A 57,671-nucleotide genomic window follows, 5' to 3' on the forward strand; every position below is an offset into this window, starting at 1 on the left:
TTCTGCCCGCTCTCCACGGCGCGGACGGCCGCCAGCAGATCGGCCGCGGTCCCGCTCAGCTTCCCCCCGGCCTCGATGGGCCCGTCCTTCTCGGCCTTCCGCTTCTCGATCCGCTCCCGCAGCTCCCGCTGAGCGGCGATCTCGGCCTCGGCCTCGGACACCGCGGGGGCACCTTCGGCGCCGACCTCGTCGCCGGTGCCCGCCGGGGCGTCCTCGGCGGCGGGGGTGCCGCCCGGGTCCGTCGCGTCGGCGGCGGCCGGGTCGGCGGCGGTGTCGGCGCCGGGGGACTCCCCCCGGGGTAGCGCGGTCACAGCGTGCTCCAGTCCTGGTCGGGATAGCGGTGCACGGGCGCCGACACATCGTCCAGCGCCTGGCAGATCTCGTCAGGAAGACTAAGCGCCTCCACTGACAACGCCTCCGTCAGCTGCTGCGCGTTGCGCGCGCCGACGATCGGGGCCGCCACCCCGGGCCGGTCCCGGACCCAGGCCAGCGCGACCTGTACGGGCGTGGTGGCCAGCCCGTCGGCGGCGGTCGACACCGCGTCCACGACGCGGCTCGCCGCATCGTCCAGGTACGGCTCCACGAAGGGGGCCAGCAGCTCGGACGCGCCGCGCGAGCCGGCCGGTGTCCCCGTGCGGTACTTGCCGGTCAGCACGCCCCGGCCCAGGGGCGACGAGGGCAGCAGGCCGACGCCGAGGTCGAGCGCGGCGGGCAGCACCTCGCGCTCCACGCCGCGCTGGAGCAGCGAGTACTCCATCTGCGTCGCGGCGAGCCGGGTCCGTGCCCCGGGCGCGGCGAGCTGCCAGGTCGCGGCCTTCGCGAGCTGCCAGCCGCAGAAGCCGGACACCCCGGCGTACCGGGCGCGCCCGGAGGTCACCGCGAGGTCCAGTGCCTGGAGCGTCTCCTCCAGCGGGGTCTCCGGGTCGAACGCGTGGAGCTGCCACAGGTCCACGTAGTCCGTGCCGAGCCGGCTCAGCGAGGCGTCGAGGGCCGCCAGCAGGTGCCCGCGCGAGGCGTCGACCCTGCGGTACGGGTCGGCGACGCTGCCCGCCTTGGTCGCGATGACCAGGTCGCGCCTGGGCACCAGGCCGTCCACGAGCCGCCCGAGCAGGTACTCGGCCTCGCCGCCGCCGTACACGTCGGCCGTGTCGACCAGCGTGCCGCCCGCCTCCCAGAACACCTTCAGCTGCTCGGCAGCGTCGTGCTCGTCGGTGTCCCGGCCCCAGGTGAGGGTGCCGAGCCCGATCCTGGACACACGAAGGCCGGTGCGGCCCAGATGCCTCTGCTCCATGGGCGCTGAGATTACTGGTCACGGGCGCACGCGACGCAGGGCTGTGGACGACCGGCGCGTGGGGCCGCCCCCTGCCGGACCGGCCTCCCGCGCGCTAGAGTCCGGAACTCAGGGACGTTACTGATCGGTAAGGGGTTCGGCTATGCGGCTCGGCATCAATCTCGGCTACTGGGGCGCGGGGATGGACGGCGACAACCTCGCCGTCGCGCAGGAGGCCGACCGGCTCGGCTACGACGTCTGCTGGGCGGCCGAGGCGTACGGCTCCGACGCGCCGACCGTGCTGGCCTGGGTGGCCGCCCAGACGGAGTCCATCGACGTCGGCTCGGCCATCCTCCAGATCCCCGCGCGCCAGCCCGCGATGGCGGCCATGACGGCGGCGACCCTCGACTCGCTGTCCGGCGGCCGGTTCCGTCTCGGCCTCGGCGTGTCGGGCCCGCAGGTCTCCGAGGGCTGGTACGGCGTCAAGTTCGACAAGCCGCTGGCCCGCACCCGTGAGTACGTCGACATCGTCCGCAAGGCGATGACCCGCGAGCGGCTTTCGTACGAGGGGGAGCACTGGACGCTCCCGCTGCCGGACGGCCCCGGCAAGCCGCTCAAGCTGACCGTGCACCCGCAGCGCGAGCACATTCCGCTCTACATCGCCGCGATCGGCCCGAAGAACCTGGAGCAGACCGGCGAGATCGCCGACGGCGCCCTGCTGATCTTCCCGTCGGCCGAGCACCTGGAGGAGACCGCGGTCAGCCATCTGCGGGCCGGCCGGGAGAAGGCCGGGAAGACGATGGAGGGCTTCGACGTCTGCCCGACCGTGCCGCTCGCCGTCGGCGACGACATCCCCGGCCTCGCGGACATGTTCCGCCCGTACACCGCGCTGTACGTCGGCGGCATGGGCAGCGCGAAGCAGAACTTCTACAACCGGCTCGCCCAGCGCATGGGGTACGAGAAGGAGGCCGCCGAGATCCAGGAGAAGTACCTCTCCGGCGACAAGAGCGGCGCGGCGGCCGCCGTACCGCACCAGCTGATCGACCAGACCACGCTGCTCGGCTCCGTGGACCGCATCGCCGAGCGCATGCAGGCGTACGCGGAGGTGGGGGTCACGACGCTGACCCTCGCGCCGGCCGGCTTCACGCTCGACGAGCGGATCACCGCCCTCCGGGCCGGCACGGACGCCCTGGAACGGGCCGGGCTCGCCTAAGGGCTGTCCCGCAGAAGCTCTGCGGCCGTGGTGGGGGCTCGGGGGGTCCTCCCCGCCACGGCCGTCACGGGGAACAACGCGCCCGGTGCGGCGGGGTTACGGGTCCATGCGGAAACGGTTCGCCCGCCCCGGCGTCACCCGTCCGGCCCAGCCGCCGCCCGCTCCTGTTGCCCGCCCCCGCCCGGCGCCGTTGACTGGCGCTCGGCGACGCCGCACGGAGGTGGCAGTGATGCTCTCGGCAAAGAACCTGTTCCAGGAGATCCTCGACAACGACGACTCGTTCCGGCTGTTCTGCTCCATCGCGGCCAGCGGGGAGTCGCAGGGCGGCTGGGAGAACGGCCGCATCGCGGCCCTCGTCCCCGCGAGCCAGCGCCCGCTGGCCCCCAAGATCGCCCGGCACGGCGCCGACGAGGACAAGCACGGCAGGATCTTCAACGCCCTGCTCAAGAAGCGCGGCCTGCATCCCGCGCCCGTCCCCCCGGACACCGACTACACGATGCTCCTGGAGCGCCACGGCATCGGACTCGCGCACGAGCAGCTGCGCCGCGACGAGCCCCTGACCGAGCGCGACATCATCACGTATCTGGCCCACAGCCGGGTCACCGAGCAGCGCGCGTCCGAGCAGATGCGGCTGCTGAACAGGCATTTCGCGGACCACCCCGAGCTCGGCCGGGCGGTCCGGATGATCTCCGCCGACGAGGACAACCACCTCGCGTACTGCCACGAGGAGCTGCTGCGCTTCGCGCGGACCGGGCACGGCCGCACGATCCAGCGCATCCTGCGCGAGTGCGCGCTCGCCGAGATCCGGATCTACCGCGACGTCAGCCTCGCCGTCATGGATCACATGGGCCGGGTGCTCGGCTGGTCCCGGGCGAAGGCCGGGGTGCTCGCCGCGGGCATCCACGCCATGTACGCGTACGAACGCCTCGGCGGCTGGCGGCGCATGGTCAGCCTGGCACCGCCCGCCCGGCGCGACGCCCTCGGCGGACCCGCGACGCCCGCGGCCGAGTACGCCTGAGACCCGGGGGCGCGCTACAGCCAGCCGCGCCGCTTGAACTGGCGGTACAGGCCCACGACCGCGCCCGCCATCAGCAGCAGCACCAACGGGTAGGAGCCGACCCACCGCAGCTCCGGCATGTGCTCGAAGTTCATGCCGTAGATCCCCGCGACCATCGTCGGCACCGCGGCCATCGCCGCCCAGGCCGAGATCTTGCGCATGTCGTCGTTCTGCCGCACCCCCATCTGCGCGAGATGCGCGGACAGGATGTCGGACAGCAGCCGGTCGAGCCCCTCCACCTGCTCGTTCGCCCGGGTCAGGTGGTCCTGTACGTCCCGGAAGAACGGCTGCGCGTGCTTCTGGACGAACGGCACCCCGGCGCTCGCCAGCCGGGCCATCGGCGCGGACAGCGGGACCGTCGCCCGGCGGAACTCCAGCACCTGGCGCTTGAAGGTGTAGATGCGGGCCGCGGTGTTCTTGGAGTCGTCCGTACCGCTCGGTGCGAAGACCTGCGTCTCCAGCTCCTCCAGGTCGACCTGGAGCTCGCCCGCCACGTCTATGTAGTGGTCCACGATCGCGTCGCTCACCGCGTACAGGACCGCCGTCGGCCCGTGCTTCAGCACTTCCCGGTCGGCCTCCAGGCGACGGCGTACGGCCGCGAGCGGCGCGCCCTCGCCGTGCCGCACGGTCACGACGAACGAGTCGCCCATGAACACCATCAGCTCGTGCGTGGTGACCGTGTCGCTGTCGTGGTCGTACAGGACCGGCTTGATCACCGCGAACAGCGAGTCGTCGTACACCTCCAGCTTCGGCCGCTGGTGGGCGGAGAGGGCGTCCTCCACGGCCAGCGGATGCAGGCCGAACTCGTTGCTGACGAGGTCGAACTCCTTCTCCGTCGGTTCGTGCAGGCCGATCCAGAGGAACGCGTCGCCGGACTCCCGCGCCTGGGCGAGCGCGTCGGAGAAGTCGGCGGGGCCCTCGGTCCGGCGTCCGTCGCGGTAGATGGCGCAGTCGACAATCACGGCGCGCATTCTTCCCTGCTTCGGGCCCGGTATGCACCATTGGCCCCGCCGGGAGACCGGGCCGCGCCCGTACGCTGGACGCCATGCCCACCCTGATCCTCGTACGCCACGGACGCTCGACCGCCAACACGGCGGCGGTGCTCGCGGGCCGGACCCCCGGCGTCGCCCTCGACGAGCGCGGCGCCGCACAGGCCGCCGCGCTCCCCGGACGACTGGCCGCACTGCCGCTCGCCGCCGCCGTCAGCAGCCCCCTGCAACGCTGCCGGGAGACCCTGGAACCCCTGCTGGCCGCCCGCCCGGACCTGCCGCTGCACGTGGAGGACCGGATCAGCGAGTGCGACTACGGCGACTGGTCGGGCCGCAAGCTCGCCGAACTCACCGACGAACCGCTGATGACCGTGGTCCAGCAGCACCCCTCCGCCGCCGCGTTCCCCGGCGGCGAGTCGATGCGCGCGATGCAGGCCCGCGCCGTCGACGCCGTACGGGAGTGGAACGCGCGGATCGAGGCGGAGCACGGCGAGAACGCCGTCTACGTCATGTGCTCGCACGGCGACATCATCAAGTCCCTGGTCGCCGACGCGCTCGGCATGCACCTGGACCTGTTCCAGCGCCTCCACGCCGACCCGTGCTCGGTCACCGCGATCCGCTACACGAGGCTCCGCCCCTATCTGCTGCGCCTCGGCGACACGGGCGACCTCGCCGGACTCGCGCCCGGCGAACCGGTTCCGGACGCCGCCGCCGGGCAGGACGCGACGGTAGGGGGCGGCGCTGGGGCGCCGTGATCGCCGCGCGCAGTAGGGTGGACGCGCCGTAGAACGCTTTCCGAGGCTCCGGCCCACCCTCATCTGCCCGTCGACTCTCAAGGGAGACAGGACGTGTCCCGTCAGGTGTTCCTCTACGACCCCCCGGACCGTTTCGTGGCCGGCACGGTCGGGCTGCCTGGACGCCGTACGTTCTTCCTCCAGGCATCCTCAGGCGGACGTGTCACCAGCGTGGCCCTGGAGAAGACCCAGGTCGCCGCACTCGCCGAGCGCGTGGACGAACTGCTCGACGAGGTCGTACGCCGCACCAGCGGGAACTCCCCGGTGCCCGCCGTCGCCCCGATGGACGTCACGGACACCGCGCCGCTCGACGTCCCCGTCGAGGAGGAGTTCCGCGTCGGCACCATGGCGCTCGCCTGGGACGGCGAGGAGCAGCGCATGATCGTCGAGGCGCAGGCCCTGGTCGAGCTGGACGCCGAATCCGTCGAGGACCTGGCCGAGGCCGAGGAGCGGCTGCTCCAGGACGAGGAGAACGGCCCGCCGATGCTCCGCGTCCGGCTCACCGGCGCCCAGGCCCGCGCCTTCGCCAAGCGCGCCCTGGACGTGGTGAACGCCGGCCGCCCGCCCTGCCCGCTGTGCAGCCTGCCGCTCGACCCGGAAGGACACGTATGCCCGCGCCAGAACGGATACCGCCGGGGCGCCTGACCGACGCGGAGCAGGTCGCCCTGCTGACCGAGGGCACCCTCACCGTCCTCGGGCAGGTCCGCGGCGCGTCCAACGCGGTGCTGTACTGCTCCGTCGCCCACGGGGGCGAGGAGGCGTACTGCGTGTACAAGCCCGTGGCCGGCGAGCAGCCGCTCTGGGACTTCCCCGACGGCACCCTCGCCCAGCGCGAGGTGGCCGCCTACGAGGTCTCCGAGGCCATGGGCTGGGGCCTGGTCCCGCCGACCGTGCTGCGGGACGGGCCGTACGGCCGGGGCATGTGCCAGCTGTGGATCGAGGCCGAGGAACCGGGCGAGGACGAGCCGGGGCTGCTCGCGCTCGTCGAGGACGAGGAGCCCGGCGAGGGCTGGAAGGCCGTCGCGTTCGCCGAGGTGGGGGAGGGGAGGACCGCGCTGCTCGTGCACGCGGACGACCCCCGGCTGCGGCGGCTCGCCGTCCTGGACGCCGTCATCAACAACGGCGACCGCAAGGGCGGCCACCTGCTGCCCGCGCCCGGCGGCCGGCTCTACGGCATCGACCACGGGGTGACCTTCAACGCCGACGACAAGCTGCGCACCCTGCTCTGGGGCTGGGCGGGCGAACCCCTGACCCCGGAAGCCGCCGAGGTCCTGGACCGGCTGGCCGCGGAGCTGGAGCCGGGGGCCCCGCTGGTCACCCGGCTGGCCGAACTCATCACGCCGGCCGAGATCGAGGCCCTGCGGGCCCGCGTGGCCGGCCTGCGCACGACCGGGCTGCACCGGGAGCCCAGCGGCGAGTGGCCCGCCATCCCCTGGCCGCCCGTCTGACACCCGGCCCGCCCCGATGCACGCCGGACGCGGCGGCGCAAGGGTGCCTCTTCGGTCAGGATCACCCCTCCGGTTCGTATCCGGAAGCCGCATCCGGTTACGCTCGTGGCATGCATGCCTGGCCCGCTTCTGAGGTCCCCGCCCTGCCCGGCAAGGGCCGCGACCTTCGGATCCACGACACCGCGACCGGCGGACGGATCACCCTTGACCCCGGTCCCGTCGCCCGCATCTACGTCTGCGGCATCACGCCGTACGACGCGACCCACATGGGTCATGCGGCGACCTACAACGCGTTCGACCTCGTGCAGCGCGTGTGGCTCGACACCAAGCGGCAGGTTCACTACGTCCAGAACGTGACGGACGTGGACGACCCGCTGCTGGAGCGGGCCGTACGCGACGGACAGGACTGGACCGAGCTCGCGGAGCGCGAGACGGCCCTGTTCCGGGAGGACATGACCGCGCTCCGGATGCTCCCGCCGCGCCACTACATCGGAGCCGTCGAGGCGATACCCGGCATCGTGCCGCTCGTGGAACGGCTCCGCGACGCGGGCGCCGCCTACGAGCTCGACGGCGACATCTACTTCTCCGTCGACACCGACCCGCACTTCGGCGGGGTCTCGAACCTCGACGCCGAGGCGATGCGCCTGCTCTCCGCCGAACGCGGCGGCGACCCGGAGCGCCCCGGCAAGAAGAACCCGCTCGACCCCATGCTCTGGATGGCCGCCCGCGAGGGCGAGCCGAGCTGGGACGGCGGCTCGCTCGGCGCCGGCCGGCCCGGCTGGCACATCGAGTGCGTGGCCATCGCCCTCGACCACCTCGGCATGGGCTTCGACGTCCAGGGCGGCGGCTCCGACCTCGCCTTCCCGCACCACGAGATGGGCGCCTCGCACGCCCAGGTGCTGACCGGCGAGCACCCCTTCGCCCAGGCGTACGTGCACGCCGGGATGGTCGCCCTGGACGGCGAGAAGATGTCCAAGTCCAAGGGCAACCTCGTCTTCGTCTCCGCGCTGCGCCGCGACGGCGTGGACCCGGCCGCCATCCGCCTGGCGCTGCTCGCCCACCACTACCGCTCCGACTGGGAGTGGACGGACCAGGTGCTCGCCGACGCCGTGGCCCGGCTCGACCGCTGGCGCGCCGCCGTCTCCCGGCCCGACGGGCTGTCCGCCGACGCCCTGGTCGAGGAGGTCCGCGCGGCCCTCGCCGACGACCTGGACGCCCCGGCGGCGCTGGCCGCCGTCGACCGCTGGGCCGAGCGGCAGACCGCCGAGGGCGGTACGGACGAGGGGGCGCCCGGTCTCGTCTCCCGTACCGTGGACGCCCTCCTCGGTGTGGCCCTGTAGGTTTCTTCGCAACTCTCCGTCGCAGCAGCCGACTTCACCGGCCCCGGACTTCTTCACGAAGTTCGGGGCCGGTTCCGTTTTGTCCATGGTCAAATGCTTGGTGCTGCGCTAAAAGCGCTCTATGCAATCATCAGCGCGCATCAGATCGGCGGTAGTTGCAGCGATGCTGGGACTCCTCGCCGTACTCACCGGACCGGGGGCGGCCCGGGCCGCCGACACGGCGGAGCCCGCCTCCACGACGGTCGGTGATCTCACCGGCTTCGCGGCCGACGGGGCCGTGTACCGCCTGACGGCGGGGGCGGCGAAGGTCCGGGTCGGTTTCGTCTCGGAGGAGACCTTCCGTATCGAACTCGCCCCCGACGGCACCTTCGAGGACCCGGCCGGCGACGCCATCGTGCTCCCGCAGGGCACCCCGCCCCGCACCCGCTGGAAGGAGCGCGGCGACCGCTACGAGCTGTCCACCCGGAGCGTCACCCTCCGTGTCTACAAGTCGCCTTTGCGGTTCGCCCTGTACCGGGCCGACGGCAGCCGGGTGTGGTCCGAGACGAAGGGGCTGAGCTGGGACGCCGAACAGACCACCCAGACCCTCGCCCGAGGCGCCGACGAGCAGTTCTACGGCGCCGGCATGCAGAACGGGCGGGGCAACACCTCGCACCGGGGCAAGACCGTCGAGGTGGGCGTCGACTACGACTGGGACGACGGCGGCCACCCCAACTCGGTGCCGTTCTACCTCTCCTCGGCCGGTTACGGCGTCTTCCGCAACACCTTCGCGCCCGGCACCTACGCCTTCGGCGACCCGGTGACCACCAGCGAGAAGGAGCGGCGTTTCGACGCGTACTACTTCGCCGGTGACAGCGCCAAGGACGTCATCGGCCAGTACACGAAGCTCACCGGCAAGCCCTTCCTGCCGCCCGTCTACGGCATGGAGATCGGCGACGCCGACTGCTACCTGCACAACGCCAACCGGGGCGAACGGCACACCCTGGACGCGCTGAAGGTCGCCGACGGCTACCTCGACAACGACATGCCCAACGGCTGGATGCTCGTCAACGACGGCTACGGCTGCGGCTACGAGAACCTCGCCGAGACCGCCAAGGGCCTCCAGGACCGGGGCATGCAGGCCGGCCTCTGGACCGAGGACGGCATCGACAAGCTGGGCGACCAGGTGAAGGCCGGACAGCGCGTCGCCAAACTGGACGTCGCCTGGGTCGGCGCGGGCTACAAGTTCGCCCTCGACGGCTGCAAGGACGCCTACGCGGGCATCGAGGCCAACAGCGACGCGCGCGGCTTCACCTACGCCCCCGAGAGCTGGGCCGGCGCGCAGCGCTGCGGGGTCCAGTGGTCCGGCGACCAGTACGGCACCTGGGACTACATCCGCTGGCAGATCCCGACCTACGCGGGCGCCACGATGTCCGGCCTCGCCTACACCACGGGCGACGTCGACGGCATCTTCGGCGGCAGCGCCAAGACGTACACCCGCGACCTCCAGTGGAAGATGTTCCTGGGGACCACGATGACCATGGACGGCTGGGCGGCCAGCGACAAGCAGCCCTTCCGCTACGGCGAGCCGTACACCTCCGTCAACCGCGACTACCTCAAGCTCAAGGAGTCGCTGCTGCCCTACCAGTACTCCTACGCCCACGAGGCGACGAAGACCGGCGTCGGGATGGTCCGCCCGCTGGCCCTGGAGTTCCCGGACGACCCGAAGGCCGCGACCGACGCCGCGAAGTACGAGTTCATGTCGGGCGAGGACTTCCTCGTCGCCCCGGTCTACGAGGACAGCACCGAGCGCGACGGCATCTACCTGCCGGAGGGCACCTGGACCGACTACTGGACCGGGCGCACCTACGAGGGCCCCGCCACCCTCGACGACTACAGCGCCCCGCTGGACACTCTGCCGCTGTTCGTGAAGGCCGGGGCGAGCGTGCCGATGTGGCCGGGCATCCGCTCGTACACCGACCGCACCGCCGACTCCCCGCTCGCCTGGGACGTCTACCCGCAGGGCCGCTCCTCGTTCACGCTGTACGAGGACGACGGCGTGACCCGCGAGCACCGCGACGGCGCGTACGCCACCCAGACCGCCGACGTCCGCGCACCCGCCCGGGGCTCGGGCGACGTGACCGTGGACATCGGCGCGAGCAAGGGGGAGTTCAGGGGCAAGCAGAGCAGCCGCCCGTACGAGTTCACCGTGCACACCGGTTCCGAGCCGAGCGCGGTCCAGCTGACGGGCGAGCTGCCCCGGCTCACCTCGGCCGCCGCGTACGCGAAGGCGGAGCAGGGCTGGTTCTACGACCGGGACGACCGGGGCGGTGTGGTGAGGATCAAGACCGCGCCGCTGCCCACGGACCGGAAGTTCTCCGTGAAGCTCAAGCACACCAGCGCCGTCGGCGGCCGGAACGCCGCCGCCACGGCCACCGTCACCGCCCCGCGCGGCCAGGAGACCGGCGCGGGCGCCCCGGGCACTGTCGCCGTCGACATCACCGCCGGCCGGGCGGACGTCACGGACGCGACGCTCACCCTCGACGTCCCCGAGGGCTGGCAGGCCGCCCCCGCCGCGTCCGTCGAGCGGATACCGGCGGGCACCACCCGCCGCGTCGAGGTACGGGTCACCCCGGCGAAGGACGCGCAGGCGGGCGAGGCGCGGCTGACCGCCCTGGCGCGCTACCGGTCCGCGGGTGAGTCCCGGACCGCCGCGGAACGCCTCGCGGTCACCGTCATGCCGGCGCCGCCCAGCGGTGAGACCTGGGCGAGCGACATGGTGTGGCTGAAGGCGGCCAACGGCTACGGCCCCGCCGAACGCGACCGCAGCAACGGCGAGTCGGGCGCCACCGACGGACACGCGCTGACGCTGGCCGGGAAGACGTACGAGAAGGGGATCGGCACCCACGCCGACTCCGACATCGAGGTCTACCTCGGCGGACAGTGCTCCCGGTTCACGGCGGACGCCGGAATCGACGACGAGATCAACGGGTACGGCGAGGTCGCCTTCTCCGTGGAGGCGGACGGCAAGGTGCTGTGGACCTCGCCGAAGGTGACCGGGGCGTCGGAGACCGTACCCGTCGATGTGGGGCTCGACGGGGCGCGGCATGTCCACCTGAGGGTCACGGACACGAACGGGTCCAAGACCGGCGACCACGGCGACTGGGGCGCGGCGCGCTTCAGCTGTTCCTGAATGGCCGTCACACAGCGGAGGAGCCGGGCGGGTTCGCACCCGCCCGGCTCCCTGCCGGGCTCAGTCCTGCGACGGAGGGCCGTCGTCCGGCGCGTCGCCGTCCGGACGGTGGCCGGCCGGGCCGCTGTCGTCCGTACGGTCGTCGTCCGCGCGGTCGCCGGGCCCGTCGGCCGGCGGCCTTGCGGGCCCCGGCTGTCCCGGACCGGCCTCCGGCCGGATCGGCTTGGGCGGTCTCGTCCGGCCGCTCGACGTGTCCCGGAGGTACGTCGCGTCACCGCTCTCCGTGGCGTGCCCGCCGGGCGGCTGGCCCGGGCCCGGGTCGCGGCGCCGCAGATAGCGTTCGAACTCGCGGGCGATCGCCTCGCCGCTCGCCTCGGGCAGCTCTGCGGTGTCCCGGGCCTCCTCCAGTGTCTGCACGTACTCGGCCACCTCGCTGTCCTCGGCGGCCAGCTGGTCGACGCCGACCTGCCAGGCGCGCGCGTCCTCCGGCAGCTCGCCGAGCGGGATGCGCAGTCCGATCAGGTCCTCCAGGCGGTTCAGCAGGGCCAGCGTCGCCTTGGGGTTGGGCGGCTGCGACACGTAGTGCGGCACCGCCGCCCACAGGCTCACCGCGGGCACCCCGGCGTGCGTGCACGCCTCCTGGAGGATGCCGACGATGCCGGTCGGGCCCTCGTACCTGGTCTCCTCCAGGTCCATGGTGCGGGCCAGGTCCGGGTCGGACGTCACCCCGCTGACCGGGACCGGTCGGGTGTGCGGGGTGTCGCCGAGCAGCGCGCCCAGCACCACCACCATCTCGACGCCCAGTTCGTGCGCGAACCCCAGGAGCTCGTTGCAGAACGAGCGCCAGCGCATGGACGGTTCGATGCCCCGGACGAGGACCAGGTCCCGGGGCTTGTCCCCGCCGACGCGGACCACGGAGAGCCGGGTCGTCGGCCAGGTGATCTTGCGTACCCCGTTGTCCAGCCACACCGTCGGGCGGTTGACCTGGAAGTCGTAGTAGTCCTCGGCGTCCAGCGCCGCGAACACCTCGCCCTTCCACTCCCGGTCCAGGTGCGCGACCGCTGTGGAGGCGGCGTCACCCGCGTCGTTCCACCCCTCGAACGCGGCCACCATGACCGGGTCGATCAGCTCGGGAACGCCCTCGAGCTCGATCACCCCAGCCTCCTTCCGAAGTTCCCTTGCGTACGGGACAACCTTACGGCCTGCGGCCTCCCGTACCGCAGCCCCCGTGCACGGCCGGGTGAACCCGGAGCATCGAGGTGCGGGGGACCGCTCGATGGGGCAATGTATCCCCGATACATCCGAGCTGTCTGTCGAAAATTCCCGCCTCTCTCTGGACTTGCGCACTCCAAGGCGGCTATACATCGGATGACCGGAACAGAGGTCCGATGTTATTTCCCCTGGGGGCGCGCATGAGTCAGTCCGTCACGGACTTCGAGGTCCACGACATCCGTTTTCCGACCTCGGAACAGCTGGACGGCTCGGACGCCATGAACCCCGACCCGGACTACTCGGCCGCCTACGTCGTGCTGCGGACCGACGCCGCCGGCCCGGACGGCGAGCCGGCCGAGGGCCACGGCTTCTGCTTCACCATCGGCCGCGGCAACGAGGTGATGGCCGCCGCGATCGAGGCACTGCGCCCCTATCTGACCGGGCGCCCCGTGCCGCGGACGGCAGCCGGCCTCGGCGCCCTGTACCGGGACCTCACGCACGACTCGCAACTGCGCTGGCTCGGGCCCGAGAAGGGCGTGATGCACATGGCGGCCGGCGCGGTGGTCAACGCCGCCTGGGACCTGGCGGCCAAGCTGGCCGGCAGACCCGTCTGGGAGTTCCTGGCCGGGATGACGCCCGAGGAGCTGGTCTCCCTCGTCGACTTCCGCTACCTCACCGACGCCCTCACCCCCGACGAGGCACTGGCCCTCCTGCGCGCGGCCGAACCGGGCCGCGCCGAACGCGCCGCCCGGCTGCGCGCCGAGGGCTACCCCGCGTACACCACCTCACCCGGCTGGCTCGGCTACTCCGACGACAAGCTGGTCCGGCTCGCCAAGCAGGCCGTGGCCGACGGCTTCACCCAGATCAAGCTCAAGGTCGGCGGCCGGGTCGAGGACGACGTCCGCCGGATGGCGCTCGCCCGCGAGGCCGTCGGACCCGGCGTCCGGATCGCCGTCGACGCCAACCAGCGCTGGGACGTCGCCGACGCCGTCGCGTGGATGACCGCGCTCGCCCCGTACGACCCGCACTGGATCGAGGAGCCCACCAGCCCCGACGACGTACTCGGCCACGCCGCCGTCCGCGCCGGCCAGCCGGTCAAGGTCGCCACCGGGGAACACGTCGCCAACCGGGTCGTGTTCAAGCAGCTCCTCCAGGCCGGGGCCGTCGACTTCGTCCAGATCGACGCCGCACGCGTCGCCGGCGTCAACGAGAACCTGGCGATCCTGCTGCTCGCCGCCAAGTACGGCGTCCCGGTCTGCCCGCACGCGGGCGGCGTCGGGCTCTGCGAACTCGTCCAGCACCTCGCGATGTTCGACTACGTGGCCGTCTCCGGTACCCGCGAGGACCGGGTGATCGAGTACGTCGACCACCTCCACGAGCACTTCACCGAACCCACCGTCATCGTGAACGGCCGGTACACCGCCCCGGCGTCCCCCGGCTTCTCGGCCAGGATGCGCCCCGAGTCCATCACCGCACACCGCTACCCGCAGGGCCCCGTCTGGCAGGCCCGGCGCCACGAGAAGGAGGAGAGCCGATGACCGGCACACGCGACTTCGAGGGGATGAACGCCCTGGTGACCGGCGGCGCCTCCGGCATCGGGGCCGCCGTCACCGCCCTGCTCCTGGAGCGCGGAGCCCGGGTCGCCGTCCTGGACCGGGACACCTCCGGAGCACCGCGGGGCGCCCTCGCCGTCGAGGCCGACGTCACCGACGACGCCGCCGTGCGCGCCGGGGTGGACCGGGCAGCCGCCGAACTGGGCTCCCTGCACACCCTCGTGTCCAACGCGGGCATCGGCGCCATCGGCACCGTCACGGACAACGACGACACCGAGTGGGCGCGGGTCCTCGACATCAACGTCCTCGGCATGGTCCGGGCCGCCCGGCACGCCCTCCCGCACCTGCGCCGCGCGGCCGCCGAGCGCCCCGGTGCCGTGTCCATCACCCACACCTGCTCCATCGCCGCGACCGCCGGGCTGCCCCAGCGCGCCCTGTACAGCGCGAGCAAGGGCGCCGTCCTCGCGCTCACCCTCGCCATGGCCGCCGACCACGTCCGCGAGGGCGTCCGCGTCAACTGCGTCAACCCGGGCACCGCCGACACCCCGTGGGTCGGCCGCCTCCTCGACCAGGCGGAGGACCCGGCCGCCGAACGCGCCGCGCTGAACGCCCGGCAGCCGCTGGGCCGGCTGGTCTCCGCCGACGAGGTGGCCGCCGCGATCGGCTACCTCGCGAGCCCCGCGGCGGCCTCCGTGACGGGCACCGCCCTGGCCGTCGACGGCGGGATGCAGGGCCTGCGCCTGCGCCCCGCCGGCAGCTGAACCCGTACCCCCGCCACGCCCACCGGGTCCGAGCCGCGACCCCACACAGGAACGGGACACCAATGAGAGTGCGTACGACGAGTGCGGCCGCCTGTGCCGTACTGCTGGCCGTCACCGCCCTCGCGGGCTGCAACCGCGAATCGTCGGACGCCGGCGCGGGCGGCGGCAAGGTCGGCATCGACCTGCCGCGCAGCGACAGCGACTTCTGGAACTCGTACCAGAACTACGTCGAGAAGGGCGTCAAGGGCGGCGAGGTCTCCGCGCTCCCGCTCACCAACTCGCAGAACGACATCGGCAAGCTCGTCGCCAACGTCCAGACCTTCACCGACCAGGGCGCCAAGGCCGTCGTGATGGCCCCGCAGGACACCGGCGCGATAGCCGAATCCCTCAACACGCTCAACGAGAAGAAGATCCCCGTCGTCAGCGTCGACACCCGTCCGGACAAGGGCGACATCTACATGGTGGTGCGCGCCGACAACAAGGCGTACGGCACCAACGCCTGCAAGTACCTCGGCGAGCAGCTGAAGGGGAAGGGCAAGGTGGTCGAGTTCCAGGGCGACCTGTCCTCCATCAACGGCCGCGACCGCTCCGAGGCGTTCAAGGCGTGCATGGACAAGGACTTCCCCGGCATCGAGGTGTTCGAGCTGGCCACCGACTGGAAGGGCGACGTCGCCTCCGCGAAGCTCCAGTCCACGCTGGCCGCCCACCCCGACGTCAACGGCATCTACATGCAGGCCGGGGGCGTCTTCCTCCAGCCCACCCTGGCGCTCCTGGAACAGAAGAAGCTGCTGAAGCCCGCCGGTCGGGACGGCCACATCACCATCATCTCCAACGACGGCATCCCCGAGGAGTTCGACGCCATCCGGGCCGGGAAGATCGACGCCACCATCTCCCAGCCCGCCGACCTGTACGCGAAGTACGCGCTGTACTACGCGAAGGCCGCACTCGACGGCAAGTCCTTCGACGAGGGCCCCACGGACCACGACTCCACCATCATCAAGATCCCCAACGGTTACGAGGACCAGCTCCCCGCGCCGCTGGTGACCAAGGAGAACGTGGACGACCCGAAGCTGTGGGCCAACCAGCTGGAGAAGAAGAGCTAGCCATGGACCAGGCAGCACCACCACCCGCCGTGCGGGCGGAAGGCGTCGTCAAGCGCTTCGGGCCGACCGTGGCGCTCGACGGGGTGAAGCTGACCGTGCGGCCCGGCGAGTCCCACGCGCTCGTCGGCCGCAACGGCGCCGGCAAATCGACCCTGGTCGGCGTCCTCACCGGCCTCCACAAGGCGGACGCGGGCACCGTCACCTTCGGCGGCGAACCCGCGCCGGCCTTCGGGGACACCACGGCCTGGCAGTCCAGGGTCGCCTGCGTCTACCAGAAGTCCATGGTCGTACCCGACCTCACCGTCGCCGAGAACCTCTTCCTCAACCGGTTCGACGAGAACGCCCGCTGGATCAGCTGGGGCAGGCTGCGCAGGCGGGCCGAGCGGTTGCTCGCCGCGTACGGCGTCGAGGTCGACCCGAACACCCGGGCGCGCGATCTCGCGGTCGAGCAGCGGCAGTTCGTGGAGATCGCCCGCGCCCTGTCCTTCGGCGCCCGGCTCATCGTCCTGGACGAGCCGACCGCCCAGCTCGACGCCCGGGGCATCGCGCGGCTCTTCGGCAAGCTCCGCGAACTCCAGAGCCAGGGCGTGGCGTTCCTCTTCATCTCGCACCACCTCCAGGAGGTGTACGAGCTGTGCACCGCGGTCACCGTCTACCGCGACGCCCGCCACGTCCTGACCGCCCCCGTCGCCGAGGTCGCCAAGGAGGACCTGGTCGCCGCGATGACCGGCGAGCGGGCGGCCGCCGCCACCGCCTGGCACGCGGCCGGTGACGCGGCGCCCGACCCGTCGGCGGAACCCGTCCTGAGCACCGAGCGGCTGAGCCTGCCCGGCCGGTTCGAGCCGCTGGACCTCCACGTGCGCCCCGGCGAGGTGCTGGGCCTGGCCGGCGCGGCGGCCAGCGGCAACACCGCCGTCGGCGAGGTGCTGGCCGGGATGCGCAAGGCGGGCGGCGGCACGGTCCGGGTGCGGGGCAGGGCCGTACGGGCGGGCAGCGTGCCGGACGCGCTGGCCGCCGGCATCGGCTACATCCCCGAGGACCGGCACGACCAGGGCCTCGTCCCGGAGCGCAGCGTCGCGGAGAACGCCACCCTGACGGTCGCCGACCAGCTCGGCCCCTGGGGCACCGTCCTGCCCTCCCGTACCCGGCGGTTCGCCCGGTCCATGATCGACTCGCTCGACATCAAGACCCAGGGCCCCGAGCAGCCCGTCTCCGGGCTGTCCGGCGGCAACCAGCAGAAGGTCGTCGTCGCCCGGGCGCTGGCCCGCGACCCCAGCGTGCTGGTGGCGGTCCGGCCCACGGCGGGCGTGGACGTCAAGTCCAAGGACTCCCTTCTCGGAGTCGTACGCCGGGTCGCCGACGCGGGCAACGCGGCCGTCGTCGTCTCCGACGAACTGGACGACCTGCGGGTCTGCGACCGGGTCCTCGCCCTCTTCCACGGGCGGGTCGTCGCAACGTTCGACAGCGGGTGGACCGACGGGGAACTCGTCGCCGCCATGGAAGGTGTGGGGGAGAGGGAATGACCGGCACGGTACGGCCGTCCACGGCCGACGACTTCGACACGGCGCTGAAGGACGGCGGTGCGAGCGGCGACTCCCCGCTCAGCAGGCTCAAGCTGATCCGGTGGAGCGACTTCTCGCTGGTGCCGGTGATCCTGGCGCTGATGCTGATCGGCTTCATCGTCTCGCCGGTCTTCCTCACCTCCGACAACCTGATCAGCGTCGTCCAGCAGTCCTCCGAGCTGAGCCTGCTCGTCCTCGGTCAGGCCCTGATCCTCATCTGCGGCCGGATGGACCTCTCGCTGGAGTCCACGATCGGCATCGCGCCGGTCGTCGCCATGTGGCTGGTGCTGCCTCCCGACGGCGGCCGCTTCGCCGGCCTCGGTCTGCTCCCCGGCTGGTCCGCGATCCCGCTCTGCCTGCTGGCCGGCCTCGCGGTCGGCGCCGTCAACGGCTTCCTGATGCTGAAACTCCGGGTCAACGGCTTCATCGCCACGCTCGGCATGCTCACGATGCTGCGCGGCCTCCACATCGGCATCACCGAGGGCAAGTCCATCACCGATGTGCCGGAGTCCTTCCGCTACCTCGGCAAGAGCGAGTGGTTCGGGGTGCCGGCCGCCGTCTGGATCTGCCTGGTCCTCTTCGCGGCCGGCGGCGCCGCCCTCGCCTGGCTGCGCCACGGACGCGCGCTGTACGCGATCGGCGGCAACCCGGAAGCGGCCCGGGCGGCCGGCATCCGCGTCGACCGGGTCACCTGGATCGTCCTCGCGATCGGCGGCCTGCTCGCGGCCTTCGCCGGCATCCTCTACACCGGCCACTACGGGGCGGTCGCCGCCACCCAGGGCGACGGCTGGATCTTCCAGGTGTTCGCCGCCGCGGTGATCGGCGGCATCAGCCTCAAGGGCGGCCGGGGCACGCTGTTCGGTGCCCTCACCGGTGTGCTGACGCTCCAGCTGGTCGTCAACGTCATGACCCTGGGCGGTGTCCCGGCCCTCTGGAACCAGTTCCTGAACGGCGCGATCATCATCGTCGCCCTGGTCATCTCCCGCTTCGCGAGCGGCGAGAAGCAGGACTGAAGGGGGTGTTTCCAGCCGCGCCGGCGTTTGAGGCGCGGGGTCCGGGGCGGAGCCCCGGTCACGGTGAGGGGCGGGTGGGGGAGGTCCCCCCCGCCCCTCAAGCGCTTGCCGCTACAACGTGGAGCGCAACCACTGCTCCACGCTCGCCACATGCACCGTCGCCCACGCCCGCGCGGCCTCCGCGTCGCGGTCGCGCAACGCCCCCAGAATCGCCCGGTGCTCATGCAACGTCCGGCTCACCGCGTCCTCCTGCGTCAGCCCCCGCCACACCCGCGCCCTCGTGGTCGGCCCCGAGAGCCCGTCCAGCAGCGAGCAGAGCACCGAGTTGCCCGACGACTGGACGATGCCCCGGTGGAAGTCCAGGTCGCAGGCGACCAGCTCCTCCACCGACGGGTGCTCACCCAGCGCGTCGAGCTGCGCGCTCAGGGCGTCCAGCTGGTCCTCGCCGATCCGGCTCGCCGCCATCGCCGTCGCGGCGGGCTCCAGGATGCGGCGCACCGCCAGGAACTCCAGCACGGTGTCGTCCCGGTGGAAGTCCACGACGAAGCTCAGCGCTTCGAGGAGCAGCTGCGGGTCGAGGCTCGTCACGTACGTGCCGTCGCCCTGGCGGACGTCGAGAATGCGGATCAGCGACAGGGCGCGCACCGCCTCCCGCAGCGAGTTGCGGGAAAGCCCCAGCTCCGAGGCGAGTTCGCTCTCCTTGGGGAGACGATCGCCGGGCCGTAGCGCACCCGAGACGATCATTCCCTTGATCTTCTCGATGGCCTCGTCGGTGACAGCCATGGGCGACCTCCAGACATCCGATGTATCGCCCCATTATGCGGTCACGACGAAGGCCGGTACGACCGTCGGACCGCCCCCCGGTCCGCCCGGCCGTCCGGCCCGTCCCGCTCAGCCGCGCCGCTCGCCGAGCACCTTCTCCACACCGGCCCGGACCTCGTCCGTCGCCAGGCCCCGGATCGTCAGCGTCGTCCGCCGCCGCAGCACGTCGTCCGCGGTCTCGGCCCACTCGTGGTCCCGGGCGTAGGCGACCTGCGCCCACACCTCCGGGGCGTCCGGGTGGACGCGCTCGGCGAGCGCCGGGTTCTCGTTGGCCATCCGGGCGATGTCGAAGGCGAGCGAACCGTAGTGCGTGGCCAGATGGCGCGCGGTGTCGGCGGCCATCCGGGGGCCGGGGGCCCCGCCGTCCACCAGCAGCCGGTGCGCCACCGCGTTCGGGGAGGCGATCCCGGGCAGCGGCAGCTTCCTCGGCAGCCGGGCCATCGGCTCCATGTCCTCCGCCAGCGGGTGCCCGGGCAGCGCGGCCAGCTTGTTCATCACCGTACGGCCGATGTGGCGGAAGGTCGTCCACTTGCCGCCGGCCACCGACAGCATCCCGCCCCGGCCCTCCGTCACGACCGTCTCGCGCTTGGCCTTCGAGGTGTCGCCGGGCCCGCCGGGCAGGACCCGCAGTCCGGCGAAGGAGTAGGTGATCAGGTCCCGGGAGAGCTGCTGGTCCCGTACCGAGAACGCCGCCTCGTCCAGGATCTGCGCGGTGTCCTTCTCCGTCACCGCGACATCCGCCGGGTCGCCCTCGTACGCCTCGTCCGTCGTACCGAGCAGCAGCATGTCCTCCCAGGGCAGGGCGAACGTGATGCGGTACTTGTCGATCGGCGTGGCCAGCGCGGCCTTCCACGGCCGGGTCCGCTTCAGCACCAGGTGGGCGCCCTTGGACAGGCGTATGGAGGGCGCCGCGTTCGGGTCCTCCATCTTCCGCAGGTGGTCCACCCACGGCCCGGTCGCGTTCAGCACCAGCCGGGCGGTCACCCCGAACTCCGTACCGTCCAGGGAGTCCCGCAGCTCCGCGCCCGTCACCCGGCCTCGGGTGAACCGCAGCCCGGTCACCGCCGCGTGGTTCAGCACCACCGCGCCCGCGTCGACGGCCGCGCGGACCGTCATCAGCGCCATCCGCGCGTCGTTCATCTGGTCGTCGCCGTACACCGCGACGGCCCGCAGGTCGTCCGTACGCAGCTCCGGCACATCGCGTGCCGCCCGCGCCGGGCTGATCACATGGCCGACACCGTCGCCGAAGGCGGACAGCGCCGAGTACGCGAACACGCCCGCGCCGAGCTTCGCCGCGCCGTGCGGCCCGCCCTTGTAGACCGGCAGGTAGAAGGTGAGCGGGTTGGCCAGGTGCGGGGCGACCTGGCGGGAGACCGCACGGCGCTCGAAGTGGTTCTCCGCCACCAGCTTCACCGCACCGGTCTGGAGGTAGCGCAGACCGCCGTGGAGCAGCTTGGAGGAGGCGGAGGAGGTGGCGCCGGCGAAGTCGCCGGCGTCCACCAGGGCCACCCGCAGTCCGGACTGCGCGGCGTGCCAGGCGGTGGAGATGCCCAGGATGCCGCCGCCGATCACCAGGAGGTCGTACGTCGCCTTGGAGAGCTGCTCCCGGGTCTCGGCACGGCTCGGGAGGGAGCCGGAGGCCGGATGCGTCCCGAGTGCGGGGACGCTCTGCAGGGTGGTCATGTCGTCTACTCCTCGTCGTCCAGCCAGCCCATGGTGCGTTCCACGGCCTTGAGCCAGCTCTTGTACTCGCGGGCGCGGGTGTCCGCGTCCATGCGGGGGGTCCACTCGGCGGCGCGGCGCCAGTTGGCGCGCAGCGCGTCGGTGTCCGGCCAGAAGCCGACGGCCAGGCCGGCGGCGTAGGCGGCGCCGAGGCAGGTGGTCTCGGCGACCATCGGGCGCACCACGGGCGCGTCCAGGAAGTCGGCGAGCGTCTGCATCAGCAGGTTGTTGGAGGTCATGCCGCCGTCGACCTTGAGCGAGGTCAGCTCGACGCCGGAGTCCTTCGTCATGGCGTCGCTGATCTCACGCGTCTGCCAGGCGGTGGCCTCCAGTACGGCACGGGCGATGTGCGCCTTGGTGACGTAACGGGTGAGACCGGCGATGACACCGCGGGCGTCCGGGCGCCAGTACGGGGCGAACAGGCCGGAGAACGCCGGCACGAAGTACGCGCCGCCGTTGTCCTCCACCGAGGAGGCCAGGGTCTCGATCTCGGCGGCGGACTGGATCAGCCCCATCTGGTCACGCATCCACTGGACCAGCGAACCGGTGACGGCGATCGACCCCTCCAGGGCGTACACCGCCTTCTGGTCGCCGATCCGGTAGCCGACCGTCGTCAGCAGCCCGTTGTAGGAGTTGACGGGCGTCTCACCGGTGTTCATCAGCATGAAGGTGCCGGTGCCGTACGTGGACTTGGCCTCGCCCTCGGAGAAGCAGGTCTGGCCGAACAGCGCCGCCTGCTGGTCGCCCAGCGCGGAGGCCACCGGCACCCCGTCGAGCACGCCGCCCCTGGTGGTGCCGTAGACCTCGGCGGAGGACCGGATCTCGGGCAGCACGGCCGTCGGCACGCCGATGGAGGAGCAGATCTTCTCGTCCCACTGCATGGTGTGCAGGTTCATCAGGAGGGTGCGCGAGGCGTTGGTGACGTCGGTGACGTGGACGCCGCCGTCGGTGCCGCCGGTCAGGTTCCAGATGACCCAGGAGTCCATCGTGCCGAAGAGGATGTCGCCGCGCTCGGCCCGCTCGCGCAGCCCCTCGACGTTGTCGAGCAGCCAGCGCACCTTGGGCCCGGCGAAGTACGAGGCGAGCGGCAGCCCGGTCTCGCGGCGGAAGCGGTCCTGGCCGACGTTGCGGCCGAGTTCCTTGCAGAGCGCGTCGGTACGGGTGTCCTGCCAGACGAGGGCGTTGTGGACGGGCTCACCGGTGTGCTTGTCCCACAGCAGGGTGGTCTCGCGCTGGTTGGTGATGCCGATCGCCTTGACGTCGGCGGCGGTGATGCCCGCCTTGGAGATCGCCCCGGCGACGACTTCCTGGACGTTCGTCCAGATCTCGGCCGCGTCATGTTCGACCCAGCCCGGCCTGGGGAAGATCTGCTCGTGCTCCTTCTGGTCGACGGAGACGATCCGCCCGTCCTTGTCGAAGACGATGCAGCGGCTGGAGGTCGTGCCTTGGTCGATGGCCGCGATGAACGGCCCGGCGCCGTGGCTGCCGGTGGTGTGTGCGTCGGTCACGGTGTGCTCCCGGAGGTCTGTGCGGTGTGGGGTGAGGGCGGGTCAGGCGAAGGCGAGGTTGTAGAGGCCGCCCGCGAGGGCGGCGCCGATCAGCGGGCCGACGACGGGGACCCATGCGTAGCCCCAGTCGGAGCCGCCCTTGTTCGGCAGCGGCAGCAGCGCGTGCACGATACGCGGACCGAGGTCGCGGACCGGGTTGATCGCGTAGCCCGTCGGCCCGCCGAGCGACAGGCCGATGCCGACGACCACCAGGGCGGTGATCAGCGCGCCCAGCGCGCCGAGCCCGTTGCCCTCGTCGTTGAGCCCCTGGGTGAGGATGGCGAGCACCAGCACCATCGTGGCGATGACCTCGGTGAGGACGTTCTGCACGGCGTTGCGGATCTCGGGGCCCGTCGAGAAGACACCGAGCACCGGCCCGGCCTTGGGGGCCGCGGCCTGGTCGACCATGCCCTCCTCACCCGAATGGGCGCGCAGGATCTCCGGATCGTTGAGGTGCGCCCGGAACTGCCCGTAGTAGGTCAGCCAGACCAGCACGGCGCCGATCATCGCGCCGAGCAGTTCGGAGGCGAGGTAGAGCGGCACGTCGCTCCACTTCGTTCCGCCCTCGATGGCCAGGCCGATGGTGACGGCCGGGTTGAGATGCGCCCCCGACACGCCGCCGGCGAGATACGCGCCGGTCAGCACCGCGAAGCCCCACCCGAAGGTGATGGCGACCCAGCCGGCGTTCTGCGCCTTCGAGTGCTTGAGCGTGACGGCGGCACAGACACCGCCGCCGAGCAGGATGAGCACGGCGGTACCGATGGTCTCGCCGATGAAGATGTCGGAGCTGGACACCCGCGACTCCTTTGTCCTTCGTCCAGGAAGCCGAACCCCGGGTCCCACCGGTGGTCCGCGCCCTCGTGTGAGGGCTTGGCCGGCCCCCGGGGGGTGTCTTGCCGACCATGGCCAGGTCCACGGCGTCCGGCACGGCACCTCGCGGCGTTCCCGAACCGCCCCGACAGCTCCGCTATCGCGACACTCCGGCACCTTGGATGCACCGCACCGGACGCCGTGGCCTGTCCGGCCCTGATCGGCAAGACACCCCCCAGGCACGGTCACACCCTAACGCGTATATCCGTTAGGTGTTCGACAATGCCGACCGGTGAACGGCAGTGTTTCTCCCGGGCGAAGCCAGCGTCAAGAGGGATGTGACGTACGAATCGATCGTTACGAGGGAAGCCGGCCGAGTGCGCGGCCGGCTCAGAAGCGCCTGGCGCCCAGGTCCCGCGAGACCGCGCGGGCGCAGTCGCGGACCGCGGCGACCAGCTCCGGACGCAGCTCGCCGTCCTTGCAGACCCGCTCCACCGCACCCGTCACGGCTATGGCCCCGACCGGCATCCGGCGCCGGTCGTGGATCGGGGCGGCCACCGCGGCGACGCCCTCCCAGGTCTCCTCCACGTCGGACCCCCAGCCCCGGGCCCGCACCCCGTCGAGCACGGCCTCGAACTCCTCGGCGCCGGTCACCGTCCGGGGCGTGAACGACTGCCGCTCCGCCTCCACCGCCTCGGTGTGCGCCACCGGGTCGTACGCGGCCAGCACCTTGCCCAGGGCCGTGGAGTGCAGCGGCTGCATGGCGCCCACCTCCAGGACCTGGCGGCTGTCGTCGGGCCGGAAGACGTGGTGGACGATGAGCACGCCCTGCTGGTGCAGTACGCCGAGGTGGACGCTCTCGCCGCTGGACCGGGCCAGGTCGTCCGTCCAGACCAGGGCCCGGGCCCGCAGCTCGTGGACGTCGAGATAGCTGTTGCCCAGGCGCAGCAGCTCCGCGCCCAGCTGATAGCGGCCCGAGGCGGTGTCCTGCTCCACGAAGCCCTCCTGCTGGAGGGTGCGCAGGATGCCGTGTGCGGTGCCCTTGGCCAGGCCCAGTGAGGAGGCGATGTCGGACAGCCCGAGCCGCCGCTCGCCGCCTGCCAGCAGGCGCAGCATCGCGGCCGCCCGCTCCAGCGACTGGATGTTCTTGGCCATCGCGCCGTACTCCTCCACCTTGTTCGACAATGCTGAACACTATCGGTCGATGCCGAACCGCGCTCGGCCGCGTGGAAAGTCCGCAGCACCTCGTGACACCCGGACTCCCCGTCATCAGGATGCCGTCCGGCTCGTGGGACAGAGTGACGGCCCACGTCGAGGCCCGGCTACCCTGGCCGGGTGCGCCTTCCGCCGAAGACGCAAAGCCGACAGCCGTCGCATCCCAGGGAGTACATCCATGGCCCCGTCGCCGACCCCTTCCGCCGACAGCCGGAACCGAGCCGCAGCCCTCCGTGAGGCGCTCGCCACCCGAGTAGTGGTGGCCGACGGTGCCATGGGCACCATGCTCCAGGCCCAGGACCCCACGCTCGCGGACTTCGAGAACCTCGAAGGCTGCAACGAGATCCTCAACATCACCCGGCCGGACATCGTGCGCTCCGTCCACGAGGCGTACTTCGCCGTCGGCGTCGACTGCGTCGAGACGAACACCTTCGGCGCCAACACGGCGGCCCTCGGCGAGTACGACATCCCTGAGCGCGTCCAGGAGCTCTCGGAGGCCGGTGCGCGTATCGCCCGCGAGGTCGCCGACGACTACACCGCTTCCACCGGTGAGCAGCGCTGGGTGCTCGGCTCCATGGGCCCCGGCACGAAGCTGCCGACCCTGGGCCACGTCCCGTACGCCACCATCCGCGACGGCTTCCAGGCGAACGCCGAGGGCCTGATCGCCGGCGGCGCCGACGCGCTGATCGTGGAGACGACCCAGGACCTCCTCCAGACCAAGGCCGCCGTCCTCGGCGCCCGCCGCGCCCTCGACGCCCTCGGCAGCGACCTCCCGCTGCTGTGCTCCCTGGCCTTCGAGACGACCGGCACCATGCTCCTGGGCTCCGAGATCGGCGCGGCCCTGACCGCCCTGGAGCCGCTGGGCATCGACATGATCGGCCTGAACTGCTCGACCGGTCCGGCCGAGATGAGCGAGCACCTGCGCTACCTCACCCGGCACTCCCGCATCCCGCTGCTCTGCATGCCCAACGCCGGACTGCCGGTCCTCACCAAGGACGGCGCCCACTTCCCGCTCGACGCCGAGGGACTGGCCGACGCGCAGGAGACGTTCGTCCAGGAGTACGGCCTCTCGCTGGTCGGCGGCTGCTGCGGGACGACCCCGGAGCACCTGCGCCAGGTGGTCGAGCGGGTACGCGGAACGGTCCCGGCCGCCCGCGACCCGCGCCCCGAGCCCGGGGCCGCCTCCCTCTACCAGTCCATCCCCTTCCGCCAGGACACGGCGTACCTGGCGATCGGCGAGCGCACGAACGCCAACGGGTCCAAGAAGTTCCGCGAGGCCATGCTCGAAGGCCGCTGGGACGACTGCGTGGAGATGGCCCGCGACCAGATCCGCGAAGGCGCGCACATGCTCGACCTCTGCGTGGACTACGTGGGCCGCGACGGCGTCGCCGACATGGAGGAGCTGGCCGGCCGGTTCGCCACCGCCTCCACCCTGCCGATCGTCCTGGACTCCACGGAGCTGCCCGTGCTCCGGGCCGGGCTGGAGAAGCTGGGCGGCCGCGCGGTCCTCAACTCCGTCAACTACGAGGACGGGGACGGCCCCGAGTCCCGCTTCGTCAAGGTCACCCGGCTGGCGGCGGAGCACGGTGCCGCGCTGATCGCGCTGACCATCGACGAGGAGGGCCAGGCCCGGACCGCCGAGCACAAGGTCGCCATCGCGGAACGGCTCATCGCGGACCTGACCGGCAACTGGGGCATCCAGGAGTCGGACATCCTCATCGACACCCTGACCTTCACCATCTGCACGGGCCAGGAGGAGTCCCGCAAGGACGGCGTCGCCACCATCGAGGCGATCCGCGAGCTGAAGAAGCGCCACCCCGCGGTGCAGACCACGCTCGGCCTCTCCAACATCTCCTTCGGTCTGAACCCGGCCGCCCGCGTCGTGCTGAACTCGGTCTTCCTGGACGAGTGCGTGAAGGCGGGCCTGGATTCGGCGATCGTGCACGCGTCGAAGATCCTGCCGATCGCCCGTCTCGAGGAGGAGCAGGTCGAGGTCGCGCTGGATCTGATCTACGACCGGCGCGCCGAGGGCTACGACCCCCTGCAGAAGCTCATGGAGCTGTTCGAGGGCGTCAACATGAAGTCCCTCAAGGAGGGCAAGGCCGAGGAGCTGGCCGCCCTGCCGCTGGACGAGCGGCTTCAGCGCCGGATCATCGACGGCGAGAAGAACGGCCTGGAGGACGACCTCGCCGAGGCGCTGCAGGACACTCCGGCGCTCGACATCGTCAACAACACCCTCCTGGAGGGAATGAAGGTCGTCGGCGAGCTCTTCGGCTCCGGCCAGATGCAGCTGCCGTTCGTCCTCCAGTCCGCCGAGGTCATGAAGAGCGCGGTCGCCTACCTCGAACCGCACATGGAGAAGTCGGACGCCGAGGGCAAGGGCACCATCGTCCTGGCCACGGTCCGCGGCGACGTCCACGACATCGGCAAGAACCTGGTCGACATCATCCTCTCCAACAACGGGTTCAACGTCGTCAACATCGGCATCAAGCAGCCCGTCTCCGCGATCCTGGAGGCCGCCGAGGAGCACAAGGCGGACGTCATCGGGATGTCCGGCCTCCTCGTCAAGTCCACGGTGATCATGAAGGAGAACCTGGAGGAGCTGAACCAGCGCAAGCTGGCCGCCGACTACCCGGTGATCCTCGGCGGCGCCGCGCTCACCCGCGCCTACGTCGAGCAGGACCTGCACGAGATCTACGAGGGCGAGGTGCGCTACGCGCGCGACGCCTTCGAGGGCCTGCGCCTGATGGACGCGCTCATCGCCGTCAAGCGCGGCGTACCCGGCGCCACCCTCCCCGAGCTGAAGCAGCGCCGCGTACCCAAGCGGGACACCGCCGTCCTGGAGGTGAACGAGCCGGAGGAGGGCGTCCGCTCCGACGTCTCCGTCACCAACCCGGTCCCCACGCCGCCGTTCTGGGGCAGCCGGGTCGTCAAGGGCATCCAGCTCAAGGAGTACGCCTCCTGGCTGGACGAGGGCGCCCTCTTCAAGGGCCAGTGGGGCCTCAAGCAGGCCAGGGCCGGCGACGGACCCACGTACGAGCAGCTCGCCGAGAGCGAGGGACGCCCGCGGCTGCGCGGCCTCCTCGACCGGCTCCAGACCGACAACCTGCTCGAAGCGGCCGTCGTCCACGGCTACTACCCCTGCGTCTCCAAGGGCGACGACCTGATCCTGCTCCACGAGGACGGCTCGGAGCGCACCCGCTTCACCTTCCCGCGCCAGCGCCGCGGCCGTCGGCTGTGCCTCTCGGACTTCTTCCGGCCCGAGGAGTCCGGCGAGACGGACGTCGTCGGCCTCCAGGTCGTCACCGTCGGCTCGAAGATCGGCGCCGAGACCGCCAAGCTCTTCGAGGCCAACGCCTACCGCGACTACCTGGAGCTGCACGGCCTCTCCGTCCAGCTCGCCGAGGCCCTCGCCGAGTACTGGCACGCCCGGGTCCGCTCGGAGCTGGGCTTCGCGGGGGAGGACCCGGCGGACGTCGAGGACATGTTCGCCCTGAAGTACCGGGGCGCGCGCTTCTCGCTGGGCTACGGCGCCTGCCCGGACCTGGAGGACCGCGCCAAGATCGCGGACCTGCTCCAGCCGGAGCGGATCGGCGTCCACCTCTCCGAGGAGTTCCAGCTGCACCCCGAGCAGTCGACCGACGCGATCGTCATCCACCACCCGGAGGCGAAGTACTTCAACGCGCGGTAAGGCACTGTTCGACGCGTCGTTGCCGATCACGTCGTACACTGGTCGGTCCAGCGCAGGCCGGTCGCCCATCCTCCGGGACGGGTGGCCGGCCTTCTCGTCCCTCATGGAAGGTGTGCCGGATGACCAGTACGGTTCCCGCGTCCCTGACCCGCACGGCGGAGGGCGCTGCCCTCCAGGCCGTCTTTCTCGACATGGACGGCACCCTGGTCGACACCGAGGGCTTCTGGTGGGACGTCGAGGTCGAGGTCTTCGCCGGCCTCGGTCACCGGCTGGACGAGGCATGGCGGGAGGTGGTCGTCGGCGGGCCCATGTCCCGCAGCACCGGATACCTCATCGAGGCGACCGGCGCGGACATCACCCTCGACGAGGCCGCCGTCCTGCTCAACGACCGGTTCGAGAAGCGCATCGGCAACGGGGTGCCGCTGATGCCCGGAGCCGCCCGCCTCCTCGCCGAACTGCACCGGCACGAGATCCCGACCGCCCTCGTCTCCGCCTCGCACCGCCGCATCATCGACCGCGTCCTGGACTCGGTGGGCCGCCACCACTTCGCGCTCACCGTCGCCGGCGACGAGGTCACCCGCACCAAGCCGCACCCCGAGCCCTACCTCACCGCCGCGCGCGGCTTCGGCGTCGACCCCCGGCTGTGCGCCGTCGTCGAGGACACCGCGACCGGGGTGGCCGCCGCCGAGGCCGCCGGCTGCCGCGTGGTCGCCGTGCCCTCGGTCTCCCCGATCGCCCCCGCCGAGGGCCGGGTCATCGTGACCTCGCTGGAAGAAGTCAATCTCACATTCCTCCGGAGCCTCGTCAACTGAATGCGCCGGAGTGGGCACCGAGAGTATTCCTGTGAATGAAAGGAAAAGCTCTCGCGGTGGCGGTGCGAAATAATTTCGCACACGGCCCCCCTCCGGGATTCCGGAAGACGCCCGCTAATGTCTTTCTCCCTGAACCGATGAGGGAGAACGGCCACCCATGAAACGCAAGACCCTGGTGCTGCCGGCCGTCGCGGGCCTCCTGGCGCCCGTGCTGGCCGGCTGCGGCGTGGCGGACGGCGGCAGCACCGGAAGCGGCACCGGCACCGTCGTCGTCGGCACCACGGACCGGATCGCCGCCTCCGCCGGCGCCCCCGCCCCGCTCGACCCGGCCGTCGGCTACGAGGCAGGCGTCTGGAACGTCCTGCGGCAGACCGTGCAGACCCTGATGGCCACCCCGCGCGGCGGCGGGCTCCCGGTTCCCGAAGCGGCCGAGAGCTGCGGCTTCACGGACCGCGAGAGTGAGAGCTACCGCTGCCGGCTGCGCGCCGGACTCACCTTCGCCGACGGCACCCCGGTCACCGCCGACGACGTCACGTACTCCCTCGACCGGGTGCGGCGCATCAAGTCCGCGAACGGGCCCGCCGCCCTCCTGGACAACATCGACACCGTCGAGACCGCCGGCACCCGCGAGGTCGTCTTCCACCTCAGAACCCCTGACGCCACCTTCCCGTACAAGCTCGCCACGCCGGCGGCCGGAATCGTCCCACGCGCCCAGTACCCCGCGCATTCCGCCCGCAGCGGATTCCAGGTGGACGGCTCGGGGCCGTACACCATGAAGCCGGAAGTGAAATCCGGCCGGGTTGTGAAAATCGCCTTCACGAGGAATCCCCATTACCGGGGGAGCTACGAGGTGCGGAGCGAGTCCGTCGAACTCGACCTCTTTTCCGACGCCACGGCCATGGGCAAGGCGTTCGACGCCGAGAAGATCGACATGATGGCCCGCACCGTCCCGGCCGACCGGGTCCAGCGGATGCTGGCCGAGCCCGAGGACGGGGTCCGGCTCACCGAGATGCCCGGGCTGGCCATCAGCTACCTCGGCTTCGACACCGAGGAACCCGCCCTCCGGAACAGGGCCGTCCGCCAGGCCGTCGCCCAGGTGGTCGACCGGGGCGCGATCGCCGGCAAGGTCTACGGCGCCACCGTCGAACCGCTGTACTCACTCATCCCGAGCGGTATCACCGCCCACGACAACGCCTTCTACAGCACCTACGGCGAACCCAGCGCCGCCAAGGCCGCCGCCCTCCTCAGGAAGGCGAAGGTCCGCACCCCCGTGCGCTTCACCCTGCACTACACCGACGACCACTACGGCCGGGACACCGCCACCGAGTTCCAGGCGCTGAAGAAGCAGCTCAACGACACCGGGCTCTTCGACATCACCGTCGAGGGCACTCCGTGGGCCCGCTTCCGGCCCGCCGAACTCCGAGGCGACTACGCCGCCTACGGCATGGGCTGGTTCCCCGACTTCCCGGACCCCGACAACTACACGGCGCCCTTCCTCGGGCCGGACAACTTCCTCGGCTCGCCCTACACCTCCGACGAGGCCCGGACCCTGATCGCGCACTCCCGCCGCCAGGCCGACCGGGGCGCGGCCGCGCCCGCCTTCGAACAGCTCCAGGACATCGTCGCCCGGGACGTGCCCGTCCTCCCGCTCTGGCAGGGCAAGCAGTACGCCGTCTCCCGCGAGGACCTGAGCGGCGTCGAATGGGCGATCGACTCGGGCGCCGACCTCCACCTGTGGGAACTGGGGCGCGGCACCGGCTGAGCCCGTCGCGCGCCCCGCGTCACTGCGCGCCGGGGCGCACCAGGCCGCTCTCGTACGCGTACACCGCCGCCTGCACCCGGTCGCGCAGGCCCAGCTTCGTCAGCACATGGCCCACGTGGGTCTTCACCGTCGTCTCGCTGACGAACAGGTCGGCGGCGATCTCCGCGTTCGACAGGCCGCGCGCCACCAGCTTCAGCACCTCGACCTCGCGGTCCGTCAGCGTGTGCAGCGTGTCCGGCACGGGGTCCTCGCCCGACGGCAGATGGTCCGCGTACTTGTCGAGCAGCCGGCGCGTCACGCTCGGGGCGAGCATCGCCTCACCGCCCGCCACCACCCGGATCGCCTGCACCAGCTCATCGGCCGGCGCGTCCTTCAGCAGGAAGCCGCTCGCCCCGGCACGCAACGCCTCCACCACGTACTCGTCCAGGTCGAACGTCGTCAGCACCAGCACCTTCGCCGGACCGTCCCGGCCCGGACCGGTGATCTGGCGCGTCGCCTCGACCCCGTCCATCCGCGGCATCCGGATGTCCATCAGGACCACATCGGGCTGGAGCGCGCGCACCTGGTCGAGAGCCTGGAGACCGTCACCGGCCTCACCCACCACCGCCAGATCGCCCTCGGCCTCCAGAATCATCCGGAAGCCCGTGCGCAGCAGCGGTTGGTCATCGACCAGAAGGACGCGGATAGCCACCAGATCTCCTCAATGCCCGTCGAGGGCCGCAGGCCGGCCGGCCTCGGCCCGGACCGGCTCCATTCTGCCCTGGCCATCCTCCGCCGCACCGGCCGGGCGGACCGTCAGCGGATAGACCGGGGGAGTCCCGCCGAATTCCGGGCAGAGCGCCTGGTGGTCGCACCAGCCGCACAGCTTCGTCGGACGCGGCCGCCACTCGCCCGTCCGCGTCGCCAGCGAGATCGCCTCCCACAGCGCCAGCAGCTTGCGCTCCACCCGCTCCAGATCCGCCACGACCGGGTCGTACGTCAGCACGTCACCGCTGCCCAGATAGACCAGCTGGAGCCGGCGCGGCACCACGCCCTTCAGCCGCCAGATCACCAGGGCGTAGAACTTCATCTGGAACAGCGCCCCCTCCGCGTACTCCGGACGCGGCGCCTTCCCCGTCTTGTAGTCCACGATCCGGACCTCGCCCGTCGGCGCCACGTCGATCCGGTCGATCACCCCCCGCAGCCGCAGCCCCGACTCCAGCTCCGTCTCCACGAACAGCTCGCGCTCCGCCGGCTCCAGACGCGCCGGATCCTCCAGCGAGAACCAGCGCTCCACCAGCTGCTCCGCCTGCCCCAGCCACCGCGCCAGCCGCTCGCCCCCGGGATCCTCCGCGAACAGCTCCCCCAGCTCCGGCTTCGACTCCAGCAGCCGGTCCCACTGCCCCGGGATCAGCGCCGTCGCCCGGCCGGGCGTGCGCTCCGCCGCCGGCTTGTCGAAGAGCCGTTCGAGCACCGCATGGACCAGGGTCCCCCGGGTAGCAGCCTCGCTGGGCTTCTGCGGCAGCTTGTCGATCACGCGGAAGCGGTACAGCAGGGGGCACTGCATGAAATCGCTCGCCCGCGAGGGGGAGAGCGAGGAGGGCGGCTGCGGCATCGACGGGGACGGCGGCGGAACGGAGGTCATGCGAAGACCCTACGACCCGCCACTGACACCGATCGGCATACCATCGACCACAGACCCTCCAACACTGCATCATCGTGGCGAAAGACACCGCGAAAGAGATCGAACCGAAGGGACCTCGTGGACGAGAGCGGCGACGGCCGGCGGCCGCAGCCCGGCCCAGCGGGCCCCGGGCCCGGCAAGGACGGGCCCCCGCGCCGGGACGAGCCCGGAGGCGGCATCCTCATGGGCCGCCCCTTCGGCGTGCCCGTCTACGTCGCCCCCAGCTGGTTCCTGGTGGCGGCCCTCATCACGTGGGTCTTCGGCGGCCAGCTCGACCGGGTGCTGCCCGACCTCGGCGCCGCCCGCTACCTCGTCGCGCTCTTCTTCGCGATCGCCTTCTACGCCTCCGTCCTCGTCCACGAACTCGCCCACACGATCGCCGCCCTGCGCTACAAGCTCCCCGTCCGGCGTATCCAGCTCCAGTTCTTCGGCGGCGTCTCGGAGATCGAGAAGGAGTCCGAGACCCCCGGCCGCGAGTTCGTCCTCGCCTTCGTCGGACCGCTGCTCTCCCTCGTCCTGGGCGGGCTCTTCTACGTGCCCCTGCGCTTCGTGGAGCGCGGCACCGTCCCGGCCGTCCTGCTCGGCGGGCTGATGATCTCCAACCTCATCGTCGCCGCCTTCAACCTGCTGCCCGGCCTCCCGCTCGACGGCGGCCGCATGCTCAGGGCCGTCGTCTGGAAGATCACCGGAAAGCCGATGAGCGGCACCGTCGCCGCGGCCTGGGCAGGCCGCGCCCTCGCCGTCGGCACCCTCGTCGGCCTCCCCCTCCTCACCCGCAGCGGCTCCCTGGGCAACGACGCGGGCGAGATCAGCGGCATGGACACGCTCACCGACGCCCTGCTCGCCGCGATCCTCGCCGCCATCATCTGGACCGGCGCCGGAAACAGCCTGCGCATGGCCCGGCTCCGCGAGCACCTGCCCGCCCTGCGCGCCCGCAGCCTCACCCGCCGCGCCGTCCCCGTCGAGGCCGCCACCCCGCTCTCCGAGGCGCTGCGCCGGGCCAACGAGGCCGGTGCCCGCGCGCTGGTCGTCGTGGACGGCACCGGCGAGCCCAAGGCCCTCGTCCGGGAGACGGCCATCGTCGCCGTTCCCGAGCACCGCCGCCCCTGGGTCGCCGTCAGCGGCCTCGCCCAGGACCTCAACGACGGCATGAGGATCCCCGCCGAACTCGCCGGCGAAGCCCTCCTGGACCGCCTCAAGGCCACCCCCGCGACCGAGTACCTCGTCGTGGAGGAGACCGGCGAGATCTACGGCGTCCTCTCCACCGCCGACGTCGAACGCGCCTTCGTCGCCGCCATGGCCCGCCCCTCCGCCTGACAGCCGGCCCGTCCTCGTACGTCCGTGCGGGCAGCGGTCGGCGGCTCCCGAAACACCGGTACGCTGGTCACATGTCTGAACCGACCGGTGCCGCCCGCCGACGCGGGCCCTTCAAGGTCGGGGACCAGGTCCAGCTCACCGATCCCAAGGGACGCCACCACACCTTCACGCTCGAAGCCGGAAAGAACTTCCACACCCACAAGGGTTCTTTCCCGCACGACGAGCTGATCGGCGCCCCCGAGGGCAGTGTGGTCCGTACCACGGGAAACGTCGCCTACCTCGCGCTGCGCCCCCTGCTCCCCGACTACGTCCTGTCCATGCCCCGCGGCGCCGCCGTGGTCTACCCGAAGGACGCGGGCCAGATCCTCGCCTTCGGCGACATCTTCCCCGGCGCACGCGTCGTGGAGGCGGGCGTCGGCTCGGGCGCGCTCTCCACCTTCCTGCTCCGCGCCATCGGCGAACAGGGCATGCTGCACTCGTACGAGCGCCGCGAGGACTTCGCCGAGATCGCCCAGCAGAACGTGGAGCGTTACTTCGGCAGCCCGCACCCCGCCTGGCAGCTCACGGTCGGCGACCTCCAGGACAACCTCACGGACACCGACGTGGACCGCGTCGTGCTGGACATGCTGGCGCCCTGGGAGTGCCTGGACGTCGTCTCCAAGGCACTCGTCCCCGGCGGCATCCTCTGCGCGTACGTCGCCACCACCACCCAGCTCTCCCGGACGGTCGAGTCCATCCGCGAGATCGGCTGCTTCGCCGAGCCGCAGCCCTGGGAGTCGATGATCCGCAACTGGCACGTGGAAGGCCTGGCCGTGCGCCCGGACCACCGCATGATCGGGCACACCGGCTTCCTCGTCACCGCCCGCCGGCTCGCCGACGGCGTCGAGGCCCCGGCCCGTCGCCGCCGCCCCTCCAAGGGCGCCTACGGCGAGGACTACGACGGCCCGGGCGGCCGGAGCGCCTCCTCCCGCGACTGAGCCCGCGGCACCATACCGGCGCCGCCGCCGGGTTCCCGGACCGACCCGGGGCCCGGCGGCGGCGCCTTTTCCGTACGCGGCCCGTCATCCTTGCGCACCCCACCGTTCCGCTGCCGTGTGAGGTGTGGCACGATGCTGGCCACCCCCGCACCGCCGACGCCGACGGCCGCACCACAGGAACCACAGGAGACAGCCCGCGTGCAGACCTCCGCGCTCCCGGACCTCGCGCACACCGACACCAGGCTCATGCACTGGCTCGCCACCGCGGCGGCCATGGCCGCCGTCGTCGCGGCAGCCGGTCTCCTCCAGCCCGACAGCAGCGCCTCGGCCTCCACCCGGCACCGCACGACGTCCCAGCGGCAGCACGAGGCGGCGGCCGTCGCCCCGGACCCGGCCGATGCGGACTTCCCCCTGGACTGCGGCAACGTCGGCAGCACCGTGGCCAAGCAGGCCCCCGGCGACCTCGACGGGGACGGCAGGCCGGAGACCGTCGCGGTGGTCCACTGCGCGGCCGGATCGGGCACCCCGCCCAGCGGCGTCTACGTCCTCACACGGGCGGGCGGAGCCGCGCCCAGGGTCGTCGCGACCCTGGTGGACCCCGCCCAGCGGCTGACCATCGGCGACTTCACGGTCCGCGACCGCGTCATCTCCGCCACGCTCCTCGGCTACTCCTCGTCGTCGGTGCCCTCCTGCTGCCCCGATCAGCGGGAAACAGTCACCTGGAAGTGGCAGAACGGCGCGTTCACGCGCAGCAGCGACACGGACAGGGGAGCCGGCGCCGGCGCCTGACCCCGGCCCGGCACCGCCGCCCCGAGCCCCGGAAGTCTAGGCCGCCTCGGGGCCGTACACCTCGACCCTGTCCGAAACGCGACGCACGTGAATGCAGTCGCCCGGGCACTCCTTGGCCGAGTCCACGACGTCCTGGAGCAGCGGCAGCGGCACCGGGGTGGTCGCGCCCTTGTCCTGCAGCAGCTCGTCGTCCCCGCTCTTCACGTACGCCAGACCGTCGATGTCCAGCTCGAACACCTCGGGCGCGTACTGCACGCAGATGCCGTCCCCCGTGCACAGGTCCTGGTCGATCCACACCTCCAGGTCCTGCGCCTCGCCACCGGTGGGAGCGTCCTGCCGCACGGTCATGTCGCCTGCCGTTTCCTGCGTAGCCGGACCGGGAAAGAGCCAGCCCTGACGGGTGTTGAACGCTTCGACGATACAACCGGCCGCTTTCCGACGGTGAACGGCGGGTATCCCCCTGGGACGGGGAGAGCGCAAGGGTGAAGATCGGACACACCTCACAGTCTTTGTGATCTAGGGGTTTCAATCACCACCCACGCAGGTAGGGTCAGGAAGCGTCCAGCTCCCCTTGGAGGAGGTGAGGACCGTGGCAGCCCACGACGACGACATCAACCGCGGCATCCGGCCCGGGCGGGGGTCCGACGACCCAGCCGGCCAGGTCGCCTATCTCGAGCAGGAAATCGCCGTCCTGCGACGTAAGCTCGCCGACTCTCCGCGTCATACGAGGGTTCTCGAAGAGCGGATCGTCGAATTGCAGACCAACCTCGCAGGCGTGTCCGCCCAGAACGAACGACTCGCCAGCACGCTCCGCGAGGCCCGCGACCAGATCGTGGCCCTCAAGGAGGAGGTCGACCGGCTCGCACAGCCGCCGGCCGGCTTCGGGGTGTTCCTGCAGGCGAACGAGGACGGTACCTGCGACATCTTCACCGGGGGCCGCAAGCTCCGGGTGAACGTCAGCCCCAGCGTCGCACTCGAAGACCTCAGGCGCGGCCAGGAGGTCATGCTCAACGAAGCGCTCAACGTGGTCGACGCCATGGAATTCGAGCGTGCCGGGGACATCGTCACCCTCAAGGAGATCCTTGAGGACGGCGAACGCGCCCTGGTCATCGGGCACACCGACGAGGAAAGGGTGGTGAGGCTCGCCGAGCCGCTGCTGGACATCACCATCCGCCCCGGCGACGCCCTGCTGCTCGAACCCCGGTCCGGCTACGTCTACGAAGTCGTGCCCAAGAGCGAGGTCGAGGAACTCGTCCTCGAAGAAGTGCCGGACATCGACTACGACAAGATCGGCGGCCTGGGCGACCAGATCGAGCTGATCCGCGACGCGGTCGAGCTCCCCTATCTCCACCCCGACCTCTTCAAGGAGCACGAGCTCCGCCCGCCGAAGGGCATCCTGCTCTACGGTCCGCCCGGCTGCGGCAAGACGCTCATCGCCAAGGCCGTCGCCAACTCCTTGGCGAAGAAGGTCGCCGAAGTCACCGGACAGCCCGCCGGCAAGAGCTACTTCCTCAACATCAAGGGCCCCGAGCTCCTCAACAAGTACGTCGGCGAGACCGAGCGCCACATCCGCCTGGTCTTCCAGCGTGCCCGCGAGAAGGCGAGCGAGGGCACCCCCGTCATCGTCTTCTTCGACGAGATGGAGTCGCTCTTCCGCACCCGTGGATCGGGCGTCAGCTCGGACGTGGAGAACACCATCGTCCCGCAGCTGCTCGCCGAGATCGACGGCGTGGAGGGCCTGGAGAACGTCATCGTCATCGGCGCCTCCAACCGCGAGGACATGATCGACCCGGCGATCCTGCGCCCGGGCCGGCTCGACGTCAAGATCAAGATCGAGCGCCCCGACGCGGAGGCCGCGAAGGACATCTTCGCGAAGTACCTGACGCCTTCGCTGCCGCTGCACTCGGACGACCTGGCCGAGCACACCGGCTCGAAGGAAGCCGCGGCGCACGCCATGATCCAGTCGGTCGTCGAGCGGATGTACACCGAGTCCGAGGAGAACCGCTTCCTCGAGGTCACGTACGCCAACGGCGACAAGGAAGTCCTGTACTTCAAGGACTTCAACTCCGGCGCGATGATCCAGAACATCGTGGACCGGGCCAAGAAGATGGCCATCAAGGCCTTCCTCGACCACGGCCAGAAGGGCCTTCGCGTCTCCCACCTCCTCCAGGCGTGCGTGGACGAGTTCAAGGAGAACGAGGACCTGCCGAACACCACCAACCCGGACGACTGGGCCCGTATCTCCGGCAAGAAGGGCGAGCGGATCGTCTTCATCCGCACGCTCGTCACCGGAAAGCAGGGCGCGGACACCGGCCGCTCCATCGACACGGTGGCCAACACCGGTCAGTACCTGTAGAAGGCGTACCGGCTGCGGATGCCCGGCCGGGCATCCGCAGCCGGTTGCTTTCCGGCCGTCCGCGGGCGACACCGCGGCAATGACGACGCGATTGATCTCCCCACCGGCACGCGGGCGTTCTAGGCTCAGGCGTACCACCCGTTCACGCAGCGCGGGACGGGCAGACCGCGCACGCACCGAACAAGCAGCGGTACTTGAGCGCCGCCCCGGAAGGGAGCGCCGCCGGGCAAGGAGGGCCGCATGACCGTACGGCGAGTAATGGGCATCGAGACGGAGTACGGGATCTCCGTCCCCGGACACCCCAACGCCAATGCCATGCTCACCTCGTCCCAGATCGTCAACGCCTACGCGGCGGCGATGCACCGGGCGCGCCGCGCCCGCTGGGACTTCGAGGAGGAGAATCCGCTGCGGGACGCGCGAGGCTTCGACCTCGCCCGCGAGACCGCCGACTCCAGCCAGCTCACGGACGAGGACATCGGCCTGGCCAATGTCATCCTCACCAACGGGGCCCGGCTCTACGTGGACCACGCGCACCCCGAGTACAGCTCCCCGGAGATCACCAACCCCAGGGACGCGGTCCTCTGGGACAAGGCCGGCGAGCGGATCATGGCCGAGGCGGCCGAGCGCGCGGCGCAGCTTCCGGGCGCCCAGCCGATCCACCTCTACAAGAACAACACCGACAACAAGGGCGCCTCCTACGGGACGCACGAGAACTACCTGATGAAGCGGGAGACCCCGTTCTCGGACATCGTGCGCCACCTGACGCCGTTCTTCGTCTCGCGCCAGGTGGTCACCGGCGCCGGACGGGTCGGGATCGGCCAGGACGGCGGCGAGCACGGCTTCCAGCTCAGCCAGCGCGCCGACTACTTCGAGGTCGAGGTCGGCCTGGAGACCACGCTCAAGCGCCCCATCATCAACACCCGCGACGAGCCGCACTCGGACGCCGAGAAGTACCGCCGGCTCCATGTGATCATCGGCGACGCCAACCTCTCCGAGATCTCGACGTATCTGAAGCTCGGCACCACCTCGCTCGTCCTGTCCATGATCGAGGACGGCTTCATCAACGTCGACCTGGCCGTCGACCAGCCGGTGCGCACCCTGCACCAGGTCTCCCACGACCCCGGGCTCCAGCAGCTGATCACGCTGCGCAGCGGCCGGACACTCACCGCGGTGCAGCTCCAGATGGAGTACTTCGAGCTGGGCCGCAAGTACGTCGAGGAACGGTACGGGGCGGACGCCGACGAGCAGACCAAGGACGTCCTGAGCCGGTGGGAGGACACCCTGAACCGGCTGGAGAACGACCCGATGAGCCTGGCCGGTGAGCTGGACTGGGTGGCGAAGCGGCAGCTCATGGAGGGCTACCGGCGCCGCGACGGCCTGGACTGGGACGCCGCCCGGCTGCACCTGGTGGACCTGCAGTACGCGGACGTACGGCAGGACAAGGGGCTGTACAACCGTCTGGTGGCCCGCGGCCGGATGAAACGCCTCCTGGACGAGCGGGAGGTCGAGCGGGCCCGGACGGCGCCTCCGGAGGACACCAGGGCGTACTTCCGCGGCCGCTGTCTCGAACAGTACGCGGACGACGTCGCCGCGGCCTCCTGGGATTCGGTGATCTTCGACCTGCCGGGCCAGGACTCCCTGCAGCGCGTACCCACGATGGAGCCCCTGCGGGGCACCCGGGAGCACGTGAAATCCCTGCTGGACCGGTGCCGCACGGCGCAGGAGCTGGTCCAGGTCCTCTCGGGCGGCTGAAAGCGCCTGAAAGGGCTCCCGGCTGGGAATCATTCCGATGACCTCCGGACGTTGAGACAAGTACCGGGCCAATGTCGGACCCCATGGGTAGGGTCTGATCAAGTGCTTCGAACCGAGCGGGGTGAGCTAGATGGCGACCAAGGACACCGGCGGCGGACAGCAGAAGGCGACGCGCTCCACGGAGGAGGTCGAGGAGCAGGCGCAGGACGCGCAGGCTTCCGAGGACCTCAAGGAACGCCAGGAGAAGCTGAGCGACGACGTGGACGACGTCCTCGACGAGATCGACGACGTGCTCGAGTCGAACGCCGAGGACTTCGTTCGAAGCTTCGTTCAAAAGGGCGGCGAGTAACCGGCCCGGAGCAGGAGCCCCGCGGTGTGCGGCACGGGCTGTCAGCCCGTGCCGCACACCGCGGGCACCGGACCGCGCTACCGGTCCGATTGCCCCCGTCTTCGATGTGGATCACCGTCACCGGGCGGGTAGGGTCCGGAGCGTAACGTGCTTCAACTGCAATTCGGCGCAGGGCCGTCGCATACCTGGAGGGAAACGCGTGGAAGCCAACACTCGTAGCACCGGGCGTCTACCAGCTGCCTTCCTGACGCCGGGATCGTCCTCCTTCATGGACTTCCTGTCCGACCAGGCGCCGGAGATGCTGCCGGGCAACCGGCAGATGCCGCCCATGAAGGGCGCCGTCGAGGCGCCGCACGGCACGACGATCGTGGCCGCGGCCTTCCCCGGCGGCGTCGTCCTGGCCGGTGACCGGCGGGCGACCATGGGCAACATGATCGCGCAGCGCGACATCGAGAAGGTCTTCCCGGCCGACGAGTACTCGGCGGTGGGCATCGCCGGTACGGCGGGTCTCGCCGTGGAGATGGTCAAGCTCTTCCAGCTGGAGCTGGAGCATTTCGAGAAGGTGGAGGGCGCCCAGCTCTCCCTGGAGGGCAAGGCCAACCGGCTCTCCACGATGATCCGGAGCAACCTGGCGATGGCCATGCAGGGCCTCGCCGTCGTCCCGCTCTTCGCCGGTTACGACATCGACCGCGAGCGCGGACGCATCTTCAGCTACGACGTCACCGGCGGGCGTTCCGAGGAGCACGTCGGCTACGCGTCCACGGGTTCCGGCTCGATCTTCGCCCGGGGCTCGATGAAGAAGCTCTACCGCGAGGACCTGACGGAGGAGGAGACGCTGACGCTGGTCGTGCAGGCGCTGTACGACGCGGCCGACGACGACTCGGCGACGGGCGGTCCGGACGTGGGCCGCCGCATCTATCCGATCGTCACCGTCATCACGGACGAGGGCTTCCGGAAGCTGACCGACGCGGAATCCTCCGAGATCGCCCGCTCGATTCTGGAACGCCGTCTGGAACAGCCCGACGGCCCGCGCGCCGCGCTGCTCTGAGCACGCGTCCGTATCCAGCTTCTTCGATGCTCCCGCCACTGACAGAAAGGGACGGATAGCCGGTGTCGACGCCGTTCTATGTCTCACCTCAGCAGGCCATGGCCGACCGGGCGGAATACGCCCGGAAGGGCATCGCCCGCGGTCGCAGCCTGGTTGTGCTGCAGTACGCCGACGGAATTGTGTTCGTCGGCGAGAACCCGTCCCGTGCGCTGCACAAGTTCAGCGAGATCTACGACCGGATCGGTTTCGCCGCCGCCGGCAAGTACAACGAGTACGAGAACCTCCGCATCGGCGGAGTCCGCTATGCGGATCTGCGCGGTTACACCTACGACCGCGACGACGTGACGGCCCGTGGGCTGGCGAACGTCTACGCGCAGACGCTCGGCACCATCTTCTCCAGCGCGGCCGAGAAGCCGTACGAGGTGGAGCTCGTGGTCGCCGAGGTGGGCGCCGAGCCCGAGGGCGACCAGATCTACCGGCTGCCGCACGACGGCTCGATCGTGGACGAGCACGGCTCGGTCGCGGTCGGCGGCAACGCGGAGCAGATCAGCACCTTCCTCGACCAGCGCCACCGCGACGGGATGTCGCTCGCCGAGGCGCTGAAGCTGGCGGTGCAGGCGCTGTCCCGCGACCCCAACGGCAGCGAGCGGGAGATCCCCGCCGACCGGCTGGAGGTCGCGGTCCTGGACCGCACACGGCCGCAGCAGCGCAAGTTCAAGCGGATCGTCGGCCGGCAGCTGGCCCGGCTCCTCGACGCGGAGGCCGCCGCGTCGACGCCGACCGACGCCCCGTCCGACGCCGAGGACGGCGACACCGCCTCGGACAGCCCCACGGCCACGACCGACACGACGGATTCCGGCGGCGACGTGGAGTAGCGACCGCCGCTCCGGCCCGCCGAGCCCCGGCCCGCCCGCAGGCGGACCGGGGCTCCGTCATGCGCCCGCGCCTCCCGGCACCGGCCCCGTCGAGCCCCGGACGACCAGCCGCACCGGCAGGCTGCCCGGCTCGGCGGCCCGGCCGTCCAGGACCGCCAGCAGGGCGGCCATACCGCGCTCGCCGACCCGCACGGCGGGCAGCCGGACCGTGGTCAGCTCCGGCTCCACCGCGGTGGCCAGGGCCAGGTCGTCGAAGCCGGTGACCGAGAGGTCGTCCGGCACCCGCAGCCCGAACCGTCGGGCCGCCTTGCACGCGCCCGCCGCCAGGATGTCGTCGTCGCAGACGATCGCGGTCGGCCGGGGCCCGGGCAGCCCGAGCGCGTGTTCCGCCGCGTCCCGCCCCGCCCGTACGTCCAGCTCCGAGGTCACCGTGCGGACCGCGGTGCCGGGGGCCCGGCGCAGCTCCTCGCGCAGGGCGTCCGCCCGGCAGACGAAGGTCCAGGTGTCGACGGCCGAGGCGAGGTGGAGGAAGCGCCGGTGGCCGAGGGCGAGCAGATGGCGGGCCACCTGGCGCATCCCGTCGGCGATGTCGAGGTTGACCCGGGCCGCGGGCCCCGGCGCCGAGGGGTCGCTGTCCAGCATCACGAGGGGGACGTCCGCGCCGTGCAGGGCGTCGAGCGCGTCGGCGGCCATGGAGGAGGCGATGACCCCGTCCAGCGCGGCCCGGGCCGACGGAAAGGGGTCGCGGGCCGGTCCGGTGCCGTCGGGGGAGGGGTAGAGGACGACCCCGAAGCCGTGCTCGGCGGCGACCGCGGCGGCCCCGGTGTACACCTGGGCGAAGAACTCGTTGGTGAGGGCCGGGACGACCAGGAGGGCCGTCCGGGTGCGGCCGAGGCGCAGATTGCGGGCGGCGAGGTTGGGCCGGTAGCCCAGGCCGCGGGCGGCGTCGCGGACCCGGCCCGCGGTGGACTCGGAGACCCGGCCCCGCCATTTCTCGCCGAGCACCAGCGAGACCGTGGCCTGGGAGACGCCGGCGGCCCGGGCCACGTCGCGGCTGGTGGGCCGGGGCGGGCCGGGGGGTGCGGGGCTGGTCACGCGGGCCTCCGGGCCGTTCGGTTCAGGCCCGTGAGGTGGACCTGGGGACGGGCTCATGGTACGTATGAACCCGGAAGTTATACGTAAAACCTCGCAGCCCGCACAGGCGCCCGAGGGAGAGGGGCGGGACATGGCCGCGGGATATCTGGACATCCTCCGGGCGCGGCACGCCGCCAGGCTGCTGACGGGCACCCTGGTGGGCCGGCTGCCGAACGGCACCGCGAGCATCGCGATCGTGCTGTTCGTCCGGGCCGAGGGCGGCAGCTACAGCGTCGCCGGCGCGCTCGCGGCGGTGTACGGGCTGGCCACGGCGGTCGGGCAGCCCCTGCTCGGCCGGGCGGTGGACCTGTACGGGCAGCCGCGCGTCCAACTGCCCGCCGCCCTGGTGTCCGCGCTCGGTATGGCCCTCCTCGCCGTGGCGGGGACCGGCTCGCTCCCGCTCGCCTACGCGGCGGCGGCCGTGGCCGGTCTCTTCACGCCCCCGTTGGAGGGCGGCCTGCGGGCGCTGTGGCCGAGCGTGCTGGGCGGTGAGGACCGGGTGCACCGGGCCTATGCCATGGACGCCGTCGCGCAGGAGGTCATGTTCACGGCGGGCCCGCTGCTCGTGACGCTGCTGACCGCCCTCTGGTCGCCCGCCACGGCGCTGCTCGTCATCAACGCGATCGGGGTGCTCGGCGCGCTGTCGGTCGTGCTCTCCGAGCCCTCGCGGGCCTGGCGCTCCGCCCCGCGCGAGGCGCACTGGCTGGGCGCGCTGCGCTCGCCCGGACTGCTGGCGCTGCTCGGCTCGTTCTTCTTCGTGGGCCTGGCGCTGGGCTCGATCACCGTGGCCGCCATGGCGTACGCCGACGACCAGGGGCGGGAGTCGGTGTACGGCTGGCTGATGGCCGCGCTCGGCCTCGGTGCCCTGATCGGCGGGGCGGTCTACGGGGCGCGGCAGTGGGCGGGGGCGCCGGAGCGGCGGCTGCGGGTGATCGTGGCGCTGCTCGCGGTGGGCTATCTGCCGCTGGTGCTGACGCCCGGCCCGGTCGCGATGACCGTGCTGGCGGGCGTCTCCGGGGTGTTCCTCGCGCCGGCCGTCGCGTGCTCGTTCATCGTGGTCGACCGGCACGCCCCGCGCGGGACGGTGACGGAGGCGTTCTCGTGGCTCGTGACGACCTTCGGGGTGGGCGCGGCCGTGGGGACCGCGGTGGCCGGTCCGGCCGTCGAACTGGGCGGGACGGCGTGGAGCTTCGCGGTCGCGGGGGCCGGTGGAGTGGCGGCGCTGCTGGTGCTGCTGGCCACCGGAAGGGTGCTCGCGGCTCCGCCCCGTACCGCCGTGGCGGTGCGAGGATCGGAAAATGATCGAAACGGTGCCGTCGAACCCGGTTTCAGCTCGGGCCATCAGGCGTAATGTTCAGTCATGGACCGCCGCATTTTCGGGCTGGAGAACGAGTACGGCGTCACGTGCACGTTCAGGGGACAGCGCCGACTGTCTCCTGATGAAGTGGCGCGCTACCTCTTCCGCCGTGTTGTGTCATGGGGCCGCAGCAGCAATGTCTTTCTGCGGAACGGCGCCCGCCTCTACCTCGACGTGGGATCGCATCCGGAATATGCAACCCCCGAATGCGACAACCTGACCGAGCTGGTCACCCACGACAAGTCCGGCGAGCGCATTCTCGAGGGCCTGCTCGTCGACGCCGAACGCCGCCTGCACGAGGAGGGAATCGCCGGCGACGTCTATCTCTTCAAGAACAACACCGACTCGGCGGGAAACTCCTACGGCTGCCACGAGAACTATCTCGTGGCCCGGCACGGGGAATTCTCCCGCCTCGCGGACATCCTCATTCCCTTCCTCGTCACCAGGCAGCTGATCTGCGGCGCCGGCAAGGTGCTCCAGACCCCGCGGGGCGCGGTCTACTGCGTCAGCCAGCGTGCCGAGCACATCTGGGAGGGCGTCAGCTCCGCGACGACGCGTTCCCGCCCGATCATCAACACCCGCGACGAGCCGCACGCGGACGCGGAGCGCTACCGCCGCCTCCACGTCATCGTCGGGGACTCCAACATGTCCGAGACGACCATGCTGCTCAAGGTCGGCGCGACCGACCTGGTGCTCCGCATGATCGAAGCGGGCACGGTGATGCGGGACCTGACCCTGGAGAACCCGATCCGGGCGATCCGCGAGGTCAGCCACGACCCCACCGGTCAGCGCAAGGTCCGCCTCGCCAGTGGCCGGGAGGCGTCGGCCATAGAGGTGCAGCGCGAGTACTACGAGAAGGCCGTGGACTTCGTGGACCGCCGCGGCATCCGCACGGGCAACGTCGAGCGCGTCCTCGAACTGTGGGGCCGCACGCTCGACGCGATCGAGGCCGAGGACCTCGACCGGATCGACACCGAGATCGACTGGGTCATGAAGTACAAGCTCATCGAGCGGTACCGGGCCAAGCACAACATGACCATGTCGAACCCGAGGGTCGCGCAGATAGACCTCGCCTACCACGACATCCACCGCCGGCGGGGGCTGTACTACCTCCTGGAGCGCAAGGGGCAGGCCGCGCGCATCTGCAACGACCTGAAGATCTTCGAGGGCAAGTCGGTGCCCCCGCAGACGACCAGGGCGCGGCTGCGCGGGGACTTCATCCGGCGGGCCCAGGAGCAGCGGCGGGACTTCACCGTCGACTGGGTCCACCTCAAGCTCAACGACCAGGCGCAGCGCACGGTGCTGTGCAAGGACCCGTTCCGGTCGGTGGACGACCGGGTGGAGAAGCTGATCGCGGGTATGTGAGGCGCAGGGTACGCCCCGGCGCCCGGTGCGACTCGGGCCCCGTACGTTCCTCGTACGGGGCCCTTCGTACGGCCTAGAGTGGCGGGGTCCCGGAACCCCTGGGGCGTGTCCCCCACATATGCCGTCTGAGATCTGAGGAACCAGTGCGCCGACTTGCCGGCCTTCTCGTCGTCCCCCTGCTGATGTTGTCGTCAGCGGCCTGCGGCAGCGACGACAAGGGCTCCGACTCCGCTTCCGCCTCCGCGTCCGCCCCCTCCAAGGGCGGTTTCCCCGCCATCACCGCGGGCGCGAAGTTCGGCGAGAAGCCCACCCTGGCCAAGGGCACGGGTACGCCCCCCAAGGAGCTGAAGACCAAGGTCATCAGCGAGGGCGACGGCGCGAAGCTGAAGAACGGCGACGTGACCCAGGTCAACTACCTCGGCCAGGCGTACGACTCCACCGAGCCGTTCGACAACAGCTTCGACCGCAAGCAGCCGTTCGACCTGACGCTCGGCGCGGGCATGGTCATCCAGGGCTGGGAGAAGGGCCTGGTCGGCCAGAAGGTCGGCAGCAGGGTCCAGCTCGTCATCCCGCCGGACCTCGGTTACGGAGCCCAGGGCCAGGGCGACATCAAGCCGAACGCCACCCTGGTCTTCGTCGTGGACATCCTGAAGGCGAAGCAGATTCCGGCCTCGGCCAAGGGCACCGCGGTCGCCCAGGACAACACCGACCTCCCCAAGGTGGGCACCAACACCGACGGCAAGGCGCCGAGCGTCACCATTCCGAGCAAGGTCGACCCGCCCAAGAAGCTGGTCTCCGACTACGTGCTGGAGTCCAAGGGCGACGTGGTCAAGGAGACCGACTCGGTCGTCGTGAACTACGTGGCCAAGATCTGGAAGAGCGGCAAGGAGTTCGACAACACCTACACCACGGGCAAGACGCAGACCTTCCCGCTGGCGCAGGTCACCCTCAAGGGTCTGAAGGACGGCCTGGTCGGCAAGAAGATCGGCAGCCGGGTGCTGCTGGTCGTGCCGCCGGACCAGGGTCTCGGCGACAAGGAGCAGTCGGGCGTGCCCGCCAACTCCACGCTGGTCTTCGCCGTGGACCTCCTGGCGAAGATGTAAGACTGTCCCGGTTGCCCAGTTCATCAGTAAGAGGAGCAAGTCAGTGAGCATCGAGAAGCCCGAGGTCGACTTCCCGGGTGGCGAGCCGCCGGCCGATCTGGAGATCAAGGACCTCTGGGAGGGTGACGGCGAGGAGGCCAAGCCCGGCCAGTTCGTCTCCGTCCACTACGTGGGTGTCGCCTTCTCCACGGGCGAGGAGTTCGACGCCTCGTGGAACCGCGGCAAGCCGCTGCAGTTCCAGCTCGGTGCCGGCCAGGTCATCGAGGGCTGGGACAAGGGCGTGCAGGGCATGAAGGTCGGCGGCCGCCGCCAGCTGATCATCCCCGCGCACCTCGCCTACGGCGACCGCGGCGCCGGCGGTGGCGCGATCGCCCCGGGTGAGACGCTGATCTTCGTCTGCGACCTGGTCGCCGTCTGATCCGCGCGCGGTAGCAGCAGGGCCCGTACCGCGAGGTGCGGGCCCTCGTGCCGCGGCGGGCGACGATTGCCCCGTCGCGATCGTTGCCCGCCGCGGCACTGGCTTTTGTCCGGACACCCCGGGGCGGTACGGTCGAGCGTCGTAGAGCACGAGGGAAAGGGCGTCGATGGCGATTGCCAAGGCCGAGCGGCTGATGAACCTGGCGCTGTGTCTGCTGGGGACCCGGCGCCCGCTCAGCAAGCGCGAGCTGCGCGCCTCCATCGAGGCGTACCTCGAAGCGGCTTCCGACGACGCCTTCAACCGGATGTTCGAGCGGGACAAGGACGACCTGCGCGAGCTCGGCCTGGTCATCGAGACCGTGGAGAACCTGGACGGCGACACCGGCTATCTCGCCCGCCGCGACAGCAACCGGCTGCCGCCCATCACGCTGGACGCCGAGGAGGCCGCCGCGCTCGGCCTGGCCGCGAAGGTCTGGCAGCAGGCCCGCCTCGCCGGCGCGGCCAGCGGGGCCCTGCAGAAGCTGCGGGCGGCCGGGATGCCCGAGGCCGAGGACGCCTACGAGGTGCACAGCGCCCTCGAACCCCGCATCCCCGTCCACGAGGCCGCGTTCGAACCCCTGATGCTGGCCTGCCGCGACCGCCGCCCGGTGACCTTCGACTACCGCAAGGCCAACGCCGCCCAGCCCGAGCAGCGCCAGGTCGAGCCGTGGACCCTGGAATGCTGGCGCGGCCACTGGTATCTCGCCGGCTGGGACCGGGAGCGGGGCGCCGAGCGCGTCTTCCGGCTCTCCCGGATCACCGGAAAGGTGCGCTCCCGGGCCGGCGCCTTCACCGCCGAGGTGCCCGACGTGGTCACCGTCCGCGAGACCGTGGAGAGCTGGGCCGGCGAGACGGCCACCCGGACCGCCCTGATCAGGCTCCGCACCGACTCCGGCTACCCGCTGCGCGCCCGGGCCCTGTCGGTCCGGGAACTCGGGAACGGGTGGGACGAGTTGGAGATCCCGTACGGACACGGCCTGGACGCCTGGCTCGTGGAATTCGGGCCCGACGTCGTCGTGACCGGACCCGAGGACCTGCGGGCCGACGTGGTGGACCGGCTGCGCGCCGTGGCCAAGGACTGAGGGGACCGTAATCCATGGCCACGAACGCCATCGACCAGACGCGCCGGATGCTCTCCCTGGTGACGTACCTCCGTGAGCGCCCCGGCGCCCACGTCCAGGACGTCGCCCGGGCCTTCGGGATCACCGAGGACGAGCTGATCTCCGACCTGGACGTGCTGCCCATGTGCGGGACCAGCTTCCGGGGCGGCGACCTGCTCGACATCGACACCGACGGCGACCGCATCTGGTGGCACAACGCGGACGACGTCGCCGAACCGCTGCGGCTCGCCGCCGACGAGGCGACGGCCCTGCTGGTCGCCGCCCGTGCCGTGGCGACCCTGCCCGGGCTGCGCGAGAGCGACCGGCAGGCGCTGCTGCGGGCCACGGCCAAGCTGGAGACCGCCGCCGGAGAGGTGGGCGCCGCCAGCTCACGGCTCTCGGTCACCTTCGAGTCCGAGGGCGGCGTCTTCGCCGAGGTGGACCGGGCCATCTCGGAGCGGCGCCGGCTGTGGCTGCGCTACTACTCGCCCGCCCGCGACGAGCTCACCGAGCGCGAGGTGGACCCGATCCGGCTCTTCGCCGTCGGCCACACCTACATGGAGGCGTGGTGCCGCTCGTCCGAGGACCGGCGCACCTTCCGCCTCGACCGGGTCGCCGAGATCCGGCTGCTCGACGAGCCCGCCGCCCCGCCCGAGCTGGAGCTGCGGGACCTGTCCGAGGGGCTGGTCCAGCCGGCCGCCGAGGACCCGGAAGTCGTCATCGAGGTCGGCCCCGGCGGGCGCTGGGTCGCCGAGTACTACCCGCACGACCGGGCGGAGGAGCGGCCCGACGGCGGTCTGCGGATCACCCTGCGCTCCCCGGACCCGGCCTCGCTGCGCCGGCTCGCGCTGCGGCTCGGCCGGGAGGGGCACATCGTCTCGCCCCCGGAGCTGGCCGAGAGCGCGCGGAGTGCGGCGCGGGCGGCGCTCGCCGCGTACGACGGCACGGCCTGAAGGGACGGCTGCAGACATGGGCCACCTGTCCGCGCTGCCGGGCCGCGCCGCCGTACCGACCGCGGCGGTGCCGGAGTCGGCGCGCTTCAAGGCCGCCTGCCCCGACTGCCGCGCGCGGTCCGAGCTGGCGGCGGCGGAGTTCCGGCTGGTGATCGGCGCGACCAGCCGCACCACCTTCTACTCCTTCACCTGCCCCGACTGCGCCGCGTGCGTCCGCAAACCGGCGGGGGAGCGGATAGTGGAGCTCCTCACCGACGGCGGCGTACGGACGCTGCGCCTGCACACCGGCTCCTGAAAGGCTCCTCGCGCATGTTCTGGCCCATGCTCGCCATCGCCCTGGGATTCCTCGGAATCGCCGTGCTCGGCGTGCTCGCCATCAGGGTGTTCGTCGAGGCCCAGCGCCTCGGCAACCAGGTGACCCGCACCACGGAGCGCATCAACCGCGCCGCCGACGACCTGGAGCGCGCGGCCGAACGGCTCGCCGCCACGGGAAAGACGCTGCCCTAGAGGCCCCGTAGACGCGGCCTCCTGTTTCCAGGGCCCGGGAGGTACGCTGCTGCAAGACGGCCCAGGCAGGGAGGTGCGGGCCGCAATCGAAAGTATGCACGGGCATTGCCTCGCGTTTACTCCCGCGGGTTACGATCGCTGCCGGCGCATCGTCGGACGTGTATCCGCCACTCAAGGGCAGCGAGCCCACCTCCAGCCGCCTCAGCCAGAAGGAAGCACACCATGGGCAATCTGAAGCCTCTCGAGATCGTATTGATCATCGCTGTCATCCTGCTGTTGTTCGGCGCCAAGAAGCTTCCCGACATGGCCCGTTCGCTGGGCAAGTCGGCCCGCATCCTCAAGAGCGAGGCCAAGGCCATGAAGAAGGACGACGAGCCGACGGCCGCCGCCACCACGGACGCCGCCGCCGACCAGGGCACCCAGCAGGCAGCGCGTACGATCCAGGCCGCGCCCGGTGACGTCACCAGCTCCCGCCCGGTGAGCGAAGCGAAGCCCACCACCCAGAGCTGACCGCGCTGACGGACTCTTCCGTCAGCCGCCGCACGAGACGAGGGAAGTGGGTTGCTCAAGTCTGCCCGCAAGCAGGAGAAGGACAGCGAGGGGCGGATGCCTCTCGCTGATCACCTGCGAGAGTTGCGTAACCGACTGTTGGTCGCCGTCGTGGCGATCCTCGTGATCACCACGGTCACGGCCTTCTTCTACAACGACCTGATCAGCTTCCTGATCCATCCGGTCCTGGAGTCGGTCGGTTGCGCCCATGGTGAGACGAGGCAGTCCAACGGCAACCCGTGCGCCGAGATGACGGTGCAGGGCTTCGTCGCGCCCTTCTCCATCGCCCTCAAGGTCTCACTCATGGCGGGAGTGGTGTTCTCCACCCCGGTCTGGCTCTACCAGCTGTGGGCGTTCCTCGCCCCCGGCCTGCACAAGCACGAGAGGCGCTACGCGCTCAGCTTCGTCGGCATCGGTGTCCCGCTCTTCCTGGTCGGCGCCGCCCTCGCCTACATCCTGATGCCGCAGACGGCGGCCGTGCTGCAGGAATTCACCCCCGACGACACGAAGCCCCTGCTGCCGATCGACGACTACCTCAACATCGTCACGCGCATGGTGGTCGTGTTCGGCCTCGCCTTCGAGCTGCCCCTGCTGCTCGTCCTGCTGAACTTCACCGGGATACTCACGGCCAAGCGGCTCGGCTCCTGGTGGCGCGCGATGGTCATGGGCATCACGGTCTTCGCCGCGGTGGCCACGCCCACCGGTGACCCGCTCACGATGCTGACGCTGGCCGCGCCCATCGTGCTGCTGTACTTCCTCGCCCTCGGCATCTGCGTCGCCAACGACCAGCGCCGGAAGCGGAAGAACCCGGACGCCGACCTGGACGACGACGAGGCGTCGCAGCTCGACCTCACCCCCGAGGACATCGGCGACATGGAACAGGTGTCGGCGTCGCCCACGCTGCCCGGCCAGGCCGACGGCGGACGGTCCTCGGCGCGCGACGGTTACGACGACATCACCTGACCTTGTAGGGTCCCCGGGTGACCAGCGAGATCACCCTCTTCGTCAATCCCACCGCGGGACGCGGCCGGGGCGCGCGAGCCGCGCAGCCGGCCGCTTCCGCGTTGCGGGAGGCCGGCTTCTCCGTACGCACGATCCTCGGCGAGGACGCCGGTGACGCGCTGCGCCGGGCCCGGGACGCGGTCGCGGAGGGCACGGGCGCGCTCATAGCCGTCGGCGGGGACGGGCTCATGTCGCTGGCCCTCCAGGCGGTCGCCGGGACGCTCACCCCGCTCGGCGTGGTGGCGGTGGGGACGGGCAACGACTTCGCGCGCGCCCTGGGCCTGCCGGTACGCGACCCGCAGGCGTCGGGCCGGCTCGCCGCCGACGCGCTCAAGGGCCGGGCGCCCGTGCGCGAGATCGACCTCGGCCGGACCGGGGAGCGCTGGTTCGGCTCCGTGCTCGCCTCCGGCTTCGACTCCCGGGTCAACGACCGGGGCAACCGGATGCGCTGGGTGGGCGGCCGCTTCAAGTACGACCTGGCGATCCTCGCCGAGCTGGCCGCCTTCAAGCCGGTCACGTACCGCATGGCGCTCGACGGCGGCCCCGCGCGCGAGATCCGGGCGACGCTCGTCGCGGTCGGCAACGGCACCTCGTACGGCGGCGGCATGCGCATCTGCGCGGACGCGGACATGGCTGACGGCCTCTTCGACATCACGGTGGTCGGTGAGTGCAGCCGTACGACCCTGCTCAAGGTCTTCCCCCGGGTGTACAGGGGGACCCACCTCAGCCACCCCGTCGTCACCGTGCACCGGGCCTCGTCGGTCACCCTCGAAGCCGTCGGCGTCACCGCGTACGCGGACGGCGAACCGCTCGGCGCGCTTCCGCTGACCGCCGCCTGCGTGCCGAAGGCCGTACAGGTGCTGGGGGCCGCCCCGGCCTCTGTCATGGGCGATTAAAGATCGCGTCACTGTCAGAGGGGGCGGGTAGGCTCGACAACAAGATGACAGAGGACCTCTCACCAGCTGAGCGCTACCAGGCTTCCCGGCTCCGGGCGGCCGAGCAGGCGACCGCTCTCGGGCCGTTCCGCGAGATGTACGACTTCGATCTCGACCCGTATCAGATCGAGGCGTGCAAGGCGCTGGAGGCCGGGAAGGGCGTGCTCGTCGCCGCCCCCACCGGCTCGGGCAAGACGATCGTCGGCGAATTCGCCGTGCACCTCGCCCTGGAGCAGGGCCGCAAATGCTTCTACACCACGCCGATCAAGGCCCTGTCGAACCAGAAGTTCGCGGACCTGGCCCGGCGCTACGGCTCCGACAAGGTCGGCCTGCTCACCGGTGACAACAGCGTCAACGCGGACGCCCCGGTCGTCGTCATGACCACCGAGGTCCTGCGGAACATGCTGTACGCGGGCTCCCAGGCGCTCAACGGCCTCGGACACGTGGTCATGGACGAGGTGCACTACCTCTCCGACCGCTTCCGGGGCGCCGTCTGGGAAGAGGTGATCATCCACCTCCCCGAGTCGGTCACCCTGGTCTCCCTGTCGGCGACCGTGTCCAACGCGGAGGAGTTCGGCGACTGGCTGGACACCGTGCGCGGTGACACCGAGGTGATCGTCTCCGAGCAGCGGCCCGTTCCGCTCTGGCAGCACGTGCTGGCCGGCCGCCGGATGTACGACCTCTTCGAGGAGGAGACCGACCACGGCGGCCGCGGCACCGGCCGCCGCGAGGTCAACCCCGACCTCGTCCGCCTCGCCCGCATGGAGAACCAGCGCGGGTACAACCCCCGCGACCGCCGCCGCGGCAAGATGGTCCGCGAGGCGGACCGCGAGCGCGAGCGGCGCCAGCGCAGCCGGATCTGGACTCCCTCGCGGCCCGAGGTCATCGACCGGCTGGACGCCGAGGGGCTGCTCCCCGCGATCACGTTCATCTTCAGCCGGGCCGCCTGCGAGGCAGCCGTCCAGCAGTGCCTGCACGCCGGGCTCCGGCTCAACGACGACGACAGCCGCCGGCTGGTGCGGGAGATCGTGGAGGAGCGGACGGCGTCCATCCCGTCCGAGGACCTGCACGTCCTGGGCTACTACGAGTGGCTGGAGGGCCTGGAGCGGGGCATCGCCGCGCACCACGCCGGGATGCTGCCCCGCTTCAAGGAGATCGTCGAGGAGCTGTTCGTCCGGGGCCTCGTCAAGGCGGTCTTCGCGACGGAGACGCTGGCCCTCGGCATCAACATGCCCGCCCGCTCGGTGGTCCTGGAGAAGCTCGTCAAGTGGAACGGCGAGCAGCACGCCGACATCACCCCCGGCGAGTACACCCAGCTCACCGGCCGGGCCGGGCGGCGCGGCATCGACGTCGAGGGCCACGCCGTGGTGCTCTGGCAGCGGGGCATGGACCCGGGCGCCCTGGCCGGGCTCGCCGGGACGCGCACCTATCCACTGCGCTCCAGCTTCCGTCCGTCGTACAACATGGCCGTGAACCTGGTGCAGCAGTTCGGACGGCACCGCTCGCGCGAGCTCCTGGAGACCTCGTTCGCGCAGTTCCAGGCGGACCGCTCGGTGGTGGGGATCTCCCGTCAGGTCCAGCGCAACGAGGAGGGCCTGGAGGGCTACCGCGAGGGCATGACCTGCCATCTCGGTGACTTCGAGGAGTACGCCCGGCTGCGCCGCGACCTCAAGGACCGGGAGACGGAGCTGGCCAAGCAGGGGGCCTCGCAGCGGCGGGCCGCCGCCGCCGCGTCCCTGGAGAAGCTGAAGCCCGGCGACGTCATCCACGTCCCGACCGGCAAGTTCGCCGGTCTCGCGCTCGTCCTCGACCCCGGACTCCCGGCCGGCCGCACCAACGGGCACGGGCACCGCGGCATGGAGTACCACGACGGGCCCCGCCCGCTGGTGCTGACCGCCGAGCGGCAGGTGAAGCGGCTCGCCTCGATCGACTTCCCGGTGCCCGTGGAGGCCGTGGAGCGGATGCGGGTGCCCAAGTCGTTCAACCCGCGCTCGCCGCAGTCGCGCCGGGACCTGGCCTCCGCGCTGCGGAGCAAGGCCGGGCACATCGTCCCGGACCGGCACCGCAGGGGGCGCGCCCCCGCCGCCGACGACCGGGAGATCGCGCGCCTGCGGGCCGAGCTGCGCGCCCACCCCTGCCACGGGTGCGACGAGCGCGAGGACCACGCCCGCTGGGCCGAGCGCTACCACCGGCTCCAGCGCGACACCCGTCAGCTGGAGCGCCGCATCGAGGGGCGCACCAACACCATCGCCCGCACCTTCGACCGGATCGTGGCCCTGCTCACCGAGCTGGACTACCTCCGCGGCAGCGAGGTCACCGAGCACGGGCGGCGTCTCGCCCGGCTCTACGGCGAGCTCGATCTGCTGGCGAGCGAGTGCCTGCGCGCCGGCGTCTGGGAGGGGCTGAACGCGGCGGAGCTCGCGGCGTGCGTCTCCGCCCTGGTGTACGAGGCGCGGCAGGCCGACGACGCGGTGGCGCCGAAGCTGCCGTCGGGGCCCGCGAGGACCGCGCTGGGCGAGATGGTCCGCATCTGGGGGCGGCTCGACGCCCTGGAGGAGGACTTCAAGATCAACCAGGCGGAGGGGGTGGGCCAGCGGGAGCCCGATCTCGGCTTCGCCTGGGCGGTGTACATGTGGGCGTCCGGCCGCTCGCTGGACGAGGTGCTGCGCGAGGCGGACATGCCGGCCGGTGACTTCGTGCGCTGGTGCAAGCAGGTCATCGACGTGCTGGGCCAGGTGGCAGCAGCCGCGCCCCGGGAGAACAGCTCGGTGGCCAAGAGCGCCCGCAAGGCGGTCGACGAGGTGCTGCGGGGCGTCGTCGCGTACAGCTCCCTGGGCTGAGACACGCGGAAGCCGGCCGGGCGCGCGGTCCGGTCGGCTTCTGTACGGGGTCCCTTCCCCGGGGAGGGCCGGCTAGGGCGTGTTTCGAAAGTAGCGCCGTCCGCCCGTAGGGCGGGTCCGGCGGCGTCTGGTGCGTGCGATCGCAAGGCGGAGGGTCGCCCCGATACTGGTTGTATCGGGGTGATCCCGACAACGCGGCGAGCGTGCGTGCCAGGCGTCGCCGGACAGGCGGGACTTTCGAAACACGCCCTAGGACCGGCCGCCTCGGCTCATTTTCATCGACGCGCCCGCGCAGACCAGTCCGAGCAGTGCGGTCAGTCCGCCGATGATGACGTTGTTGAGGATGACGCCGGTGTCCGGGCTGCTGCCCACCACCCAGGGCGAGATGATCATCCAGGCGCCCATGGCGCAGATGGCCCAGCTCAGGCCGTACATCCGCTGCGGCATCGCGGTGAACCCGAGGCCGAGCACGGCGATCGCGATGCCCATGACCAGGTTGTGCGTCACCAGCGCGGACTGCGAGGTGGTGAAGTGCAGCACCCACGGAGACACGGCGCAGTAGAGGCCGACCAGGAAGACCGGCGCGTCCACGAGCGCCACGTCGCGGCCGCCCATCACGCGTGCGTAACGGTCGCTCATTTCCGACATGTCGGGGTGCCCGGCCATGTCGTGGCCGGCGTGCGAGACGTTTGACATGAGTTTCGTCCCCTTCGGATCGCGCGGACCCGGTCACCGTTGTGCGCGGGAAGTGGCCCGCACTGACCATTCTGCTCTTATTCGTCGCTTATGTGCAGCTTCGAGGCGATGTGATGTCCGCAGGATCCGCACCGGCCGGCCGGTGGCCTCGCGGTGGGCCGGGGGGGCCCACCGCGAGGAGAGCGGTCAGGCGGCCGGCGGCATCAGGACCGTGTCCACGATGTAGACCGTGGCGTTGGCCGTGGGGACGTTGCCGCAGACGATCTTCGACGCGTCGTTGACGGTGTACGTCATGTCCGAGCCCGAGGTCGTCAGCGCACCCTTCTCCAGGGTCTCGAACGAACCCTTCTCCAGCTGCTCCGGCGTCAGCTTCTGGCCCACCACGTGGTACGTGAGGACCTTGGTGAGCGCGGCCTTGTCGGCGAGGAGCTTGTCGAGGTCGGCCTTCGGGACCTTGGCGAAGGCGTCGTTGGTCGGGGCGAACACGGTGATGTTCTGCGCGTTGTTGAGCGTGTCCACCAGGCCGGCCTTCTTGACCGCGGTGACCAGGGTGGACAGGGCCGGGTTGTTCGAAGCCGCCGTGGCGACGGGGTCCTTCGCCATGCCAGTGAAGGAGCCCGCTCCGCTCTTCGGGACCGAGGCGCAGGCCGGGCCGAAGGGCTTGTCCGTGTCCATGGACTTCTCGGCGGACGGCGAGGCCGGGGCCTTCGCGGAGCTCGCGCTCGACCCGGACGCGCTGTCCTTGGAGTCGTCGGAACAGGCCGTCAGGGCCAGCGGCAGGACAAGCGCGGCGGACAGCGCGACGGCGGCGCGGCGGGCGTGGATGACCTTCATGGTGTTCTCCTGTATGGGTAACCGATTGATTGCGTACGGTAATGGGACAGGGGTGCGCGCGGCCCGGACGGACGGTGCGCATGTCGGGGGGAGGCGGCGGGACCGCGTGTTCAGGACACGTCGACCACCACCGAGTGCCGGCCGGTGGCCCCGTTCGGCACGGTGCCGGCGCGGCGGGCGGTCTGTGTGGCGCCGGTCCCGTCGGTGGCGCGGACCTCCAGGGTGTGGCTGCCCGGGGTGGCCGGCCACTCCCACACCCACTGGCGCCAGACGTCCCGGCCCGCCGGCGCCGCGAGCCGCGCCGGGTGCCACGGGCCGCCGTCCACCCGCACCTCGACCCGGGTGATGCCCCGGTGCTGGGCCCAGGCGACCCCGGCGACCGGCACCGTGCCCGCCCTCGGGGACGCGAAGGGGCGCGGGGTGTCGATGCGGGCCTGGGTCTTGACGGGCGCCCGCCGGGACCAGGTCCGCTTCACCCAGTACGCGTCGTACGCGTCGAAGGCGGTCAGCTCGATGTCCTTGATCCACTTGCAGGCCGACACGTATCCGTACAGGCCGGGGACGACCATCCGGACCGGGAAGCCGTGCTCGAAGGGCAGCGGCTCCCCGTTCATGCCGAAGGCGAGCAGCGCCTCGCGGCCGTCCATGACGTCCTCGACCGGGGTGCCGATCGTCATGCCGTCCACCGAACGCGCCACGAGCTGGTCGGCCGGACCGCCCTCGGACGGGGGCCGTACCCCCGCCTCCCGCAGCAGATCCGCGAGACGCACGCCGAGCCACCGGGCGTTGCCGACGTACGGCCCGCCCACCTCGTTCGAGACACAGGTCAGCGTGATGTCGCGCTCG

50 protein-coding genes and 2 pseudogenes (1 of these 52 running past the window's edge) are annotated in these 57,671 nt (G+C 71.3%); 36 read left to right on the top strand and 16 right to left on the bottom strand.

From position 1 onward, the window contains the following. Together G3I41_RS11460 and G3I41_RS11465 are read right to left on the bottom strand one after the other, a co-directional pair. A pseudogene (locus tag G3I41_RS11460) lies at positions 1-311 on the bottom strand (DNA helicase RecD); the annotation flags it as partial. Next, positions 308-1,291, bottom strand: coding sequence for an aldo/keto reductase (locus G3I41_RS11465; RefSeq protein WP_164400098.1), 984 nt, complete (start codon positions 1,289-1,291; stop codon positions 308-310). The gene G3I41_RS11465 and the pseudogene G3I41_RS11460, both read right to left, overlap by 4 nt. A 142-nt stretch (positions 1,292-1,433) precedes the next feature. Between G3I41_RS11465 and G3I41_RS11470 the strand changes: the two genes are divergently transcribed. Both G3I41_RS11470 and G3I41_RS11475 read left to right on the top strand, forming a co-directional pair. Then, complete coding sequence (locus G3I41_RS11470) at positions 1,434-2,483, top strand: LLM class F420-dependent oxidoreductase (protein WP_164400099.1); 1,050 nt, start codon at positions 1,434-1,436, stop codon at positions 2,481-2,483. 229 nt (positions 2,484-2,712) lie between these two features. Then, a complete protein-coding gene (locus tag G3I41_RS11475) occupies positions 2,713-3,501 on the top strand; it encodes a ferritin-like domain-containing protein (RefSeq protein WP_164400100.1) in 789 nt (262 codons plus the stop codon). A 14-nt stretch (positions 3,502-3,515) separates the two neighbouring features. On the opposite strand, the gene corA is transcribed toward G3I41_RS11475, so the two are convergent. Then, the gene (gene corA, locus G3I41_RS11480) at positions 3,516-4,511 is read right to left on the bottom strand and encodes a magnesium/cobalt transporter CorA (protein ID WP_164400101.1); all 996 of its coding nucleotides are present in this window, start codon (positions 4,509-4,511) and stop codon (positions 3,516-3,518) included. 74 nt (positions 4,512-4,585) lie between these two features. Between corA and G3I41_RS11485 the strand changes: the two genes are divergently transcribed. The 5 genes from G3I41_RS11485 to G3I41_RS11505 all read left to right on the top strand — a co-directional run bounded on the left by G3I41_RS11485 (position 4,586) and on the right by G3I41_RS11505 (position 11,283). Continuing rightward, entirely contained in the window at positions 4,586-5,284 is a 699-nt protein-coding gene (locus G3I41_RS11485; RefSeq protein WP_164400102.1) for a histidine phosphatase family protein, read from the top strand. Positions 5,285-5,377: 93 nt separating this feature from the next. After that, positions 5,378-5,968 (top strand): DUF3090 domain-containing protein, encoded by a 591-nt coding sequence (locus G3I41_RS11490; RefSeq protein ID WP_164400103.1) that lies wholly within the window; start codon positions 5,378-5,380, stop codon positions 5,966-5,968. Then, positions 5,932-6,771 (top strand): SCO1664 family protein, encoded by an 840-nt coding sequence (locus G3I41_RS11495; RefSeq protein ID WP_164400104.1) that lies wholly within the window; start codon positions 5,932-5,934, stop codon positions 6,769-6,771. Before G3I41_RS11490 ends, G3I41_RS11495 begins: the two co-directional genes overlap by 37 nt. A 110-nt stretch (positions 6,772-6,881) precedes the next feature. Beyond that, positions 6,882-8,111, top strand: coding sequence for a cysteine--1-D-myo-inosityl 2-amino-2-deoxy-alpha-D-glucopyranoside ligase (mshC, locus tag G3I41_RS11500; protein ID WP_164400105.1), 1,230 nt, complete (start codon positions 6,882-6,884; stop codon positions 8,109-8,111). Positions 8,112-8,232: 121 nt separating this feature from the next. Continuing rightward, a complete protein-coding gene (locus G3I41_RS11505; protein ID WP_164400106.1) occupies positions 8,233-11,283 on the top strand; it encodes an NPCBM/NEW2 domain-containing protein in 3,051 nt (1,016 codons plus the stop codon). A gap of 60 nt (positions 11,284-11,343) precedes the next feature. On the opposite strand, the gene G3I41_RS11510 is transcribed toward G3I41_RS11505, so the two are convergent. Beyond that, a complete protein-coding gene (locus G3I41_RS11510; protein WP_164400107.1) occupies positions 11,344-12,438 on the bottom strand; it encodes a PAC2 family protein in 1,095 nt (364 codons plus the stop codon). 257 nt (positions 12,439-12,695) lie between these two features. Here G3I41_RS11510 and G3I41_RS11515 point away from each other — a divergent pair, with 257 nt between their 5' ends. The 5 genes from G3I41_RS11515 to G3I41_RS11535 all read left to right on the top strand — a co-directional run bounded on the left by G3I41_RS11515 (position 12,696) and on the right by G3I41_RS11535 (position 18,487). Further along, positions 12,696-14,033, top strand: coding sequence for an enolase C-terminal domain-like protein (locus G3I41_RS11515; protein WP_164400108.1), 1,338 nt, complete (start codon positions 12,696-12,698; stop codon positions 14,031-14,033). Next, on the top strand, positions 14,030-14,809 hold the full coding sequence (locus G3I41_RS11520; protein ID WP_164400109.1) for an SDR family oxidoreductase: 780 nt from the start codon (positions 14,030-14,032) through the stop codon (positions 14,807-14,809). The genes G3I41_RS11515 and G3I41_RS11520 overlap by 4 nt, the downstream gene beginning before the upstream one ends. A 62-nt stretch (positions 14,810-14,871) precedes the next feature. Beyond that, entirely contained in the window at positions 14,872-15,912 is a 1,041-nt protein-coding gene (locus G3I41_RS11525) for a sugar ABC transporter substrate-binding protein (RefSeq protein WP_164400110.1), read from the top strand. 2 nt (positions 15,913-15,914) lie between these two features. Next, the gene (locus tag G3I41_RS11530; protein WP_164400111.1) at positions 15,915-17,435 is read left to right on the top strand and encodes a sugar ABC transporter ATP-binding protein; all 1,521 of its coding nucleotides are present in this window, start codon (positions 15,915-15,917) and stop codon (positions 17,433-17,435) included. Next, positions 17,432-18,487, top strand: a complete 1,056-nt coding sequence (locus G3I41_RS11535) for an ABC transporter permease (RefSeq protein ID WP_164400112.1) — start codon at positions 17,432-17,434, stop codon at positions 18,485-18,487. Before G3I41_RS11530 ends, G3I41_RS11535 begins: the two co-directional genes overlap by 4 nt. 111 nt (positions 18,488-18,598) lie before the next feature. Here the strand turns inward: G3I41_RS11535 and G3I41_RS11540 are convergent, their stop codons facing one another. The 5 genes from G3I41_RS11540 to G3I41_RS11560 all read right to left on the bottom strand — a co-directional run bounded on the left by G3I41_RS11540 (position 18,599) and on the right by G3I41_RS11560 (position 24,543). Beyond that, a complete protein-coding gene (locus G3I41_RS11540) occupies positions 18,599-19,270 on the bottom strand; it encodes a FadR/GntR family transcriptional regulator (RefSeq protein ID WP_164400113.1) in 672 nt (223 codons plus the stop codon). 108 nt (positions 19,271-19,378) lie between these two features. Continuing rightward, the gene (locus G3I41_RS11545) at positions 19,379-20,992 is read right to left on the bottom strand and encodes a glycerol-3-phosphate dehydrogenase/oxidase (protein WP_164400114.1); all 1,614 of its coding nucleotides are present in this window, start codon (positions 20,990-20,992) and stop codon (positions 19,379-19,381) included. Between the two features lie 5 nt (positions 20,993-20,997). Further along, positions 20,998-22,539, bottom strand: a complete 1,542-nt coding sequence (gene glpK, locus G3I41_RS11550; protein WP_164400115.1) for a glycerol kinase GlpK — start codon at positions 22,537-22,539, stop codon at positions 20,998-21,000. Between the two features lie 42 nt (positions 22,540-22,581). Then, complete coding sequence (locus G3I41_RS11555) at positions 22,582-23,373, bottom strand: MIP/aquaporin family protein (RefSeq protein ID WP_164400116.1); 792 nt, start codon at positions 23,371-23,373, stop codon at positions 22,582-22,584. Positions 23,374-23,778: 405 nt separating this feature from the next. Further along, positions 23,779-24,543, bottom strand: a complete 765-nt coding sequence (locus G3I41_RS11560) for an IclR family transcriptional regulator (protein ID WP_203600767.1) — start codon at positions 24,541-24,543, stop codon at positions 23,779-23,781. Between the two features lie 238 nt (positions 24,544-24,781). Here G3I41_RS11560 and metH point away from each other — a divergent pair, with 238 nt between their 5' ends. The 3 genes from metH (at position 24,782) to G3I41_RS11575 (ending at position 30,868) form a co-directional block, all read left to right on the top strand. Next, positions 24,782-28,294, top strand: a complete 3,513-nt coding sequence (metH, locus tag G3I41_RS11565; protein WP_164400118.1) for a methionine synthase — start codon at positions 24,782-24,784, stop codon at positions 28,292-28,294. A gap of 119 nt (positions 28,295-28,413) precedes the next feature. Then, positions 28,414-29,106 carry an HAD family phosphatase gene (locus tag G3I41_RS11570; RefSeq protein ID WP_164400119.1) on the top strand — a complete coding sequence of 231 codons (693 nt, stop codon included), beginning with the start codon at positions 28,414-28,416 and terminating at the stop codon, positions 29,104-29,106. Positions 29,107-29,263: 157 nt separating this feature from the next. After that, entirely contained in the window at positions 29,264-30,868 is a 1,605-nt protein-coding gene (locus G3I41_RS11575; RefSeq protein ID WP_164400120.1) for an ABC transporter substrate-binding protein, read from the top strand. A 19-nt stretch (positions 30,869-30,887) separates the two neighbouring features. Here the strand turns inward: G3I41_RS11575 and G3I41_RS11580 are convergent, their stop codons facing one another. Beyond that, positions 30,888-31,559, bottom strand: a complete 672-nt coding sequence (locus tag G3I41_RS11580) for a response regulator transcription factor (RefSeq protein WP_164400121.1) — start codon at positions 31,557-31,559, stop codon at positions 30,888-30,890. A gap of 9 nt (positions 31,560-31,568) precedes the next feature. Further along, complete coding sequence (locus tag G3I41_RS11585; protein ID WP_239081588.1) at positions 31,569-32,414, bottom strand: PD-(D/E)XK nuclease family protein; 846 nt, start codon at positions 32,412-32,414, stop codon at positions 31,569-31,571. A gap of 195 nt (positions 32,415-32,609) precedes the next feature. On the opposite strand from G3I41_RS11585, the gene G3I41_RS11590 reads away from it, so the two are divergent. The 3 genes from G3I41_RS11590 (at position 32,610) to G3I41_RS11600 (ending at position 35,614) form a co-directional block, all read left to right on the top strand. Beyond that, the gene (locus G3I41_RS11590) at positions 32,610-33,848 is read left to right on the top strand and encodes a site-2 protease family protein (RefSeq protein ID WP_164400122.1); all 1,239 of its coding nucleotides are present in this window, start codon (positions 32,610-32,612) and stop codon (positions 33,846-33,848) included. Between the two features lie 71 nt (positions 33,849-33,919). Continuing rightward, a complete protein-coding gene (locus tag G3I41_RS11595; RefSeq protein ID WP_164400123.1) occupies positions 33,920-34,825 on the top strand; it encodes a tRNA (adenine-N1)-methyltransferase in 906 nt (301 codons plus the stop codon). A 198-nt stretch (positions 34,826-35,023) separates the two neighbouring features. After that, positions 35,024-35,614 (top strand): hypothetical protein, encoded by a 591-nt coding sequence (locus G3I41_RS11600; RefSeq protein ID WP_164400124.1) that lies wholly within the window; start codon positions 35,024-35,026, stop codon positions 35,612-35,614. A 36-nt stretch (positions 35,615-35,650) separates the two neighbouring features. Here G3I41_RS11600 and G3I41_RS11605 read toward each other — a convergent pair whose 3' ends face one another. Beyond that, positions 35,651-35,962, bottom strand: coding sequence for a ferredoxin (locus G3I41_RS11605; RefSeq protein WP_164400125.1), 312 nt, complete (start codon positions 35,960-35,962; stop codon positions 35,651-35,653). A gap of 241 nt (positions 35,963-36,203) precedes the next feature. On the opposite strand from G3I41_RS11605, the gene arc reads away from it, so the two are divergent. The 6 genes and pseudogenes from arc (at position 36,204) to prcA (ending at position 41,994) form a co-directional block, all read left to right on the top strand. Then, complete coding sequence (arc, locus tag G3I41_RS11610; RefSeq protein WP_164400126.1) at positions 36,204-37,970, top strand: proteasome ATPase; 1,767 nt, start codon at positions 36,204-36,206, stop codon at positions 37,968-37,970. 240 nt (positions 37,971-38,210) lie between these two features. After that, on the top strand, positions 38,211-39,722 hold the full coding sequence (gene dop / locus G3I41_RS11615) for a depupylase/deamidase Dop (protein WP_164400127.1): 1,512 nt from the start codon (positions 38,211-38,213) through the stop codon (positions 39,720-39,722). A 130-nt stretch (positions 39,723-39,852) separates the two neighbouring features. Then, a complete protein-coding gene (locus G3I41_RS11620) occupies positions 39,853-40,071 on the top strand; it encodes a ubiquitin-like protein Pup (protein WP_018103742.1) in 219 nt (72 codons plus the stop codon). 106 nt (positions 40,072-40,177) lie between these two features. After that, positions 40,178-40,319, top strand: a pseudogene (locus tag G3I41_RS11625) (recombination endonuclease VII); the annotation flags it as partial. Next, positions 40,271-41,119: a proteasome subunit beta gene (gene prcB, locus G3I41_RS11630; RefSeq protein WP_164400128.1), complete on the top strand. Its 849-nt coding sequence runs from the start codon at positions 40,271-40,273 to the stop codon at positions 41,117-41,119. The pseudogene G3I41_RS11625 and the gene prcB, both read left to right, overlap by 49 nt. Before the next feature lie 62 nt (positions 41,120-41,181). Continuing rightward, positions 41,182-41,994, top strand: a complete 813-nt coding sequence (gene prcA / locus G3I41_RS11635) for a proteasome subunit alpha (RefSeq protein ID WP_164400129.1) — start codon at positions 41,182-41,184, stop codon at positions 41,992-41,994. Positions 41,995-42,051: 57 nt separating this feature from the next. Here prcA and G3I41_RS11640 read toward each other — a convergent pair whose 3' ends face one another. Beyond that, positions 42,052-43,089 (bottom strand): LacI family DNA-binding transcriptional regulator, encoded by a 1,038-nt coding sequence (locus tag G3I41_RS11640; RefSeq protein ID WP_164400130.1) that lies wholly within the window; start codon positions 43,087-43,089, stop codon positions 42,052-42,054. 130 nt (positions 43,090-43,219) lie between these two features. Here G3I41_RS11640 and G3I41_RS11645 point away from each other — a divergent pair, with 130 nt between their 5' ends. From G3I41_RS11645 to G3I41_RS11700, 12 genes are all read left to right on the top strand, one after another. Further along, on the top strand, positions 43,220-44,479 hold the full coding sequence (locus G3I41_RS11645) for an MFS transporter (RefSeq protein WP_164400131.1): 1,260 nt from the start codon (positions 43,220-43,222) through the stop codon (positions 44,477-44,479). A 9-nt stretch (positions 44,480-44,488) separates the two neighbouring features. Continuing rightward, the gene (gene pafA / locus G3I41_RS11650; protein ID WP_164400132.1) at positions 44,489-45,850 is read left to right on the top strand and encodes a Pup--protein ligase; all 1,362 of its coding nucleotides are present in this window, start codon (positions 44,489-44,491) and stop codon (positions 45,848-45,850) included. Between the two features lie 143 nt (positions 45,851-45,993). Then, a complete protein-coding gene (locus G3I41_RS11655; protein ID WP_164400133.1) occupies positions 45,994-46,953 on the top strand; it encodes an FKBP-type peptidyl-prolyl cis-trans isomerase in 960 nt (319 codons plus the stop codon). A 43-nt stretch (positions 46,954-46,996) separates the two neighbouring features. Then, a complete protein-coding gene (locus tag G3I41_RS11660; RefSeq protein WP_164400134.1) occupies positions 46,997-47,371 on the top strand; it encodes an FKBP-type peptidyl-prolyl cis-trans isomerase in 375 nt (124 codons plus the stop codon). A gap of 166 nt (positions 47,372-47,537) precedes the next feature. Further along, a complete protein-coding gene (locus G3I41_RS11665) occupies positions 47,538-48,491 on the top strand; it encodes a WYL domain-containing protein (RefSeq protein WP_164400135.1) in 954 nt (317 codons plus the stop codon). A 14-nt stretch (positions 48,492-48,505) separates the two neighbouring features. After that, the gene (locus G3I41_RS11670) at positions 48,506-49,462 is read left to right on the top strand and encodes a WYL domain-containing protein (RefSeq protein WP_164400136.1); all 957 of its coding nucleotides are present in this window, start codon (positions 48,506-48,508) and stop codon (positions 49,460-49,462) included. Between the two features lie 16 nt (positions 49,463-49,478). Further along, positions 49,479-49,757: a hypothetical protein gene (locus G3I41_RS11675; protein ID WP_164400137.1), complete on the top strand. Its 279-nt coding sequence runs from the start codon at positions 49,479-49,481 to the stop codon at positions 49,755-49,757. A gap of 14 nt (positions 49,758-49,771) precedes the next feature. After that, entirely contained in the window at positions 49,772-49,969 is a 198-nt protein-coding gene (locus G3I41_RS11680; protein ID WP_164400138.1) for a hypothetical protein, read from the top strand. A gap of 222 nt (positions 49,970-50,191) precedes the next feature. Further along, on the top strand, positions 50,192-50,479 hold the full coding sequence (gene tatA / locus G3I41_RS11685) for a Sec-independent protein translocase subunit TatA (RefSeq protein WP_164400139.1): 288 nt from the start codon (positions 50,192-50,194) through the stop codon (positions 50,477-50,479). A 51-nt stretch (positions 50,480-50,530) separates the two neighbouring features. Continuing rightward, positions 50,531-51,481, top strand: a complete 951-nt coding sequence (gene tatC, locus G3I41_RS11690) for a twin-arginine translocase subunit TatC (protein ID WP_164400140.1) — start codon at positions 50,531-50,533, stop codon at positions 51,479-51,481. A 17-nt stretch (positions 51,482-51,498) separates the two neighbouring features. Then, positions 51,499-52,416: a diacylglycerol kinase gene (locus G3I41_RS11695; RefSeq protein ID WP_164400141.1), complete on the top strand. Its 918-nt coding sequence runs from the start codon at positions 51,499-51,501 to the stop codon at positions 52,414-52,416. A gap of 44 nt (positions 52,417-52,460) precedes the next feature. Then, the gene (locus tag G3I41_RS11700; RefSeq protein WP_164400142.1) at positions 52,461-55,295 is read left to right on the top strand and encodes a DEAD/DEAH box helicase; all 2,835 of its coding nucleotides are present in this window, start codon (positions 52,461-52,463) and stop codon (positions 55,293-55,295) included. Positions 55,296-55,544: 249 nt separating this feature from the next. Here G3I41_RS11700 and G3I41_RS11705 read toward each other — a convergent pair whose 3' ends face one another. The 3 genes from G3I41_RS11705 to G3I41_RS11715 form a co-directional block, all read right to left on the bottom strand. Further along, positions 55,545-55,991 (bottom strand): SPW repeat protein, encoded by a 447-nt coding sequence (locus tag G3I41_RS11705; RefSeq protein WP_203600761.1) that lies wholly within the window; start codon positions 55,989-55,991, stop codon positions 55,545-55,547. A gap of 186 nt (positions 55,992-56,177) precedes the next feature. After that, a complete protein-coding gene (locus G3I41_RS11710; protein ID WP_164400143.1) occupies positions 56,178-56,825 on the bottom strand; it encodes a fasciclin domain-containing protein in 648 nt (215 codons plus the stop codon). A gap of 110 nt (positions 56,826-56,935) precedes the next feature. Next, positions 56,936-57,671, bottom strand: partial view of a molybdopterin-dependent oxidoreductase gene (locus tag G3I41_RS11715; RefSeq protein ID WP_164400148.1) — the 3' portion only. 809 nt of this gene lie beyond the right edge of the window; the window shows 736 of its 1,545 coding nt (coding positions 810-1,545); its start codon lies off the right edge, out of view; the stop codon is at positions 56,936-56,938.

The organism is Streptomyces sp. SID9727 (assembly GCF_010550605.1).
Taxonomy (GTDB): domain Bacteria; phylum Actinomycetota; class Actinomycetes; order Streptomycetales; family Streptomycetaceae; genus Streptomyces.

Excerpts from the sequence above, each read along its gene's own strand:
- G3I41_RS11465 (WP_164400098.1), bottom strand. The coding sequence starts at position 1,291 with ATGGAGCAGAGGCATCTGGGCCGCACCGGCCTTCGTGTGTCCAGGATC.
- G3I41_RS11470 (WP_164400099.1), top strand. The coding sequence starts at position 1,434 with ATGCGGCTCGGCATCAATCTCGGCTACTGGGGCGCGGGGATGGACGGC.
- G3I41_RS11475 (WP_164400100.1), top strand. The coding sequence starts at position 2,713 with ATGCTCTCGGCAAAGAACCTGTTCCAGGAGATCCTCGACAACGACGAC.
- corA (WP_164400101.1), bottom strand. The coding sequence starts at position 4,511 with ATGCGCGCCGTGATTGTCGACTGCGCCATCTACCGCGACGGACGCCGG.
- G3I41_RS11485 (WP_164400102.1), top strand. The coding sequence starts at position 4,586 with ATGCCCACCCTGATCCTCGTACGCCACGGACGCTCGACCGCCAACACG.
- G3I41_RS11495 (WP_164400104.1), top strand. The coding sequence starts at position 5,932 with ATGCCCGCGCCAGAACGGATACCGCCGGGGCGCCTGACCGACGCGGAG.
- mshC (WP_164400105.1), top strand. The coding sequence starts at position 6,882 with ATGCATGCCTGGCCCGCTTCTGAGGTCCCCGCCCTGCCCGGCAAGGGC.
- G3I41_RS11505 (WP_164400106.1), top strand. The coding sequence starts at position 8,233 with ATGCAATCATCAGCGCGCATCAGATCGGCGGTAGTTGCAGCGATGCTG.
- G3I41_RS11515 (WP_164400108.1), top strand. The coding sequence starts at position 12,696 with ATGAGTCAGTCCGTCACGGACTTCGAGGTCCACGACATCCGTTTTCCG.
- G3I41_RS11520 (WP_164400109.1), top strand. The coding sequence starts at position 14,030 with ATGACCGGCACACGCGACTTCGAGGGGATGAACGCCCTGGTGACCGGC.
- G3I41_RS11525 (WP_164400110.1), top strand. The coding sequence starts at position 14,872 with ATGAGAGTGCGTACGACGAGTGCGGCCGCCTGTGCCGTACTGCTGGCC.
- G3I41_RS11530 (WP_164400111.1), top strand. The coding sequence starts at position 15,915 with ATGGACCAGGCAGCACCACCACCCGCCGTGCGGGCGGAAGGCGTCGTC.
- G3I41_RS11535 (WP_164400112.1), top strand. The coding sequence starts at position 17,432 with ATGACCGGCACGGTACGGCCGTCCACGGCCGACGACTTCGACACGGCG.
- G3I41_RS11540 (WP_164400113.1), bottom strand. The coding sequence starts at position 19,270 with ATGGCTGTCACCGACGAGGCCATCGAGAAGATCAAGGGAATGATCGTC.
- G3I41_RS11545 (WP_164400114.1), bottom strand. The coding sequence starts at position 20,992 with ATGACCACCCTGCAGAGCGTCCCCGCACTCGGGACGCATCCGGCCTCC.
- G3I41_RS11560 (WP_203600767.1), bottom strand. The coding sequence starts at position 24,543 with ATGGCCAAGAACATCCAGTCGCTGGAGCGGGCGGCCGCGATGCTGCGC.
- metH (WP_164400118.1), top strand. The coding sequence starts at position 24,782 with ATGGCCCCGTCGCCGACCCCTTCCGCCGACAGCCGGAACCGAGCCGCA.
- G3I41_RS11570 (WP_164400119.1), top strand. The coding sequence starts at position 28,414 with ATGACCAGTACGGTTCCCGCGTCCCTGACCCGCACGGCGGAGGGCGCT.
- G3I41_RS11575 (WP_164400120.1), top strand. The coding sequence starts at position 29,264 with ATGAAACGCAAGACCCTGGTGCTGCCGGCCGTCGCGGGCCTCCTGGCG.
- G3I41_RS11585 (WP_239081588.1), bottom strand. The coding sequence starts at position 32,414 with ATGCAGTGCCCCCTGCTGTACCGCTTCCGCGTGATCGACAAGCTGCCG.
- G3I41_RS11595 (WP_164400123.1), top strand. The coding sequence starts at position 33,920 with ATGTCTGAACCGACCGGTGCCGCCCGCCGACGCGGGCCCTTCAAGGTC.
- G3I41_RS11605 (WP_164400125.1), bottom strand. The coding sequence starts at position 35,962 with ATGACCGTGCGGCAGGACGCTCCCACCGGTGGCGAGGCGCAGGACCTG.
- dop (WP_164400127.1), top strand. The coding sequence starts at position 38,211 with ATGACCGTACGGCGAGTAATGGGCATCGAGACGGAGTACGGGATCTCC.
- G3I41_RS11620 (WP_018103742.1), top strand. The coding sequence starts at position 39,853 with ATGGCGACCAAGGACACCGGCGGCGGACAGCAGAAGGCGACGCGCTCC.
- G3I41_RS11645 (WP_164400131.1), top strand. The coding sequence starts at position 43,220 with ATGGCCGCGGGATATCTGGACATCCTCCGGGCGCGGCACGCCGCCAGG.
- pafA (WP_164400132.1), top strand. The coding sequence starts at position 44,489 with ATGGACCGCCGCATTTTCGGGCTGGAGAACGAGTACGGCGTCACGTGC.
- G3I41_RS11665 (WP_164400135.1), top strand. The coding sequence starts at position 47,538 with ATGGCGATTGCCAAGGCCGAGCGGCTGATGAACCTGGCGCTGTGTCTG.
- G3I41_RS11670 (WP_164400136.1), top strand. The coding sequence starts at position 48,506 with ATGGCCACGAACGCCATCGACCAGACGCGCCGGATGCTCTCCCTGGTG.
- G3I41_RS11675 (WP_164400137.1), top strand. The coding sequence starts at position 49,479 with ATGGGCCACCTGTCCGCGCTGCCGGGCCGCGCCGCCGTACCGACCGCG.
- G3I41_RS11680 (WP_164400138.1), top strand. The coding sequence starts at position 49,772 with ATGTTCTGGCCCATGCTCGCCATCGCCCTGGGATTCCTCGGAATCGCC.
- tatA (WP_164400139.1), top strand. The coding sequence starts at position 50,192 with ATGGGCAATCTGAAGCCTCTCGAGATCGTATTGATCATCGCTGTCATC.
- G3I41_RS11700 (WP_164400142.1), top strand. The coding sequence starts at position 52,461 with ATGACAGAGGACCTCTCACCAGCTGAGCGCTACCAGGCTTCCCGGCTC.
- G3I41_RS11705 (WP_203600761.1), bottom strand. The coding sequence starts at position 55,991 with ATGTCAAACGTCTCGCACGCCGGCCACGACATGGCCGGGCACCCCGAC.
- G3I41_RS11710 (WP_164400143.1), bottom strand. The coding sequence starts at position 56,825 with ATGAAGGTCATCCACGCCCGCCGCGCCGCCGTCGCGCTGTCCGCCGCG.